This is a genomic window from Micromonospora sp. DT62, from assembly GCF_049847285.1.
GTDB lineage: Bacteria > Actinomycetota > Actinomycetes > Mycobacteriales > Micromonosporaceae > Micromonospora > Micromonospora reichwaldensis.
In genome coordinates, this window is sequence record NZ_JBNCOB010000004.1 from 167504 (window position 1) to 224435 (window position 56932).

The 56932-nt window shown below is 73.5% G+C and carries 49 protein-coding genes and 4 pseudogenes (2 of these 53 cut by a window edge); 21 read left to right on the forward strand and 32 right to left on the reverse strand.

The features are described 5' to 3' along the window. Positions 1–864 carry the end of a DUF3427 domain-containing protein gene (locus tag ACPXCB_RS08275; protein ID WP_425873677.1) on the forward strand. 2256 nt of this gene lie to the left of the window's left edge, so only the last 864 of its 3120 coding nucleotides appear in the window; the start codon falls outside the window, past its left edge; its stop codon occupies positions 862–864. A gap of 244 nt (positions 865–1108) precedes the next feature. Here ACPXCB_RS08275 and ACPXCB_RS08280 read toward each other — a convergent pair whose 3' ends face one another. Beyond that, on the reverse strand, positions 1109–1414 hold the full coding sequence (locus ACPXCB_RS08280) for a helix-turn-helix domain-containing protein (protein WP_425873678.1): 306 nt from the start codon (positions 1412–1414) through the stop codon (positions 1109–1111). Between the two features lie 47 nt (positions 1415–1461). Next, positions 1462–6996: an AAA domain-containing protein gene (locus ACPXCB_RS08285; protein ID WP_425873680.1), complete on the reverse strand. Its 5535-nt coding sequence runs from the start codon at positions 6994–6996 to the stop codon at positions 1462–1464. A 441-nt stretch (positions 6997–7437) separates the two neighbouring features. On the opposite strand from ACPXCB_RS08285, the gene ACPXCB_RS08290 reads away from it, so the two are divergent. Next, positions 7438–7890: a macro domain-containing protein gene (locus tag ACPXCB_RS08290; protein WP_393167598.1), complete on the forward strand. Its 453-nt coding sequence runs from the start codon at positions 7438–7440 to the stop codon at positions 7888–7890. Between the two features lie 50 nt (positions 7891–7940). Here the strand turns inward: ACPXCB_RS08290 and ACPXCB_RS08295 are convergent, their stop codons facing one another. Further along, positions 7941–8276 carry a hypothetical protein gene (locus ACPXCB_RS08295; RefSeq protein WP_425873682.1) on the reverse strand — a complete coding sequence of 112 codons (336 nt, stop codon included), beginning with the start codon at positions 8274–8276 and terminating at the stop codon, positions 7941–7943. A 126-nt stretch (positions 8277–8402) separates the two neighbouring features. Next, complete coding sequence (locus ACPXCB_RS08300; protein WP_425873684.1) at positions 8403–9578, reverse strand: aminoglycoside phosphotransferase family protein; 1176 nt, start codon at positions 9576–9578, stop codon at positions 8403–8405. A gap of 128 nt (positions 9579–9706) precedes the next feature. Here ACPXCB_RS08300 and ACPXCB_RS08305 point away from each other — a divergent pair, with 128 nt between their 5' ends. After that, positions 9707–12490: a tetratricopeptide repeat protein gene (locus ACPXCB_RS08305; protein WP_425873686.1), complete on the forward strand. Its 2784-nt coding sequence runs from the start codon at positions 9707–9709 to the stop codon at positions 12488–12490. A 52-nt stretch (positions 12491–12542) separates the two neighbouring features. Here the strand turns inward: ACPXCB_RS08305 and ACPXCB_RS08310 are convergent, their stop codons facing one another. Both ACPXCB_RS08310 and ACPXCB_RS08315 read right to left on the reverse strand, forming a co-directional pair. Next, positions 12543–13832: a phospholipase D-like domain-containing protein gene (locus ACPXCB_RS08310; RefSeq protein ID WP_393167590.1), complete on the reverse strand. Its 1290-nt coding sequence runs from the start codon at positions 13830–13832 to the stop codon at positions 12543–12545. A 270-nt stretch (positions 13833–14102) separates the two neighbouring features. Further along, positions 14103–15335, reverse strand: a complete 1233-nt coding sequence (locus tag ACPXCB_RS08315) for a multidrug effflux MFS transporter (RefSeq protein ID WP_425873688.1) — start codon at positions 15333–15335, stop codon at positions 14103–14105. Between the two features lie 133 nt (positions 15336–15468). Between ACPXCB_RS08315 and ACPXCB_RS08320 the strand changes: the two genes are divergently transcribed. Both ACPXCB_RS08320 and ACPXCB_RS08325 read left to right on the forward strand, forming a co-directional pair. Continuing rightward, a complete protein-coding gene (locus tag ACPXCB_RS08320; protein WP_425873979.1) occupies positions 15469–15858 on the forward strand; it encodes a MarR family winged helix-turn-helix transcriptional regulator in 390 nt (129 codons plus the stop codon). A 44-nt stretch (positions 15859–15902) separates the two neighbouring features. Further along, positions 15903–16379: a VOC family protein gene (locus ACPXCB_RS08325; protein ID WP_425873690.1), complete on the forward strand. Its 477-nt coding sequence runs from the start codon at positions 15903–15905 to the stop codon at positions 16377–16379. Positions 16380–16383: 4 nt separating this feature from the next. On the opposite strand, the gene ACPXCB_RS08330 is transcribed toward ACPXCB_RS08325, so the two are convergent. The 5 genes and pseudogenes from ACPXCB_RS08330 to ACPXCB_RS08350 form a co-directional block, all read right to left on the reverse strand. Further along, a complete protein-coding gene (locus ACPXCB_RS08330) occupies positions 16384–16881 on the reverse strand; it encodes a WapI family immunity protein (protein ID WP_425873692.1) in 498 nt (165 codons plus the stop codon). Positions 16882–16975: 94 nt separating this feature from the next. Next, positions 16976–17533 (reverse strand): membrane protein insertion efficiency factor YidD, encoded by a 558-nt coding sequence (gene yidD, locus ACPXCB_RS08335; RefSeq protein ID WP_425873694.1) that lies wholly within the window; start codon positions 17531–17533, stop codon positions 16976–16978. Between the two features lie 191 nt (positions 17534–17724). Next, the gene (locus ACPXCB_RS08340; protein ID WP_425873695.1) at positions 17725–18870 is read right to left on the reverse strand and encodes a hypothetical protein; all 1146 of its coding nucleotides are present in this window, start codon (positions 18868–18870) and stop codon (positions 17725–17727) included. Between the two features lie 155 nt (positions 18871–19025). After that, positions 19026–20172 (reverse strand): annotated as a pseudogene (locus tag ACPXCB_RS08345) (penicillin acylase family protein); the annotation flags it as partial. 54 nt (positions 20173–20226) lie between these two features. Further along, positions 20227–20481, reverse strand: a pseudogene (locus ACPXCB_RS08350) (penicillin acylase family protein); the annotation flags it as partial. A gap of 53 nt (positions 20482–20534) precedes the next feature. Here ACPXCB_RS08350 and ACPXCB_RS08355 point away from each other — a divergent pair. Next, complete coding sequence (locus tag ACPXCB_RS08355; protein ID WP_425873697.1) at positions 20535–22082, forward strand: gluconokinase; 1548 nt, start codon at positions 20535–20537, stop codon at positions 22080–22082. Between the two features lie 190 nt (positions 22083–22272). Then, on the forward strand, positions 22273–23541 hold the full coding sequence (locus ACPXCB_RS08360; protein ID WP_425873699.1) for a serine hydrolase: 1269 nt from the start codon (positions 22273–22275) through the stop codon (positions 23539–23541). 12 nt (positions 23542–23553) lie between these two features. On the opposite strand, the gene ACPXCB_RS08365 is transcribed toward ACPXCB_RS08360, so the two are convergent. After that, positions 23554–23838, reverse strand: coding sequence for a putative quinol monooxygenase (locus tag ACPXCB_RS08365; RefSeq protein ID WP_425873701.1), 285 nt, complete (start codon positions 23836–23838; stop codon positions 23554–23556). Positions 23839–23864: 26 nt separating this feature from the next. After that, positions 23865–24077, reverse strand: a pseudogene (locus tag ACPXCB_RS08370) (TipAS antibiotic-recognition domain-containing protein); the annotation flags it as partial. 440 nt (positions 24078–24517) lie between these two features. Between ACPXCB_RS08370 and ACPXCB_RS08375 the strand changes: the two are divergent. The 11 genes from ACPXCB_RS08375 to ACPXCB_RS08425 all read left to right on the forward strand — a co-directional run bounded on the left by ACPXCB_RS08375 (position 24518) and on the right by ACPXCB_RS08425 (position 36177). After that, entirely contained in the window at positions 24518–24691 is a 174-nt protein-coding gene (locus ACPXCB_RS08375) for a hypothetical protein (protein ID WP_425873703.1), read from the forward strand. 96 nt (positions 24692–24787) lie between these two features. Beyond that, positions 24788–25645: a JmjC domain-containing protein gene (locus ACPXCB_RS08380; RefSeq protein ID WP_425873705.1), complete on the forward strand. Its 858-nt coding sequence runs from the start codon at positions 24788–24790 to the stop codon at positions 25643–25645. A gap of 4 nt (positions 25646–25649) precedes the next feature. Then, entirely contained in the window at positions 25650–26567 is a 918-nt protein-coding gene (locus tag ACPXCB_RS08385; RefSeq protein ID WP_425873707.1) for a JmjC domain-containing protein, read from the forward strand. Between the two features lie 2 nt (positions 26568–26569). Further along, positions 26570–27757: a YcaO-like family protein gene (locus ACPXCB_RS08390; protein ID WP_425873981.1), complete on the forward strand. Its 1188-nt coding sequence runs from the start codon at positions 26570–26572 to the stop codon at positions 27755–27757. Continuing rightward, a complete protein-coding gene (locus ACPXCB_RS08395; protein ID WP_425873709.1) occupies positions 27754–28995 on the forward strand; it encodes a TfuA-like protein in 1242 nt (413 codons plus the stop codon). Before ACPXCB_RS08390 ends, ACPXCB_RS08395 begins: the two co-directional genes overlap by 4 nt. Beyond that, positions 28992–30911: an alpha/beta hydrolase family protein gene (locus tag ACPXCB_RS08400; RefSeq protein ID WP_425873711.1), complete on the forward strand. Its 1920-nt coding sequence runs from the start codon at positions 28992–28994 to the stop codon at positions 30909–30911. The genes ACPXCB_RS08395 and ACPXCB_RS08400 overlap by 4 nt, the downstream gene beginning before the upstream one ends. Beyond that, positions 30904–31803 (forward strand): aminoglycoside N(3)-acetyltransferase, encoded by a 900-nt coding sequence (locus ACPXCB_RS08405; protein ID WP_425873713.1) that lies wholly within the window; start codon positions 30904–30906, stop codon positions 31801–31803. Before ACPXCB_RS08400 ends, ACPXCB_RS08405 begins: the two co-directional genes overlap by 8 nt. Then, positions 31800–32339 (forward strand): GNAT family N-acetyltransferase, encoded by a 540-nt coding sequence (locus ACPXCB_RS08410; RefSeq protein WP_425873715.1) that lies wholly within the window; start codon positions 31800–31802, stop codon positions 32337–32339. Before ACPXCB_RS08405 ends, ACPXCB_RS08410 begins: the two co-directional genes overlap by 4 nt. Beyond that, positions 32336–33625 (forward strand): M16 family metallopeptidase, encoded by a 1290-nt coding sequence (locus tag ACPXCB_RS08415; protein ID WP_425873717.1) that lies wholly within the window; start codon positions 32336–32338, stop codon positions 33623–33625. Before ACPXCB_RS08410 ends, ACPXCB_RS08415 begins: the two co-directional genes overlap by 4 nt. After that, the gene (locus ACPXCB_RS08420; RefSeq protein ID WP_425873719.1) at positions 33622–34860 is read left to right on the forward strand and encodes a M16 family metallopeptidase; all 1239 of its coding nucleotides are present in this window, start codon (positions 33622–33624) and stop codon (positions 34858–34860) included. Before ACPXCB_RS08415 ends, ACPXCB_RS08420 begins: the two co-directional genes overlap by 4 nt. 6 nt (positions 34861–34866) lie before the next feature. Continuing rightward, complete coding sequence (locus ACPXCB_RS08425; protein WP_425873721.1) at positions 34867–36177, forward strand: MFS transporter; 1311 nt, start codon at positions 34867–34869, stop codon at positions 36175–36177. A 77-nt stretch (positions 36178–36254) separates the two neighbouring features. Here the strand turns inward: ACPXCB_RS08425 and ACPXCB_RS08430 are convergent, their stop codons facing one another. The 7 genes from ACPXCB_RS08430 to ACPXCB_RS08460 all read right to left on the reverse strand — a co-directional run bounded on the left by ACPXCB_RS08430 (position 36255) and on the right by ACPXCB_RS08460 (position 43331). Then, positions 36255–37013 carry a MerR family transcriptional regulator gene (locus ACPXCB_RS08430; protein WP_425873723.1) on the reverse strand — a complete coding sequence of 253 codons (759 nt, stop codon included), beginning with the start codon at positions 37011–37013 and terminating at the stop codon, positions 36255–36257. 173 nt (positions 37014–37186) lie between these two features. Then, positions 37187–39394: a trypsin-like serine protease gene (locus ACPXCB_RS08435; protein ID WP_425873725.1), complete on the reverse strand. Its 2208-nt coding sequence runs from the start codon at positions 39392–39394 to the stop codon at positions 37187–37189. Positions 39395–39550: 156 nt separating this feature from the next. Further along, on the reverse strand, positions 39551–41080 hold the full coding sequence (locus tag ACPXCB_RS08440) for a hypothetical protein (RefSeq protein WP_425873727.1): 1530 nt from the start codon (positions 41078–41080) through the stop codon (positions 39551–39553). A gap of 88 nt (positions 41081–41168) precedes the next feature. Beyond that, complete coding sequence (locus ACPXCB_RS08445) at positions 41169–42278, reverse strand: hypothetical protein (protein WP_425873729.1); 1110 nt, start codon at positions 42276–42278, stop codon at positions 41169–41171. Positions 42279–42381: 103 nt separating this feature from the next. Continuing rightward, the gene (locus tag ACPXCB_RS08450) at positions 42382–42801 is read right to left on the reverse strand and encodes a hypothetical protein (protein WP_425873983.1); all 420 of its coding nucleotides are present in this window, start codon (positions 42799–42801) and stop codon (positions 42382–42384) included. Between the two features lie 111 nt (positions 42802–42912). Next, positions 42913–43089 (reverse strand): hypothetical protein, encoded by a 177-nt coding sequence (locus tag ACPXCB_RS08455; RefSeq protein ID WP_425873730.1) that lies wholly within the window; start codon positions 43087–43089, stop codon positions 42913–42915. Between the two features lie 8 nt (positions 43090–43097). After that, on the reverse strand, positions 43098–43331 hold the full coding sequence (locus tag ACPXCB_RS08460) for a zinc-ribbon domain-containing protein (protein WP_132233650.1): 234 nt from the start codon (positions 43329–43331) through the stop codon (positions 43098–43100). Positions 43332–43438: 107 nt separating this feature from the next. Between ACPXCB_RS08460 and ACPXCB_RS08465 the strand changes: the two are divergent. Continuing rightward, positions 43439–43633: pseudogene (locus ACPXCB_RS08465) on the forward strand (type II toxin-antitoxin system RelE/ParE family toxin); the annotation flags it as partial. Between the two features lie 38 nt (positions 43634–43671). Beyond that, entirely contained in the window at positions 43672–43989 is a 318-nt protein-coding gene (locus ACPXCB_RS08470; RefSeq protein WP_425873732.1) for a helix-turn-helix domain-containing protein, read from the forward strand. A 75-nt stretch (positions 43990–44064) separates the two neighbouring features. Here ACPXCB_RS08470 and ACPXCB_RS08475 read toward each other — a convergent pair whose 3' ends face one another. The 4 genes from ACPXCB_RS08475 to ACPXCB_RS08490 form a co-directional block, all read right to left on the reverse strand. Next, positions 44065–44943: an SRPBCC family protein gene (locus ACPXCB_RS08475; protein ID WP_425873734.1), complete on the reverse strand. Its 879-nt coding sequence runs from the start codon at positions 44941–44943 to the stop codon at positions 44065–44067. Beyond that, positions 44936–45493: a helix-turn-helix domain-containing protein gene (locus ACPXCB_RS08480; RefSeq protein ID WP_425873735.1), complete on the reverse strand. Its 558-nt coding sequence runs from the start codon at positions 45491–45493 to the stop codon at positions 44936–44938. The genes ACPXCB_RS08475 and ACPXCB_RS08480 overlap by 8 nt, the downstream gene beginning before the upstream one ends. Positions 45494–45581: 88 nt before the next feature. Then, on the reverse strand, positions 45582–46925 hold the full coding sequence (locus ACPXCB_RS08485; protein ID WP_425873737.1) for a class I SAM-dependent methyltransferase: 1344 nt from the start codon (positions 46923–46925) through the stop codon (positions 45582–45584). Further along, complete coding sequence (locus ACPXCB_RS08490; RefSeq protein ID WP_425873739.1) at positions 46922–48322, reverse strand: FAD-binding oxidoreductase; 1401 nt, start codon at positions 48320–48322, stop codon at positions 46922–46924. The genes ACPXCB_RS08485 and ACPXCB_RS08490 overlap by 4 nt, the downstream gene beginning before the upstream one ends. A gap of 109 nt (positions 48323–48431) precedes the next feature. On the opposite strand from ACPXCB_RS08490, the gene ACPXCB_RS08495 reads away from it, so the two are divergent. Next, positions 48432–48716 carry a DUF427 domain-containing protein gene (locus ACPXCB_RS08495; protein WP_425873741.1) on the forward strand — a complete coding sequence of 95 codons (285 nt, stop codon included), beginning with the start codon at positions 48432–48434 and terminating at the stop codon, positions 48714–48716. A gap of 66 nt (positions 48717–48782) precedes the next feature. Here ACPXCB_RS08495 and ACPXCB_RS08500 read toward each other — a convergent pair whose 3' ends face one another. The 8 genes from ACPXCB_RS08500 to ACPXCB_RS08535 all read right to left on the reverse strand — a co-directional run. Next, entirely contained in the window at positions 48783–49247 is a 465-nt protein-coding gene (locus tag ACPXCB_RS08500) for a hypothetical protein (protein WP_425873743.1), read from the reverse strand. Between the two features lie 87 nt (positions 49248–49334). Continuing rightward, a complete protein-coding gene (locus ACPXCB_RS08505) occupies positions 49335–51290 on the reverse strand; it encodes a VWA domain-containing protein (protein ID WP_425873745.1) in 1956 nt (651 codons plus the stop codon). Between the two features lie 2 nt (positions 51291–51292). Then, positions 51293–52804, reverse strand: a complete 1512-nt coding sequence (locus ACPXCB_RS08510; RefSeq protein WP_425873747.1) for a magnesium chelatase — start codon at positions 52802–52804, stop codon at positions 51293–51295. 70 nt (positions 52805–52874) lie between these two features. Next, positions 52875–53951 (reverse strand): hypothetical protein, encoded by a 1077-nt coding sequence (locus ACPXCB_RS08515; RefSeq protein ID WP_425873748.1) that lies wholly within the window; start codon positions 53949–53951, stop codon positions 52875–52877. A gap of 77 nt (positions 53952–54028) precedes the next feature. After that, a complete protein-coding gene (locus tag ACPXCB_RS08520) occupies positions 54029–54697 on the reverse strand; it encodes a response regulator transcription factor (protein WP_425873750.1) in 669 nt (222 codons plus the stop codon). Beyond that, positions 54694–55938: a sensor histidine kinase gene (locus ACPXCB_RS08525; protein WP_425873751.1), complete on the reverse strand. Its 1245-nt coding sequence runs from the start codon at positions 55936–55938 to the stop codon at positions 54694–54696. Before ACPXCB_RS08525 ends, ACPXCB_RS08520 begins: the two co-directional genes overlap by 4 nt. Before the next feature lie 65 nt (positions 55939–56003). Next, positions 56004–56504, reverse strand: coding sequence for a hemerythrin domain-containing protein (locus ACPXCB_RS08530; RefSeq protein ID WP_425873753.1), 501 nt, complete (start codon positions 56502–56504; stop codon positions 56004–56006). Positions 56505–56508: 4 nt separating this feature from the next. Beyond that, positions 56509–56932: the 3' end of an aldo/keto reductase gene (locus tag ACPXCB_RS08535; RefSeq protein ID WP_425873755.1), read on the reverse strand. Its footprint extends 545 nt past the window's final position; 424 of the gene's 969 nt are visible here — the last part of the coding sequence; its start codon lies beyond the right edge, outside the window; its stop codon occupies positions 56509–56511.

Consider the following 56932-nt stretch of genomic DNA (forward strand, 5'->3'; position numbering starts at 1 on the left):
TTCCTGCGGGAGACCGGCGTGGAGATCGAGGACGTGTACCGGTCGGCGACCGTCGGCGGATGGACCGGGCTGCGGCGGCTCGCCGGGCTGGAGTCTTCGACGCCGGGGCCGGACGACCGGGAGTTGGGCCGGGCCATCGGGCGGATGCTGCACGTTGACGACCCGGACCGGCTGGACCTGCTGGCCCGGGTGGCGGCGGGCCAACGGCCGGGCGCCGGGCGGCTTTGGGACATGCTGCACTTCGACCTGTGGGGGCCGAACGCGCCGCTGACCTCGCGGGACGAGCGGCTGGCGCGGCTCTGGGCCGAGCCGGCCCGCTGCGCCGAGCTGCGGCAGGTGGCCGAGGTGCTGCGCGAACGGATCCACCGGGTCACGCCGGAGCCGCTGTCGGCGGAGGTGCCGCTGCGGGTGCACGCCCGCTACAGCCGCAACGAGGCGTGCGCCGCCTTTGGCATGCCGAACCCGGGTTCGTTGCGGGAGGGGGTGAAGTGGCTGCCCGACGCCCAGGCCGACCTCTTCTTCGTCACCCTGGTCAAGTCGGAGGCGCACTACTCCCCCACGACCATGTACGCCGACCGGGCTATCACCGACAGCCTGTTCCAGTGGGAGTCGCAGAGCACCACGTCATCGGCTTCGGCGACGGGGCAGCGCTACATCCATCACGCCTCGCACGGTTCGACGGTGCACCTGTTCGTACGCGAGACCCGGGTCGCGGACCGGGACCTGGGCGCGCCCGCCTACCTCTACGCCGGCCCGATGACCTACCGCGAGCACACCGGCGACCGGCCCATGCGGATCATCTGGCGGCTGACACACGCCCTCCCCGCCGACGTGTACGCCACCGCCCGCACCATCGCCGCCTGAGCCTGTGAAGCTATCCGGCTGGCACGATCTCTCGGACCAACGCCCGCATCCGGGTGCGGTCGGCGATGCTCGGCAACTCCTGTTTCAGACCTGCCGCACCGGACATGCCGAAGAAGCGGTGCAGTACACCAGCGTGACTCCAGCTTCGTTCAGCGCTTGCCAGACAGATGTCGATATAAGCATTACCCGCCGTCCTTGAGTATTGCTTATACATGTCCTGACCTGACGACATGGCCCGGAAGAGTCAAACGGCGTCGGCCTTCGGAGCGAACCTGACGTCCAGCTTCCTGTTGAGCGCCCGTGCGAGACGTTCCAGGACCGGCAGGGTGGGCACGGTGCCGCCAGCCTCGAACCGGGCCACTGCCGACTGGGTCATTCCCGCAGACCTTGCCAACTGGCTCTGGCTCCATCCCTTGTGTTCCCTCAGGAGCCGCACCTCCTGCCCGAGCTCGAAGGCGATGCGCGTCGCCTCGTACGCCTCGGCGGCTCCGGGCTCCGCCATCCGGCGGTCACGCAGGTCGTTCCAGTCGACGCGATCACCCATCGTCATAGCGCTGATGCTATGCCGTGGACTCCCCGACCTGCACGAACTCGATGTCAGGACGCGTGTGCGGAGGCGTCCACCACCCGGTTGCTGGCGGTGGCGAGTTCCTCGTCGGTGAAGAGCGGACGAAAGCGTGGCCGGATCACCACCGCCTCGGCCGTCAGGTCCACCCGCCCCCGCTCCCACAGCGCGGTGAACCCGTCGGAGACCAGCGGATGGTGCAGGAGCTGCCGGGCGGTGGCGAGGCCGCCCTTCTCCGTCACCATCCGCAGCAGCAGGCTGGCGTGGTAGTTCGCCTCGTCCCGGGCCCGCTCGTACGTACGCACCATCGCCTCGTGGAACGCCGCTTCGAGCGCCCGGCGGTCGGCCGAGGCCTCGACGGGCTCGTCCGCCGGCTCGGCCTCCTGGTCGTACGCCCGCACCATCGCCTGGTGCAGCGTCTCCTCCAGCTCCCGGCGGGCCGTCCCCTCGCCCGCCGGTGCGGGCCGCGGCTCGCCCGGACCGCGCGGCTCGGGCGCGGGCCGGGCCGGTGGCGCGGCCGGGCGGGCGTCGCGGCTCTCGCCGCCCGACGGCCGCAGGAGCCGGGTGACGCTGCGGAAGCGCACGGCGGCGGGGCTGGCGGCCGGGAAGTACTGGACGAGGCCCGCGTGCCGGCCCCGGCTGTCCTCCACCGGTATGTCGCGCTTCATCGACGCCGCGGCGACGATTGCCTTCGCCTCGTGCGGGCGCACCCAGCAGACCAGCCGCGCGCCGTTCGGGTGTGCCCGCTCGACGCGGACGTTGGCCCGGTACTTGCGCGCCTCGGCGGAGGCACTGTCGTAGTAGCGGGCCCACCCCAGCACCTTGCCCTCGTGCCGCACCGGCACGTCGCGGCAGTGCTGGTAGCTGTCCAGGGCGGCCACCGCCTCGTACGGCCGCAGCCAGGCCACGTTCCGGTAGCCGGCGGGCACGGGCACCATCCCGTCGTCCGGGGTCCCCGCCGACTCGTCGGCCGGTGGCGGGGCCGCGCTGGGCGTGGGCCGCACCGGGGGTGCCGCCACCCCGCGCGGCTCCTTGTCGCCGCTGCTCTCCGATCCGGCGCGGGCAGCCGGCGCCGGACGAACGGGCTCGACGGGCTCGGTCACCACCGGCGGCGGTTCGGTGCTGGCGGAACCATCGCTGCCGGTCGTCTCCACCGGCGGCACCACGTCATCGACCGGCTCGGCGGGCACCGGGGCCGGCGCGACGGTAGTCGTCGCGCGGGTTGCCTCCGTGCTGACCGGCGCAGCCTCGACGACCTCGGCGTCGATGACCGACGCGGCCGTTAGGGACGAAACCTCGATGCCCAGCTCGGCGATCCGCTCCCACAGCGGCTCCAGCGCCGCCTCCGGGTCCCGGCTGAAGACGCTCCCCCGGATGCGTACGAAGACGCAGTTGCCGACCCGCTCCAGCACCGCCTGCCGGCGCATGTCGCTCTCCCACTGGTCCGGCCCGTGGTAGGCGTCGCCGTCGCACTCGATGGCGAGCCGCCGCCCGTCGGGTGCGGGAAGGACGAAGTCGATCCGGTACCCGCCGATGCGGAACTGCGGCAGCGGACGGTATCCCCGGGTCAGGACGCGGCGCAGCACCGCGCGCTCGAAGTCGCTGTCGCAGCGCTTCTCCAGGTCGTCGTACGCCTCGTCGGCGGCGGTGACGTTCTGGCAGTAGGTGAGCAGCAGGCCCCGGGCGTCGTCCTCGCGCAGGTCGGCGGGCTGCACGGAGTGGAAGACCCAGAGCTGGTCGCGGGCGCGGGAGGCGGCGACGTTGACCCGCCGGTGGTGGTCGCGCTTGGTGAAGGCGGAGACCATGCCGTTGTGCGGGGAGACGACCGTGGAGACGAGGACGATGTCGCGTTCGTCGCCCTGGAAGGTGTACGAGTCGCCGACGCGCAGCCGACGTCGTTCCATCTCCTCCTCGCCCACCACCTCGCGCAGGCGGGTGAGCAGGTAGATGGCCTGCCCGCTGGTGCTGAGCAGGCTCACCACCCCGATGGTGCGTCCCTCGTACGCGGGGTCGGCGACGATCGCGGCGACCCGCTCGACGAGGGCGTCGGCCTCGGCGACGTTGACGTTGCCGTAGGTGGGCAGGTCCTGGCGGATGCCCTCGGGCACGTGTACGGCGATGACGGGGTCGCCGATGCCGGCGGGCCGGTCGGTGCGCAGCGGCTCGATCTCGCCGCCGTAGTACGTCTGGCTGGAGAAGCCGATGATCGCCGGTACGGAGCGGAAGTGCTCGGTGAGCAGGATCCGCTCGGGTGAGCGGCGCACGGCGTGGTCGTAGAGGCTGCTCTCCGGGTCGAAGTGCTCGGCGGAGGGCACGTCGACCAGGTGCGAGTTGATCAGGCCGGTGACCGTGCCGACGAACGACAGCTGCGGGCCGATCTGCTGGTCGTCGCCGACGACGACGGCCCGTTCGGCGAGGCTGAGGATCGGCAGGGAGAACATGTCCGCCTGCGACGCCTCGTCGACGATCACGACGTCGAAGTGGGCGCCGCCGGCGAACTGCTCGATGGCCCGGTCGACGGACATGACCCAGACGGGCACCGCGTCGACGGCGGAGTTCATGGCCCGCTGGGCGTGCGCCTGCCACTGGGCGGCGTTCTTGCCCGTACCCTTGCCGATCTTGCGCAGGGCGGTGGTCCAGTCGGCGAGCGCGGCCCGGCGCCGGTCGTCGAGCGCCTTGGACACCTCCAGCCAGGACGAGGCGACGACGAGTTCCTGGGTCAGCCGGCGGATCCGCTCCCGCGTCTGCTCGATCCGGCGGCCCAGCGCGACGGGGTCGACGCTGCCGACGACGGTGTCGAACCAGGTCTGCGCGCGGCGCCACTGCCAGCGATGCGGGCAGTCGGCCCCGGTGCCGCCGATCGCGACGGCGGTGCCGTCCTCGATCTGAGCGGTCCAGCCGGGCGCGACCGGCCGCAGCCGTTCGGTGAGCTGCGCGAAGCGTTGCGCGTCGGGGCGCAGGGCGGCGAGCCGGCGTACCTCGTCGAGGATGCCGTCCCACCCTTCGAGGTCGGCGCGCTGGCGGCTCTGGTCGAGCAACCGCCACAGCTCGCTGGCGTCCGTGCGCGACATGCCCTCCTGGAGCACCGTGCCGAGGGCCCGCTCGTCGGCGACGAGCCGGTCGTAGTCGAACACGGTCGCGCACCGGGCGACCAGGTCGGCGAGGGCGGTCAGCCGGCGTACGTCGACCGCCTGCTCGGCCCGGGGGACCAGGCGGCGGACGGTGGCGTGCAGGGTGGGCCAGCGGCGGCGGTCCCAGTCGAGCGCGGTGGCGGCGTCGGTGAGCAGCCGACCCACCCACAGGTCGGGCTGGTCGCCGAGGTCGGCGGGGAGGTTGAGCAGTTGCCGCCACTCGGCCCACCGGGTGTTCAGCTCCTGACGCAGCCGCAGCCGGGTGACGTACGCGACGACGATGTCGACGTCCTCGGCGGCGCGCAGGGGCTCGCCGTCGATGCGGCATTCGGCGGCGAGCCGGGCGAGGGTGCCCTGGAAGAGCCGGTTGACGCCCTTGCCGGTCGCGAACCGCTGCCGCAGCTCACCGAGCTGGGCCAGCAGACGGCGCGGCTCGGCGAGCTGCGCCTCGGGCACGCTCACCTGGTGGCCGGCGAGGGTCCGGGTCGCCGCGGTCAGGTCGGTGAGCGCGCGCTGGCAGGCCGCGACGTGGTCCTGCCACATGGTCTGCCAGTTCGGGTCGGCCTGGAGCAGGGTGGCCAGCCGGTCGGTCCACGCGCCCTCGCGGCCGGCGAGCAGGGTCAGCGCCTGACGCAGCTGCCCGACGAGGTCGTCGAGCGCCGGCCGGCCGAACGCGCGTACCTCCGGCAGGACGACCCCGGCGGCGGCGAGCCGGTCGAGTTCCTCGCGGGCGGCGGCGAGTTCTCGCCGCCCGGCGAGGACGGCGGCCTCCGCGGGCAGTTCGGCGGCCGTGGGCAGGTGCCGCAGCGCCTGGGTGCGGTCCTGCCGGACGGTACGCCGGGCGATGTCGAGCAGCTCGGTGAAGTCCTCCACGCCCAGCGGCGCGGCCACGTCCGGCGCCAGGGCGTCGGGGACGTCCCCGTAGCGGTCGGCCCGCTCGCGCAGCCAGTTGCCGACGTCGCTCGGCGACAGCCGGATGCCGTCGATCTCGTAGTGCGCGGACTCGTTCTCGGCCATGGTGCGCAGGCCGCCGAGGGCCTGGCCGAGGTCCCGCTCGGCCTCCTCCAGCTGCCGTCGCAGCCGGTCGACGCGCTGCTGCTCGCCCCGCCTGTCGAGGGTCGCCCCGCGGTCGGAGAGTTCGCGGGCGGCCAGTTGGAGCTGCACGAGCTGGTCGGTGGAGCGGCCCAGCACCGCCAGGCACAGCGACTGGATCTCCTTCGGCAGGCCGTCGCGCAGGACCCGCAGCGGGTCCTCCTTCTGCGCCACGACGAGCACCCGCTTGCCGTGCGCCATGAGGTGGCAGATCAGGTTGCGGATGGTGTGGGTCTTGCCGGTGCCGGGCGGGCCCTGCACGGCGACGTTGCGGTGCTGCGCGAGCCGGCGCGCGATGGACTCCTGTGCCTCGTTTGTCGGCAGCGGCATGAGCAGCCGCTCCCCCAGCGGGGCCCAGCGCGCCGGCTGGTCCTGCGGCATCTCCAGCCGGCTCGGCTCGTGCGCCAGGATGGCGGCCAGCGAGCCGATGCTCGCGGTGTCGCCGGCGAGCAGCCGGGCGCGCAGCTCCTCCAGGAAGCGGCGCAGCATCCGCTGCCGGGGCCGGACGAAGAGCACGCCCGTGTCGTGCACGTGCGGGCCGGCCGGGGCCGCCGCGCCGCTGTCCCGTACGACGGGGTCGTGCCCGAGCCGGCGCAGCGCCCGCTCGAAGAACTCGACGCGGTCGAGGTCGTGCCAGACGTCGAGGTCGAGCTGACCGCCGGAGCCGGCCAGCGCGAGCAGTTGACTGAGGTAGCGCTCGTCGAGGCCGGTCAGCGGGTCGGTCTGGAGCCGGGGCGCGCCCTGCGGCGCCACCGTGACCATCGACCGGTCGGCGTCGAACTCGATGGCGACCGGGGTCACCACGAGCGGGTACTGCACCCGGTGCCCGGCGACGTCGGTGCGGATGACGCCGTGGCCCCACACGAGTTCGTGGGTGGCGGCGTCCATGTCGACGCGGTGCTTGAGGTCGAACAGGCTGCGGTGCAGTTGCCGCGTCGCCTCCGTACGCCGGGTCTGGTCGGCCCAGGGGCGCCACTCCCGCTCCCGCCACTGCGCGAACCGCTCCTGGAGCCTCTCGATCGTCTCCTCGTCGCCGACGAGCCGGGGTTCCACGGCGTACGACGGCGCACCGGCCAGGTACGGCGCGAACTCCGCGGGCGTCCTGATCGGTCTCGTGGCGGCGGGCAGGCCGACGCGCAGCCAGCTGGCGCCGTCGGTCGAGACGCCCACCTCGCAGGCGGCGTGCGCGGGGAAGTCGTGCTGCCAGAAGGCGTCGGCGGTGGGAACCGTCCGGGCCGGCTTCTCCAGCTGCGCCCGCACGGCCATCAGGTACTCGACCAGCGAGGTGGCCCGGTCCCGGATGAGTGCGGGCGATTCCGTCGAGGACGTGGAGCGGGAAAGCATGTGGCACCTTTGGTTCTGCTGGGTGGACCGGCCAGGACGGGACGGATCGACCTGTCGTCAGGAGATCGGTAGGCGGGCTCGTCGTACGAGCAGTCGGTCACCTCCGCGCTGACGCACGGCTCCCACCTCCCCACTGGCGGTCCCCGGACCCTACCCACAAGAGTCCTACCAGCGGGACCCCCGAGGTTCCACCGATCAGCCGGCCTCGGCTCACCTGTTCCCGCCGTCAATTACCTACGAAGTCGATATTGCGCACGCGCAACTACTTGCCGGTGATGCCGTATTCGCCCTGCTCAGTAGGGACAGGGGGTCCGAGGCTGAGACTCCGCGCGACGGCCATCCCGACGGGCTGGAGCACGGTGGCGCAGCGACTCTGTCAGGGACGCGACAGCAGCACCGAGCGGAGTTCCGCTGTCACAACCCTCTGGTAGCCATGTTGCCGTGATCAGCATTCGGCACGGCGACCTGCTCGACGCGGACGTCGAGGCGCTCGTCAACCCGGTCAACACCGTCGGGGTGATGGGCAAGGGGCTCGCCCTGGCCTTCAAGAGGGCCCATCCCGCGAACTTCACCGCGTACCGCGCGGCCTGCGCCGCCGGCACCGTCCGTCTCGGGCGGATGTTCGTGTACGACTCGGGCACGCCGGGCCGGCACCGCTACGTCGTCAACTTCCCGACCAAGGGCCACTGGCGCTCGCCGTCCCGCCTCACAGACATCGAATCCGGGCTACCCGATCTGGTACGCGTCCTGCGCGACAACCGCATCGCCTCGGTGGCGGTGCCGGCTCTCGGCTGCGGCAACGGCGGCCTCGACTGGGCCGACGTCCGCCCCCTGATCGAGGCAGCCCTCGCCGAACTGACGGGCGTGCAGACGTTTCTGTACGAGCCCGGATGACCCGTCAGAGAGCACCCGTGACGCCCGGCTGGCACAGCCACAGTGGAAACTCAGTTTTCAAGCTGTCCGCGGAAGCGCTCCTCATCGGCCTTCTTGCGGTTCTTGACGACCTCCACCGCGTTGATCTGCGGATCGCTCCTGTCGAAGACTGCCCTTTTCCCGTCGGGGCTCACCAGCAGCGGTACCGTGGCGCTGACTGCGACCCCGAGGGTGCGGGAGTCCTCCAGGACCTCGAGCTTGGCTTTCTGTCCGTTCGGCCTCACGAACTGGACAATGTAGGCCCACTTCGCATCCGAGTTTCGGACGCTGTGGAGCCGCGAGTCGACCACGTGACCGGTGACCTTGACCCATTTGCGGTGAATAAAGCGGAAGAACATGGGGCTCATTTCTGCGACAGCTCGTTGACCGGAGAATTGCTGTTGGCGCTAATGTGGCAGCCATTGTCAAGGGCCTCAATGCGCGCAACGAGCATGCCAGCAAGCCCTCGTCATCGTGACGCGGCTCGTCACAGGTCACCGGGCAGCGGGCGTGAGCGCCTGCGCGAAGTAGGTGTCGACGTCCGTGGCGTGGTAGACCCGCTCGCTCGCCTCGATTCCGTCGAGGAACATCGCGTACACGGCCGCCAGGCGTAGCGCCGCGACCGGCCGCAGCAGCTCCACGGCCCGCTCCGGCTCGCACCCCGGCACCTCGGCCCGCCACCGCGCGCACCACTCGGCGAGCACCGGGGCGGCGTCGTCGTCCGCAAGGCCCTCTACCAGCCGCAGCGCGTCGAACGCCGGGTGTCCCACGAACGCGTCGCCCCAGTCGATGACCACGTGCCGCCCGGCGTCGGCGCGTACGTTGCCGGGGTGCAGGTCCCCGTGCACGAGGGTGTCCGGCAGCCCGCACCCGCGTACCTCGTCGAGCCGCGCCTCCAGCCCCGCCAGCAGGGACCGCACCGGCGAGGTGTCCCAGCCGACCAGCCGGTCGCGGATCCAGGCCGGCAGGGCGTCGGCGCGCAGGTCGGGCACGCCCGCCGCGACCAGTTCCGCCGCGTCGGGGACGGAGCGCACCTGCACCGGGTGGAAGTCGGCGGCCATCGCCAGCCGTTCCTCGACGGGTGCGCCGTAGCGGTCCTCGCCGGGCACGTGCTCGATCAGCATCCGGCCGTCGCCGTCGTCGGCGAGCAGCGTCGACGTCTTCCCCGGCGCGGCCCGGCCGAGCCAGCGCAGCACCGCGGCCTCGTGCCGGAAGAACACCGGCACCTGCTTCAGCCAGGCCGTGCCGTCCGGCCCGTCGAGCCGCCAGACCGCCGACAGGTTCCAGGTGCGCTGCTGGGTGACGGTCTCCGCCGGGCGGCCGAGCCGCCGCAGCTCGGCCGTCGCCCAGGCGAGGCTGCGCGCCGGGCCGCCGGGCTCGGCGTAGGGGGCGCGCAGCGGGTCCGCCGTCAGGTCGACCTTCGCCGGTACGAGCGGCGTGGCGGGCGGCCCGTCGACCTGCGCGAGGTAGGTGACCGTGCCGCCCATCGGCTGCGGCCCGTCGCCGGTCAGCAGGCGGAGCACGGCCACCTCGACGCCGTACCGCTGGCGGGCCTCGGCCACGACCGGGGCGACCTCCTGCCACCAGGGCGACGGGACGTCGAACGCCGGCAGGGTGCCCAGCGCAGCGCCGGCGGCATCGACCAGGACGAGAGTGACGGAGCGGGACACCCTGGCACGTTATCGGCGTCCAGCGGGGCGCGGCGACCGCTTTACTCCGACCGGCGACGGCGCGCGTACGAGTCGTGACATGCACCACTATGGTTATCGAAACACGGCGATCGGAGCGTGATTTCCGAGTGTTGCGCATCAGCGTGCTCGGCCCCGTGCAGGTGTCCGACGACGACCGGCCCGTACGGCTGGGCCCGAAGCTGGTGGCGCTGCTCGCCATTCTCCTGGTCGAGGCCGGTTCGGCGGTGCCGGCGTACCGGGTCGTCGAGTTGATGTGGGCCGGGACGCCACCGGCCGGCGCCCGGGCGACGCTGCGCAGCCACGTGTCCCACCTGCGCCGGGCGCTGCGGGCCGTGGGTGAGCCGGTGGTGCGGACGGTCGGCTCGGGAACCGGCGCCGCCTATCTCCTCGACCTACCGGACGAAGCCGTCGACGCGCACCGTTTCGAGCGTTGGTGCGCGCAGGGACGCCAGCTCGTCGCGGCCGGCGACGACGACCTGACCGAGCGGGGTGTGGCGACCCTGCAAGCGGCGCTGGCGCTGTGGCGTGGTCCGGCCTTCGCCGACGTGGCGGACCACCCGTTCGTGCGGCCGAGGGTCGCGCGGCTGGAGGCGGTACGCCGGGCGGCGCGGCGCGACTGCGCCGAAGGGCTCGCCGCGCTGGGGCGGTACGCCGAGGCGGTCGCGCAGCTCTCCGGGCCCCTCGCCGACGACCCGTACGACGAGGGGGTGCGGCGGTTGCTCGCGCTGGCGCTCTACGCCGAGCAGCGGGTCGACGAGGCCGCCGAGGTGTGTCGGGAGGGCCTCGTGCTGCTGGGCGAACGGGGGCTCGACGCGCCGGGGCTGCAGGCCCTCCAGCGGGACATCCTGCACCGCCGGGTGCCGTCGCCGCGCGGGCCGGCGGAGCACGTGAAGTCGGCCCGGCCGTGCCTGCTGCCGCCCGACCCGCCGCAGTTCGTCGGCCGGGCGGCGGAACTCGCCGCGGCCCGGCGGCTCCTGCTGGCCGCACCGGCCGGCTCCCCGACGGTCCTGGTCAGCGGGTTGGCTGGCGTGGGGAAGACGCACTTCGCGGTACGCCTGGCGCACAGCGTGCGCGACGACTTCCCCGACGGCCAGTTGTACGTGGACATGCGCGGCTACGGCCCGATCGGTACCCCGGCTGGGCCGGGTGAGGCGGTGCGGGGCTTCCTCGACGCGCTCGCCGTGCCGCCCGAGCGGGTGCCGGCGACCCTGGAGGCGCAGAGCGGCCTCTACCGGAGCATGCTCGCCGGCCGGCGGGTCCTCGTCGTCGTCGACAACGTCCGCGAGGTGGAGCAGGCCCGTCCGCTGCTGCCGGGTGCGCCCGGCTGCGCCACGGTGGTGGTCAGCCGCAACCAGCTTTCCGGCCTCGTGGTGGCCGAGGGCGCCCGACCGCTGCGGCTCGACCTGCTCACCTCGGGTGAGTCCCGCGAGCTGCTGGGCCGCCGGGTGGGTGCGGGGCGGGTGGCCGCCGAGACGGTGGCGGTCGAGCAGATCGTCGACGCCTGCGGGCGCCTACCGCTGGCGTTGGCCATCGTGGCGGCCCGCGCGGCGAACCATCCCGAGTTCACCCTGCGCGCGCTCGCCGGGGAGCTGCGTACGGGCGGTGGTGGCCTCGACGCGTTCGCCATCGGCGACACGGACGTCCGGGCAGTCTTCTCCTGGTCGTACCACGCCCTGCCGGCGGCGTCGGCCCGGCTCTTCCGGCTGCTGGCGTTGCATCCCGGCCCGGACGTCACGGTCGAGGCGGCGGCCAGCCTCGCCGCGTCGCCCGTCGAGCGGGTGCGGGTGGCGGTGCGGGACCTGGCGGCGGCGCACCTGCTCGTCGAGCACGTCCCGGGCCGGTACGCGCTGCACGACCTGCTGCGCGCGTACGCCGACGAGCTGATTCCGGCCGGCGACGGTGAGGGGCTCTCGGCGCTGCGTCGGGTGCTGGACCACTGCCTGCACACGGCGGTGGGCGCCGACCGGCTGCTCTGGCCGCACCGGGATCCGTTGGAACCGCCCGTGGCCGTCGAAGGCGTGTGCCCGGAGGTGTTCGCGGACCGGGAGGCGGCCCTGGGGTGGTTCACGGCCGAGCATCAGGTGCTGCTCGCGGCGCTGGACCGGGCCGAGCGTTCCGGCCTGGACGGGCACGTGTGGCGGCTCGCCTGGGCCACGACCAACTTCTTCGCCCGCCGGGGTCACTGGCTGGACTGGGTGCGGGTCGGGGAATCCTCGGTGGCCGCCGCGCGGCGGCAGGGCGACCAGGCGGCCGAGGCGGAGGCGTACCGGATCCTGGGCGGCGCCCACGTGCGGTTGCGCGACTTCGAGGCGGCGCGGGCGCATTACGGGCAGGCGCTGGAGCTGTTCGGTCGGCTCGATGACCTGGTGGGGCAGGGGTTCACCTGCCGAAGTCTCGGCTGGCTGTGTGAGCAGCGGGGCGACATCTCCGATGCGCTGCGCTACGACCTGCGGGCGCTGGAGCTGTTCCGGCGCGCCGGTCACGAGCGGGGGGTGGCGAACACGCACAACTCGGTGGGCTGGTGTCACGCGCTGCTCGGCGACCACGGGCAGGCCATCGACCACTGCCGCCGCTCGTTGGCGCTGCTCGAGGGTCTCGGCGACCCGGTCGGCATGGCGGGGGCCCTGGACAGCCTCGGGTACGCCTACCGCGAGGTCGATCTGGGCGAGGCGCTGGCCTGCTACCAGCGGGCCCTGGGGCTCTACCAGAGGCTCGGCGACCGGATGAACGAGGCGTTCACCCTGCGCAACCTGGGCGAGGCCCAGCGCGGCGGGGGCGACCTCGGCGCGGCCCGGGAGTCGTGGCGGCAGGCATTGGACATCTTCACCGGCCTCGACCACCCGGACGCCGGGCAGGTCCGCGCGCTGCTGGCGGAGACGGCCCCGCCGTGAGCGTCCGGAGGGCCGGCCCGGTGTCGGGCCGGCCCCCAGGGTCGCGGTGTGCTCAGCCGGCGTCCTCGACGTCGGCGGTGGCGCCCGCCGGCGGCTGGTATGGCAGGCAGGTGCTGTGGTGCTGCTCGAAGCGCTGTTGGAACGGGGCGGCGAGCGGGTGGTTGCGCAGCGCCAGGATGTTCTCGTCGTTCTGCCGCAGCGCCCGGTAGGTGAGGTTGTGGCTGCCCGTGTAGAGCGTGGACTGGCCGCCCCGACGGATGATCATGAACTTCTCGTGCATCGGGACGCCACCGGCCTCGGTGTAGCCGCAGAGGTGCACCGGCATCGCGCGGGCGAGCTCCACCAGTGCCTTCATCGGCGGGCCGGCGTCGTGCGGTCGGCCCGACTTGGCGCCGGTGACGATCCGGACCTGGCAGCCCCGGCTCCGCGCGGCCTTCAGCTCCTTGACCACGGCGGTCCGTTGGATCCGGAAGTTCGCCAGGTCGATGCGGGTCCCTCCGGAGCAGTTGGTCGACCTCAACAGGCTGGCGATCGGGTCATTGCTCGCGCTGCCCGGCGTGCTCCCGGCGGCCTCCCTGCGGGGGAAGGTGTAGACGCGGTGTGCGCCGACCGTCGTGGTCCGGCCGTAGTTGGGGTTGTTCCGGCCGGAGGTGCCGTACCGCATGAGGTCGTTGAAGTAGTCGAGGTAGGTGCCGTAAAGGCCGGCGTGGCTGATGGTGATGGCGTTCTCGTAGGCCCGGTAGTGGTCGAGGTTCGCCGAGGAGACGTAGAGGACGTTGCGCGCCGTCCCGCCACCCGCCAGTCGCACGCTGGAGATGGTCATGAACTTGTCGTGCAGCAGCGGCGGATTGTGCAGCGGCGTCGCCTCCGTACGCTTGGTCACGCAGCCACGGGTCGACTGCCCGTCGGAGCGCCGCTGGCCGCACGTCACGAGCCGGACGTTGGGGATCGCCTTGAGCGCCGCGTAATGGGGCGTCCCGACCTGGCTGCCGTTGATGACGATCCGCACCCGTACGCCCCGGGCGGCGGCGCCGCGCAGGGCGTCGACGATCTCCTGCCGGTTGAAGAAGTAGAGGGTCAGGGAGAGCGTCGCCCCGGACGGGGCGGCGTTGACGAGCCGGCTGACGTGACCGACGAGCCCGCCGTGCATGTCGCTGTCGGTCTTCTGGTTGAACCAGGCGTAGTTGCGCACTTCGGAGGCGGCGATGGGGATCGCCGCCGCGGCGGCTGCCGGAGCCTTCCCCGTGGGGTCGGCCGCGTGGGCCGGGTTGATCGGCAGGGACAGCGCGGTCGTCGCGGCGACCGCCATGGCGAGGCCGCGGATGCCCGCACTTCTGCTCATCCGCCCCCCACCTTTTCGACCCGACGCGCCAGCGGATTCGACGAACATGAGATCGGCACCTCCCTGTTGTCCTGTCCAGCGGCTGGCCCCCGTTGGGTGGCGTCGGTGCCGGTGCTCGTCCAGGTGGACGATCCTGCCCGGGCCGCCACGGTCCAGCCGCTGTCCGTGGATCGGAACAGGTGCGTCGCCGCGCAACCGTCCCGCGTTGCCGTCAACGATCGCGGGGGGCCGTGGAAGCACCGTGTAAGAAACGTGGAAGGCTGCCGCCGGTCAGGGCCGACGGGTGCGGGCCAGGGTGCCTACGACGGCGAGGGAGGCGGCCGCCGCCCCGGCGAGCACCACGGCCATCGGCATGGCGCTGCCCTCGCCGCCCAGCCCGACCAGCGGCGCGGCCATCGCCCCCACCAGCGACTGGATGGTGCCGAGCAGTGCGGCGGCCGTACCGGCGTGGGCGGGGTGCCGGTCCAGGGCGAGCGCGGTGCCGTTCGGCATCACCATGCCGAGGGATCCCATGAAGACGAAGAGCGCCACCGCCACCAGCGGCAGGCTGCCGAGCAGCGCGCCGGCGAGCAGGACGGCGGCGGCCAGCAGCCCCACGCCCAGCGGGCGCAGCAGCAGGGTGCGGGGCGCGAAGCGGTCCAGCAGGCGGGCGTTGAGCTGGCCGGCGGCGACCAGGGCGAGCGCGTTGACGCCGAAGATGAGGCTGAACGCGCCGGCCGAGACGCCGAAGACGTCCTGGAAGACGAAGGACGACCCGGAGATGTAGGCGAAGAGCGCGGCGAAGGCGAGGCCCTGCGCCAGCGCGTACCCGAGGAAGATCCGGTCGGTGAAGAGTGAGCGGCCGGCGGCGGCCGTGGCGGCGAGGCCGCCGGTGCTGCGCCGCGCGGCGGGCAGCGTCTCCGGCAGCCGCCACGCGACGGCGGCGGCGAGCAGCGCGCCGATCACCGCGAGGGCGACGAAGACGGTACGCCAGTCCCCGAAGCGCAGCACCAGGCTGCCGAAGGCGGGCGCGGCCATCGGGGCGACGCCGAAGACCAGGGTGAGGCGGGAGAAGTACTTCGCGGCCTCGCGGCCGGCGTAGAGGTCGCGCACGACGGCGCGGGCCACCACGACGCCCATGCCGCCGGCGAAGCCCTGCGCGAGCCGCGCGGCGGCCAGGGTCTCGGCCGACGGCACGGCCGCGCACACCAACGACAGCAGGGTGTACGCGGCGACGCCCACCAGCACGGGCCGGCGCCGCCCGAAGCGGTCGCTGAGCGGGCCGGTGACGAGCTGGCCGAGGGCCATGCCGACGAGGCAGGTGGTCAGCGAGAGCTGGATCTGCGCCTGGCTGGCGGACAGGTCGCGGGTCATCTCCGGGAACGCCGGCAGGTAGGTGTCCAGGGAGAGCGGCCCGAACGCGGTGAGCGTGCCGAGCAGCACCAGCAGCACGACGGCGGCCCGCCCGGTGGGCGCGGCGACGCGCTCGTCCGGTCGGACGGGCGGCGCGGTGGCGTACGGCATGGCGGTCCCCTCACTGATGGCTCGGCCCGGATACGATAGCTCTGACTACAGAGCTATTTCGGCGTCGGAAGGCCTGACTGTGACGGACGAGACGGTCGACCAGCTCGGCGGAGCCCTCGGTGACCTGCACCGGATGCTGCGCCGGACGGCCACCCAGCGGGTCGGCCGCACCGCCCTGCCGGACGCCCAGGTGGAGGTGCTGCGGCTGGTGCAGCGGCGCCCGGGAATCGGCGTCCGCGAGGCCGCCGAGCGGCTGGGCACCGCGCCGAACACGGTCAGCACCCTCGTCGGCGAGCTGACCACCGCCGGGCTGCTGCACCGGGAGCGGGACCCGGCCGACCGGCGCACGATCCGGCTGGAGCTGACCGACGCGGCGCGGGAGCGGATGGCCGCGTACGGGCGGCACCGGCGCGACCTGCTCGGCGCCGCGCTGGCCGAGCTGGACGCCCCGGACCGCGAGACGCTGCTCGCCGCCGCCCCCGCCCTGCGCCGCCTCGCCGACCGGATGACGGGACGGGGCTGAGCCACCGGAGCCGGAACGGCCGGCGGTTCGCCGCTACGGTGGCGGTGGACGGTGCCGGGTCGTACGTGGAGGGTCGTCGGGTGATGGAACAGCGGATCAGCCTCGTGACGCTCGGCGTCGCCGACGTGGCCCGGGCACGCGCCTTCTACGAGCGGCTCGGCTGGCGCGGCCAGGAGGTCGAGGAGACCGTCTTCTTCCAGGCGGGCGGCCTGGCCCTGGTGTTGTGGAGCCGGGAGAAGCTGGCCGCCGACGCGGGCGTGCCCGACCGGGAGGCGGGCGGGTTCGGCGGGATGACGCTGGCGCAGAACGTCCGCTCCCGGGGCGAGGTCGACGAGTTGTTGACGGCGGCGGCCGACGCCGGGGCGGAGGTGACCGTGCCGGCACGCGAGACCTTCTACGGCGGCTACGCCGGCTGCTTCGCCGACCCCGACGGGCACGTCTGGGAGATCGCCTGGAACCCGGGCTTCCCCCTCGGCCCGGACGGCTCACTCACCGTCCCCGACCTCACCCCACCGGGCTGAGCGGTCAGGAGGCGATGCGGCGGGGGTACGCGTCGGCTTCGCGCGCCCACTGCTCGGCGGCCGTGGAGAGGGCGTCGGCGGAGACGGTGAGCGTCAACGGGTAGACCGCGCTGAGCGGCTGCCGCCGCATCCAGGGCGGCAGCGACTCGTACGAGAACTCGACGGTCAGCGCCAGCCGGCGCCGGCGCAGCACCCGGGCGCGGAAGGCCAGGTTCGGCTCGGTGAAGCGGGCCACCGCCGAGGGCTCCGCCGGGTCACTGGTCGTCTCCGCCTGCTGCCGCAGCCAGCCCGCCAGCGCGTACGCCTCGGCCACCGTCAGGCAGGGTTCGAGGTGCGACCAGGCCTGCCCGTCGGCGGTGCGGGCGTCGGTCTCGACGAGCAGCCAGTCGTCCCAGTCCGCCGCCTCGTCCGGGTCGTCCGGGTCGTCCGGTGGCTCGACCCCGGGCTGGTAGCCCACCGGCCGGATCCTCACCCGGGCACCGTCGTCGGAGCGGATCTCCATCCTGTCATCATGACCGATCCCGAGGCGCGTGATGGGGGCATCCCCGCAGCTCAGGACGCCCGGCGAAGAGCGGTCCGGGCGCTGGGCGCCCCGGTCAGCGCACCGGGTCGTGGGTGCCGCACGGCACGTCGGGCCGGCAGCGGCGCACCCGGTCGGCCGCCATCCGACCGCCGACGGCCAGCCCGTGGCGCTCCACGGCGGCGAGCCCGTACGCGCTGCACGTCGGGGTGAAGCGGCACTGCCCCGGCCAGCGGTGCGACAGCCAGCGCCGGTAGCCCAGGATCGCGGCCCGCCCGGCCCGGTCCACCAGCGGCGCCCGCCCGGCGGCGACGGTCGGCGGTGCCGGGGCCCGGCCGGGCGACACGAGCCGGGCGCCCAGCGCGCCCAGGGTCAGCAGGGTGGAGAAGAGCCCCAGGTCGCAGCAGGGGATGTCGCAGTTGCAGGCGTCGCAGTTGTCGAAACGGCTCTTCTTCTTGCGACGCTGGTCGCTCTTCAGGTAGATCACAGGGAACATCATCCGACTTGCGCGCCACCCCGAATCTCTCGGATGGCGTTCCATCGCCTCGGTGGTGGCCGGCTCGGTGGACAGCGCCGAGTCGGTGCGCCAGCGAAGGGCCCGTACGACGCTGTCGAGCTGAGTCGGCTGTGACATCACGTGGTGGTGTCCGGCCCGCTGTGCCACCAGAGGGCGGTGAATCGTCTACGACATCAGCTCGACAGCATGGCGCACGTCAGCCCTCGCCCGACCGGGAGTGCCGCGGAGTTAAGGAGTGCCGCGGAGTTAAGGAGTGCCGCGGAGCCGAGGGGTGCCGCGGAGCCGGGTGCGGACACCCGCCGAGCCGGTCAGCGCCAGACCGTGCGGCGCACGCCGTCGTGGCCGGCGCAGGCGTCGCGCCGCCCGCCGGTGAGGCTGACCGAGCCGTCGTCGCACTGCACCAGGTGGCCCCGGCCGGCCCAGAACTCGGGTACGCAGTCGAACCAGTCGCAGACCTCGACGGCCGGCCTGCGGATGCGCTCGCCGCCGCAGAAGTCGTACCCCATCGGGTTGGCCGGGGCGCCGCAGAGCCGCTCGCGGGCGGGCGTCGGCGTGGGTGCGGTGGTGCCACGTCGCGGCTTCGACGCGGCGGGCGGCGCCTTCGCCTGCGCGGCCGGGAGAGCGACCGGCGGGGCGACGAAGGTCGGCGCGGGGGTCGCGGCGACGGCGACCTCCGAGCCGGTCCGGTCGGCGGGATCGGTGTCCAGCAGGGCGGCGGGCACCAGCAGGGCGATGCCGGCGGCGACGGCCACGGTGCGCCGGCCGCCGGGCACGAACGCGAAGGGCTGGGCCTGCGCCGGGGTCGCGATCTGCGGCCGGAACGGCTTGAGCTGCGCGTGCTCGGCGATCGCCTCGTCGAGCTGGTCGAGCACCGCGCCGCGCTGCTCGATGGCGTCGGCGAAGGCCAGGGTCAGCTTGAACCGGAAGTCGGCGGCGACGTCCGCCGGGAGCATCAGGCCGGAGGTGCGCCGCCGGTCCAGCACCTGCATGAAGGTGACCGGCGCGTGCGGGTCGTGGGCCAGGCCGGTCATCCTCCCGTACGCCCAGTCGCGCCGGCCGCGACCGCCAAGCAGCACCAGCCGGCGGTTGGTGATCACCGCCATGCCGGCGTCGGCGACCCGGACGCCGTCCGGCCTGCGGGGCCGCGGCGGCGCGGCCGCCGGGGCGACCGTCAGGTCGGGCGCGGGCAGCACGGTGGTGTGTCGTACCTCCACCAGCTGCGCGGCCGGCAGCACCCAGAACACCACCTCGTCGGGCGCGAGCTCCAGCGCCAGGCCGGCGCCCGCCGCGGCCGAGCCCTGGAACTCCTCGGCGAGGGTACGCAGGCGGCGCAGTTCGTCGTCGCGTCGTCGCCATGCCTTGTCGGCGCTGCGGAACTCCCGCCGCCGCCGTTCGTTCTGCCGGTGCACCCACCGGTACCGCCATGTGGAACCCGTCGAATCAGTCCTTGCCACGCCGACTCCTTCGCCGCGCAGGCCACCAACCGGGGTGTCACAGCTGTCAACGGTGACAACGGCCGACGGGGACACGCCGCAACGGGCAAAATGGCCGAACGACGGGCGAAAACGGGCGATAGGTGGATTCCGTCGGGCCGAGCGACGATCGCGGGTCAGTGGCGGCGGCCCTCCCCCACCCGGTAGGTGCGCAGGTTCGGGTCGGCCTTGATCTGCGCCTCCGTGTACTTGATGGTGTCCCAGCCCCTGCCCGAGTAGAGCCGGGTCTGGTCGCCGTACCAGGGCGAGTGCGGTTGCTCGACCGGGAGTAGGTGAGGATCTGCCGCCCCGAGGGGCCGTTACGGCCCAGCTCGACGGCCATCACGAAGGGCGAACCGTGCACCACCTTCGGGTAGCCGACGCCCGGTGCCAACGAACCGATGATCATGTTGAACACGCCGGCCTCGGCGCGTCCGCCGTGGATCGGGATGCGCCGGTCGCCGCGCGGCTCGGTCTGGACGTCGCCCAGGCGCGCGTCGGGCGGGATGCCGGCGAGCTTGCGGACGGCGTCGGCGAACTCGGTGAACAGGTGCGCGCCCGGCTGTCCAGGTCGACCCGCAGGTCCCAGCCCTTCAGCGCCGCGCAGGCCCCCCGCAGGTCGACAGTGGTCCCGTCGGAGGCGGTCGCGGTGGGCTGCGCGGCGCAGAGCGCCACCAGGTCGGCGCGCAGCAGTTCGCCGCCGTACGCGCGGTTGCCGAAGACCGTCTGCCAGAGCCGGGACGTGGTGTAGCCCCGCCCGGGCAGCCCGTCGGTGCCGGCGAGCCGCTCCCGCACCTGCTCCACGCCGAGCCGGGTACGCAGGCTGCGCTCGGTGCGCTCGTTGCCGACGATGCGCGGGAAGCCCTCCAGCGGCGCCTCCGGGTTGGCCAGCCAGTGGCTGTCGTTGGAGTTGGTCACGTAGTCGGCGCGGAACCGGATCGGCAGGTTGGCCGGGCCGAGGATGCCGGGCACCGCCGCGTCGCGGTCGCGGCCCAGCGCGCAGGCCGACCGGGAGCCGTCGAGGACGGCCTGGCCACTGGTGGCGTAGAGCGGCTGGAATGGCGCGGGGATGCAGGCGGCGGCCAGCTCGTCGGTGACCCGGGGCACCACCGAGTGGTCGGCGTAGAGCGCCTCGCCACGGGCGTCGGCGGCGATCACGTTCACCCAGGGCAGGAACTGGTGCCGGTCGAGGACCTGCTTCAGCTCGCGGATCGTCTTCGCCCGGCCCATCTCGAGCCAGCCGTCGAAGGCCCGGTTGTTTGTCGCGTTGTGGGGGCTCGCCGCTCCGAAGCAGCGGGACCGCTCGGCGTTGACCGTGACGGCCTTCTCCGCGATGACGCAGATGTTGTCCTCGGCCTGGACGTGGCCGACGCCGAAGCCGAGGCTGGCGAAGGTGCGGGCGGTGATGTGCGGGACGCCGTACGACGCCCGGCGGATCTCCGCCGAGTAGCCGCCGTCGTGGTGTCGCGCGGCGGCCGGCGGGACGCCGTCCGGTGGACGTGTGAGAAGTTCACACGACCGGCATTCTCGCCGGGCGCGGGCGTGCCGAGGAAGACCCGACCGGGAAACCGGGTTGTTCCCCCTACGGACCACCCGGACGCTGGGTAACGTCGGCGGCAGCCAGGGCCGACGAGGGGGTGGGACCGGTGGGTGACCCGCTCCGCCCGGTGGTGATCGGCGTCGACATCGGCACCACCAGCACCAAGGCGGTCGCGTACGACCTGGACGGCGCCCAGCTCGCCCACCACTCGGCCGGCTACCCCCTCGACGAACCCTTCCCCGGCTACGCGGAGCAGGACGCGCGGCACATCCACGCGGCGGTGCTGGAGTCGTTGCGCGTGGTCGTGGCGGAGCTGGACCGGCCGGTCGCCGGGCTCTCCTTCAGCACGGCGATGCACAGCCTGATCGGCCTGGACGCGGACGGCCGCCCGCTCACCCCGTCGGTCACCTGGGCCGACTCGCGGGCCAGCCGGCAGGCCGAGCGGCTGCGGGCGGTCCCGTCCGGGCTGGCGCTGCACCGCCGCACCGGCACCCCGGTCCATCCGATGGCGCCGCTGCCCAAGCTGCTCTGGTTCGCCGAGCAGGAGCCGGTGCTGTTCGGGCGGGCGGCGTACTGGGTGGGCATCAAGGACTGGGTGCTGCTGCGGCTGTGCGACGCGCTGGTGACCGACCACTCGGTCGCCTCCGCCACCGGGCTGATGGACATGCACCAGCTCTCCTGGGACGAGGAGGCGCTCGGCATCGCCGGGATCAGCGCGGAGCAGTTGCCGGAGCTGGTCCCCACCACCACCGTGCTGCCCGGCCTCACCGCCGAGGCTGCCGCGGCGACCGGGCTGCCCCGGGACACGAAGGTGGTCGTCGGCGCCGGGGACGGCCCGCTGGCCAACCTCGGGCTCGGCGCGGTCGCCCCGGGCGTGATGGCGTGCACGATCGGCACCAGCGGCGCGATGCGGGTGATGGTGGAGCGCCCCGGCGTCGACCCGCTCGGCGGGGTGTTCTGCTACGCGCTGACCGAGCAACGCTGGGTGGTCGGCGGGGCGATCAACAACGGCGGCGTCGTGCTGGAGTGGACCGGCGACGCGCTCGCCCCGGAGCTGGGCGAGGACGCCGAGGAGGAGCTGCTGGCGCAGGCCGCGCTGGCGCCGGTCGGCTCCGGCGGTCTGATCATGCTGCCGTACCTGCTCAGCGAGCGCGCCCCGCACTGGAGCGCGCTGCCGCGCGGCGCGTACGTGGGGCTGACCCACGGGCACCGCCGGGCGCACCTGGTGCGGGCCGCGCTGGAGGGCGTCTGCCAGCAGTTGGCGCTGGTGCTGGCCTCGGTGCGGGCCGCCGGCAACGAGGTCCGGGAGATTCGCGCCAGCGGCGGCTTCGCGCGCAGCCCGCTGTGGCGGCAGATGCTGGCCGACGTGCTCGGCATGCCGGTGCACTTCCCCGCCACGCGGGAGGGCTCCGGCTTCGGCGCGGCGCTGCTCGGCATGGAGGCGCTGGGGCTGATCCCCTCCATCGAGGTCGCCGCCCACCTGGTGCACATCGAGGAGACGGCACGCCCGGATCCGGCCGCCGCCGCCACCTACGCCGCCCTGCTGCCGCTCTTCGCCGGGCTCTACGACGCGCTGGTCCCCACGTTCACCTCGCTGCGCCGCCTCGCCCCGGGCCTGTCGCCGGCGCCGGCCCCGGCCCCACCGAAGCGGTAGGCCACCCCTCGCCCCGGGACCTGCCGCCAGCACCGCGCCGCCCCGCTCCGGGACCTGCCGCCAGCATCGCGCCGCCCCGCTCCGGGACCTGCCGCCAGCACCGGCGCCGCCGACACGGTAGGGCCGCCCGGACGGGTGACGCCGCCGGGGGCGTCCACACCCGCGACGCCCGCGTCCATATCGTGCAAATGTGAGCAAAGCAGACAAGAGGCGTTCGTCTTCCCGGTGGACGGCTGTCCGCGTACCGCTGGCGGTCGTCACGGCGCTGACGCTGGCGGCGGACCCCGCGGCGGCGGACGGCGGCGGACCGGGGCCCGGGCCCGAGCGGCCCCCGGCCGCCTCGGCGGCGTGGCTGGCCTTCCCCGGCGGGGTCTTCTCGGTGGACACCCGCACGCGTACGGTGCGCTACCGGGCCTGCGACGGCGACACCGGCCGGGCGTCCGACCCGGACATGCGGATCACCGGCCGGGCCGCGCGCGGCACGCTGGTCGTCGACGGCACGGCGTACGCCTACGACGTCCCGTTGGTCGGCCGGCGGTGGGGCGCCCTGGAGGTGCTCCGCCCCGGCGCCCGGCCGCAGCGGCGGACCGGCCCGGTGGTCACCGAGCCCCCGCCGCCCACCGATCCGGTCGCCGGCCGCCGCCTGCTGCCGCTGACCGACCGGCTCCGGCAGGTGGTGGACGCCTCGGCCGGCACCAACCCGGCCGGCGTCACCGTCCGCGACCTCTCCGGCCGGTTCGGCGACCAGCAGATCGCGGTCGACGGCACGTTCCGCCCCAAGGCGGCCAGCGTGATCAAGCTGTGGATCCTCGTGGAGCTGCTGCGTCGGGTCGACTGCGGCCAGGTGTCGCTGGACGAGGGCGTGCTGGTCACCCCGGCCGACGTGGTCGACGGCACGGGCGAGCTCCAGCACGAGACGTTCCCGCAGGTGGTGAGCCTGCGTCGGCTCGCCGAGTACACGATCGTCTACAGCGACAACACGGCCGCGAACGTGCTGATCAATTACCTGCGCGGGTTCGGGCCCGTCAACGCGCTCGCCGACTCGATGAACCAGTGGCAGACCCTCCTGGGCCGCAAGTTCCTCGATGAGGACGCCGCCCGGCGCGGCGAGGAGAACTACACCAGCCCGGACGACGTCGTCTCGCTGCTGGGCGCGGTCTGGGACGCGCAGATCCTCGCCCCCGCCTCCCGGGACCTGCTGGTCGGCTTCATGCGGCGGCAGACCCTGAACACCAAGATCCCCGCCGCGCTGCCGCCCGGCGTGCCGGTCGCCCACAAGACCGGCGACCTGCCGGACGCCTCCCACGACGTGGGCTACTACCTGATCCCCGGCTCCGAGGTCGCGGTCGCGTTCCTCACCTCCGGCCCGATCGCCACCGGCGACGAGGTGGTCCGTCGCCTCGCCCGCACCGTCTACGACCACCTGGTCGCCCCCGCCGGGGCGGGCCGGACGCCGTGACGCCCGGCCCCGTCAGGGGGCCTCGACCCCGGAGATGAGGTAGCGGTGCACCTCCGCGCCGCGGATCGCCACCGCCTGTTCCGTCGAAGGGCCGGAGCCCCGGAAGTCGAGCAGCTGCTCCTCGGACTCCCAGCGCTCGTAGACGTTGATCCGCCCCGGCTCGACCAGGTCCGCGCCGATCGCGAAGTCGACGCAGCCCGGCGCGGACCGCGCCTCCCGGACGACCTCCACGCAGTCGGCCAGGTAGGCGTCCCGCTGTTCCGGGTCGACGTAGAGACTGCCGGCGACGATGAACACTGCTGACCTCCGGGTACGGCCGCGCGTCAGGCGCGGGTGATGGCGTTGGCGTGGATGGCCTCACCCAGGTACGCGGCCATCCCCGGCCTGATCGTCTCGAAGTACGCGGTGAACCGCTCGTCCGACACGTACATGTCGGCCAGACAGGCGTGCAGCTCCAACGGGCAGTCGTAGAACCAGCGGCTGATGAGCTGCCGGTGCTCCTCGGCAACCCGCCGCACCCAGTCCTCGTTCTCGGCTGGCTGGCTGGCTGGTCGGGAAATACGTCGGGCTGGCCGCCGAGTGGATTATGAGGAGCCGGCCCGGCGACCGAAAGAAGTCAATTTGTTGGACGTGCCGACAATCGCCCTCTTCTCACCGGTCGATTGACGCCAATGAAATCTGGTCCTGCGTCTCCACCGCGGCCCCGGGCACACCCCTATGCCCCCTGTGACACCCCTGACCGTTCCACCGAACGGTTTCCGCTGGTGGAGACGTCGATCCCGACGCAACTACCCTTCTCCACCCCCGCCGCCTGCGGGGGAGCAAGCCCGATCCGTTCACGACCGCGACGACGCGAACCCTTATGGAACGGTTGTTGCCGGCAGGTAACTTCCATCGACGCTCTTGCTCGCGCAAATTGCTCGCAGTAACATTCCCGCCACTGCCGACCGGCAGTCCGAATGAAGGGGGAACGCCCATGGCGCTCCGCGATGTTCTGCACGCACTCAACGAGACCGAGCTGGTCGCCGCTCCGACCGAGGCCCGCCTCGGTGGCGAGGGCCAGGTCAGCCCGGCCCGCGTCGCCGAGCAGGCGTCCGAGGACGCGTTCGACGCTCCGATGATGGTGCTCAGCCAGATCAACGAGGCCTGATCGGCGAGCCCTGAGGGGTGACCGGTCCGGCCTCGTGAGGTCGGGCCGGTCACCCCGACCCTCGATCTTCGGCTCCAGAATGGATGAGTTCCTCGAATGAGTGAATCTGACCGTCTCGTTCCCCTGCTCGACGACGACTTCATGGGCTCTCGCTGGGGTCGGGACCACGTCATCTGGCGGGGGGCGACGGACCCCACCACCTACATCGGCCTCGAGGAGATCAACGCGCGCCTCGACGCCAGTCTCCTCCGGTGGCCCTACTTCACGTTGCTGCGCCACGGCGAACAGCCGCCCGTCCACACGTACACCAGCCGACGCGACGTCATCGGCCACAAGCGTGACGGCTTCCCCGAACCCGCAGCCATCCGCCGGCTGATGGCCGACGGCGCCTCCCTGAAGCTCAACCAACTGGCGGACTGGCACCGCCCGACCCGGGCCCTGCGCGACGCGCTGGAAACCGTCACGTCCGCGGCCGTGCAGTCGTACGTCTTCTGGACCCCCGCCGAGCAGCGTGGCATGCTCCCGCACCGCGACGCCGCCCACGTCATCGCCATCCAACTGGTGGGCCGCAAGGAGTGGCACCTGTACGCGGAGCCTGGCCAGGTCGCCAGCACGGCAGGTCTCGACGTCGACGCGTCCAAGCCGTCGCACACGTTCGTCCTCGAACCGGGCGACGTGCTCTACCTTCCGCACGGCTGGCCGCACGACGCGGTCGCCTCGGGCGGCGAGTCGATGCACCTCACCTTCACCCTGACCGAGCCGTCACCGGAAGACCTCGTCGAGGCGCTCGTGCAGCGGTTCACGACCGCCCGCACCGACCTGGTGCACCGCCACCACGCCCGGTCGCTGGAGAGCAAGACCCGCGAGGTACGGACGGCTCTGCGGAACGAAGCGCAAGACCTCGCGTCGGACGAATGGGTCGGCCTGGCGCTCGCAGCGATGAGGAAGCGGTGAATCCATGACGGTGACAGCCCAGGGGCCGGCAGCCGAGGTGACCGGTGTCGTCCCGACCACCCTGGACGACCTGGTCGGTGACCCCGCCCGGTTCTTCGCGCAGCACTGGGGGGTCCAGCCCGTCGTCCTGCCCGCGCACAGCGATCTCTCCACGCTGATCTCCGAGGAGGAGATGTGGGAGGAACTGGAGTGCGGGCTGTTGAGCCGGCCGTACTTCACGATGTTCAACGAGGGCGTGCGTACCGCGATCAGCGACATGACGCAGACGCGCTCCGTCGTCGGTCACGAACTGGCCGGGTACGTGAAGCCCGAGCAGATCAGGCGGGACTTCGCCGCCGGCGGCACGTTCAAGTTCAACCAGGCCGAGCACTGGCACCCACGGATCCGTGCCCTGGTGCAGGGCATGCAGCCGCACTTCCGTGGCGGCCTGGAGTCGTTCGTCTTCCTCAGTCCGCCACGCAAGACGGCCATGGACGCCCACATGGACGGGGCGCACGTCTTCGTCCTCCAGGTGGCCGGCACCAAGGACTGGGTCATCGGGAGGATCGACGAGACGGCCGTCAGCGACTCGGCCCTACACGAGGGTGAGATCCGGCCCGACCTGCGGATGGAGACCACCCTGCGTCCGGGTGACGTGCTCTACATGCCGCACGGCTGCCCGCACTACGCCACCTCCACGGACGTCAACTCGATCCACATCGCCGTCACCATCGAGGAGCCGACGGCCGTGGACCTGGCGAACGTCTACCTGGCGAGCCTGCTGGTCGACGAGCGGTTCACGGCGCTGTCCGAGCGGCATCACGCGATGCCGCTGCCGGAGAAGGTCGAGCAGCTGAGGAAGCTCGTCGACGAGTTCCTGGGCGAGGCCGACCCGGACCAGCAGCTCGCTGCCGCCGTCACGCTGCGACGGTTGCATAAGTGACGATGACGCTGGCCCAGCTCGCCGGCAGCTGGTTGAAGGGTGGCGGGCCTGCGGCACTTGCCGCCGGCACCGTCCGCACGCATCCCGTGGCCCGGACGCGGGCCAGGCTGACGCCGCTGCTCCCCCGGTGGGGCATCACCCGCGTCGCCGAGTTGACCGGCCTCGACACCATCGGCGTGCCGGTGTTCTCGGCCCTACGGCCGGGTGCCGCGACCCTGGTCGCCAGCGCCGGTAAGGGACTGACGGACGACGCCGCCTGGGTGTCGGCCGTCATGGAGTCGCTCGAGGTGGCTGCGGCCGAGACCTTCGCCTGCGCCGATCCGCTGGTCGGAACGGCCGCGGAGATCGGCTGCAACTACCTCGTCGAGGACCTGCCGCTGCACCCGGTCTCGGTGGCCGCCGAATCGACCGTGCTGGAGTGGACAGCCGGCCTCGACCTGGTGACCGGCGATCCGGCCCGGGTGCCCGTCGCAGCGGTCGGGCTGCGCGGATGGACGGAACAGCGGTGGCAGCCGCCGTTGTTCGTCACCACCACCAATGGTCTGGCCGGCGGCAACACCCACGTCGAGGCCGCCCTGCACGGGCTGCTGGAACTCGTCGAACGTGACGCGCTGAGCCGGGTCGGCCCCCGGTCCGCGCGGGTGTCGACGGCACCGGCTGCGGTCGGCCCTCGGGTGGCGGCGCTGGCCGAACTGGTCCGCGACGCGGGCGCGACCATCGAGCTGGAGTTCCTCGCCAGCCTGCCCGGGACTGCCACCTGCGTGTGCTACCTGTCCCAGCCCGAGATGCCCCAGCTCTTCGGCGGCTCCGGATGTCATCTCGATCCCGAGATCGCCGCCGAACGCGCCGTGCTCGAAGCGATCCAGAGCCGGGCGTCGGTCATCAGCGGCACCCGCGACGACATCCCCGCCGCCGTCTACCACGGCGCCCTGACGCTCGGACACCAGCGGCGGGCCGCTGCCGGTGCCTGGACCGTGCCCGATCCGCGCCCGCTGCACGGGGCGGATGTCGCCGGGCTGCTCGACGGGCTCGCCGCGACCGTCACCGAACGAACCGGCCGGCCGGTGATCGCGGTCGACCTCACCCCCGACGGGGTCGAGTTCCCCGCCGTCGTGCAGGTGTTCGCCCCCGGCATGGCACCCGCCCCGGAGGCGCCGCGACCCGCGGCCGACGGTCGGAAGGGCCCGTGACGGGCCGCCGCGTGGTGTTCGTCGGGCCCAGCCTGCCCGCCGACACCAGACCGCAGCTGGACGGCGAGTACCTGCCGCCCGCCCGCCACGGCGACCTGTTCCGCCTCGGGCTCGGACCGGGCGACGCCGCCCTCGTCGTCGACGGCGTCTACCAGCACTTCGCGCCGCTGCGCCACAAGGAGATCCTGGCCACGCTGTCCTGCGGCGTGCGCGTGTTCGGCGCCGCCAGCATGGGCGCGCTACGCGCGGCGGAACTGGCCGACTGCGGGATGACCCCGCTCGGGCGGGTCGCCGCCGCGTACCGCACCGGCGAGCTGACCTCCGACGCCGACGTCGCCGTGCTGCACTCGGCCGAGGAGGACCACCGGCAGTTGACCGTCGCGTTGGTGTCGGTCCGCTTCGGCGTACGCGACCTCACAGCCTCTGGTCGCCTCACCCCCGAGCACGGCGACCGCCTGCTCCGGATCGCCGCGGGCCTGCACTACATGACCCGATCCCCGGCCGCCCTGCGTGCCGATGCGACGGCAGAAGGCGTCGGCGAACAGATGGCCGCGCTGCTCGAGCACCTCGCCGCCGGCGGGGACGTGAAACGCCAGGACGCGCTCGACGCCGTACGCACACTGGCCGGCCCGTTCACGCAGGCGACGACGTCGACGCGGTGGACCAGCTCGTACGGGACCGAGTGGGCGTTGGACAGCACCCCGCTGGTGGCCGGCTCGTCCGTCACCCGTCGACGGGCGTTGGCCTGCCTCCAACTGTTCGACACGAGCTACCCGCAACGACACCGGGCCTACGTCCACCGGGTGGTACGCGACACCAACGGCGCGATCACGCCGACCGCGATGTTCGCCGCTGCCGGGATCGACGCGCGAACCGCCGCGAACCGCTTCGGCGCCCCCACGGCCGCCACCGTCGGCTGGAGTGCCGAGGACCGTGCGCTGGTGCGGACGTTCCGGTTGCCGCCGGGGCGGTGCGTCTACGCCGACCTGCCACCGGAAGCGACAGCGGACCGGTCCCCCGGGACGATCGTGGACTGGTGCACCCGACTGGCCGGCGACGGCTCCGGTACGCGGCAGTGGCGGGAGCTGCTCGGTGAACTGTGGTCGGCACCCACCCCCCAGGAGTTGACGTTGAGCGCACTGGAACGCGGCTTCCGCGACCTGGACGAGGCCCTGCGGCTCGCCCGACCGTTCTCCGCCCGCCTCGTCGGCTCGCTCGCCAGCGCGGTCGCGTCGTGAGCGAGGAGGCGAGGACGACGTTCCTCGAGGAACTGGTGCGCGAGCCTCGGCTGTCCGCACTGCCGGCCTGCGGCGAGAACCTTCTCATCAGCCGCGTCGACGTGCCGGACCCACGCGCAGACCGGCTCAACCCGACGCTGGTCTGCCACCGTCGCGGCCCGGACGGCGCCTGGGGACCGGTCTGGGCCGCACGCGGCACGGTCGCCGCGCTGGTCGGTCCCGAGTCCGTCGCGTACGCCACCGGCGCGGAGATCCGCCTGCGCGGCCCGGACGCCGTCGAGCGTCCGCTGCACCGGGTCGACGGCCGGGTGGTGGCCCTGCTCGCCGGACCGGACCGACTGACCTGCCTCGTGCAGGAGACACGCGCGTGGTCGTCCCGGCGACCGGCGGCGTTGGGCGGGGCGGACGTGGTGTGGTTCGCCGACTCGTCCGCCTCACTGGGCGGTGTCCGCCGCGCGGAGGGCGGCTGGCGGATCGTGCGGCTCGACCCCACGCAGAGCACCGAGCCGCGCAGCTTCGTACCGGTGTTGCCGGCAGGAGCGAACCTGACCGGTGAGGCCGCGTGGCTGGGCGACGACCTCGTGCTCGGCACGGCGTACGACCTTCCCGAGGGCCGGCGCAGGTTCGGCCTGATCACGGTCGACGCCACCGGCTCGGTCGTGCGCGAATTCAGGATGGCCGACATCGACCTGACGGGCCTCGTCGCGTCGCCGGAGGGCCGGACACTGGCCTGCCTCGGCACATCGGTGCCCGTCGGCGACGACCACCCCGTCCAGTTCCCCTGTCTCATCGACACGGACTGGCGGTGCACCCCGCTCGATCGCGGCGACGACCTGTGGCAGCAACCGCGCGCCTGGTCGGGAGAGGGCGTCCTGTTCTGCACCGCCGAGGACGGGCCGAACCGCCGCCTGCTGCGCCACGACCTGCGCACCGGCGTCCGGGAGCCCGTCCAGGTGGCCGGTTCCGTGCTGGACGTCGTGACACACGGCTCCCGGACGATGGTCCTCACCTCGGCACTCGACGCGCTGCCGTCGGTGCAGACGATCGACTCCGCCGGATCGACGGAGACCGTGGAGCCGGCGGGGGGCCCGGCGCTACCCGGCCGGTTACGCCGGCTGACGCTGCCCGACCCCGCCACGGGGATCGACTTCGGTGGCTGGCTGTGCACGCCCGACGACCGGCCGCCCACCGGTCTGGTCGTGGTGTTCCACGGCGGCCCGCTGAAGAGCTGGACCGACTGGGCGTGGCGGTGGAGTCCCTGGCCGTGGGTGGCCGCCGGCTACCAGGTGGCGTTGCTGGAGCCGCCCATGTCGCTCGGATATGGCAACGCCGGCATCGCCGCCGGATGGCGCAGGTGGCGTACGGGCATTGGCGCCGTCGCGGTCGAGCAGGTCCGGGCGGTGCTGCGGCTCACCGGCGTACCGGCTCCGCTGGCCGTGATGGGCGGCAGCTTCGGCGGGTACCTGGCGCTGATCACCGCGGCGGAACTGGCGCCACGGCTCGTCGTCACGCACGGCGCGCCGGTGGACCTGCGGCAGACGGCGTCGGTCAGCGACGTCGGCTGGCAGTGGATCCGCGAGTACGGCGATCCGGACACCCGCCGGTCCGCGTACGACGAGCAGAGCCTGCCGCACGACAGCGTGCCCGCCGGTACCCGTGTGCTCGTCTCCCACGGTCTCGCCGACGATCTGGTGCCCGCGAGCGAGTCGGTACGGCTGCACCGCTCGTTGCTGCGCCGGGCGGTCCGCAGCGAGCTGGCGATCTTCCCGACGGAAGGGCACCCGCTGCTACGGCCGAGGAATCTGCGGGCGTGGTTCGACTGGGTTCTTTCGGCGCTCGCCGCCGAGACGCCACCCGACGGCGACGGCGGGCACACCCCGGCCGCCGGCGACCTGGCCGGAGCGTTCCGTGGGTAGGCCGGTCACCCGCTCGCAGCTTGTCGCGGGCCTGGTGGAGCTCGGGGTCGAGGCCGGCGACACGGTGCTGGTGCACTCGTCGCTGTCGGCGTTCGGTTTCGTGGCGGGCGGCTCCATCACCGTGTGCCAGGCGCTGGCGGCGGCCGTCGGCCCGACCGGCACGATCGCCATGCCGGGCTTCACGCCGCAGCTGAGTCACCCGGCGTCGTGGCGTCCCGAACGGCTCGACGGCGCCGATCCCCTGGAGATATCCCGGGAGATGCCGGCGTTCGACGCGGCGGCCACTCCCGTTTCGGCCACGATCGGGGCGGTGCCGGAATGCTTCCGTGGCCTGCCCGGCACTGCACGCTCCGATCATCCCCACACGTCGTTCCTGGCCAACGGGGCTCTCGCCGCCGACCTGACCGCGCACCACCCAGTGCCGTACCGGCTGTCCAGCGCGGGGCCACTCGGCCGGCTCTGGGATGCGGCGGCGAAGATCCTGATGCTCGGCACGTCGTGGCATTCGTGCACGGCGCTGCACCTCGCCGAGTACCGCACCGCCTACCCGGGTCGACGTCGCGGCCGGTGGCCGGTGCCGGTGCCGGCGCCCGGCGGGGTGTCCTGGGCCGCCGCGGACGAGCTGCTGGTGTGGGAGGGAGACTTCGACGCCCTCGGCGACGCCTTCACACGGGCGTGCCCGGAGGCCGTCACGGTGACCACCGTCGGGGCCGCCACCTGCCGCCAGGTCGGCATCCGGGAGCTGGTGCGCTTCGCCGAGGGCTGGCTGGCCGGGCATCGCGACCTGCGGGGTGGACTCGCACCCCCGGGATGGGTGAACATCTGCGACGCCGCCGACGCGTTGCCCGTCCCTCCACTGCGGGAACGCCTTGCCACAGGAGGAAACCCATGACTCCCGCCGACGTCGTGTTGCGTCCGGTGACCGAGGCCGACCTGGACCTGTTCGAGGTGGAGTTCGCCACGGAGACCGGCACCGGCCCCTGGCAGTGGTTCGGCTTCACCCCGACGCACGGGCTGCGCCGCCGGTTCGCGGACACCGGCCTGCTCGACGCCGACGGTGGCGTGCTGAGCGTGGCGGCCGACGGCGTGACGGCGGGCCGGGTCGAGTGGTTCCCGGCCGCGTGGGGCCGCCCCGCCACGTCCACGTGCTGGACCATCGCGGCGGGGTTGCGTGCGGCGTACCGAGGTCGTGGGATCGGTACGGCGGCCCAGCGGCAACTCGCGGAGTACCTGTTCCTGCACACCCGCGCCGAGCGGGTGCAGGCGTTCACCGACGTGTCGAACGTCGCGGAGCAACGCGCGCTGGAGAAGGCCGGCTTCGAGCGGGAGGGCATCATCCGGTCCGGCCAGTGGCGGCAGGGCGAGTGGCACGACCAGGTGCTCTACTCGATCCTGCGCCGGCCCGCGCGGGGCGGGTCGACCGCATGACCACGACTACCGAAGCGGTACGCGTCGAGCGGCTCGACAACGGCCTCACCGTCCTGGTACGTCCGTTGCCCGGCGTCCAGGCTGCTGCCACCTGCCTGCACTACGGCGTCGGTTTCCGCAACGAACCGGTGCCCGGCGCGGCGCACCTCGCCGAGCACGTGCTCAGCGGGTTCTCCGCCGCAGGCGCCGGTTACCTGAACGACATCGCCCGGCTCGGCGGGTCCACGAACGCCCGCACGTCACTGGACTACACGCAGTACCTCCAGGTCGTGCCGGCCGGGGGCCTCAGCGTCGCCCTGCGCCTGGAACGTGACCGGATGGCGGCCCCGACACTGACCGCCGAGCGGGTCGGTGAGCAGGTCGCCGTGGTGCAGGCGGAGATCCGGCGCAACATCCTGCAGCGGCCACACGGCGGGTTGGTGCTGTTCGGCCTGCCCGAGCTGCTGTTCCCGTCGTTCGCGCACGGCCACAACGGCTACGGCGACGTGGACGCCCTGGCGCAGGTGGGCCCGGCGCAGCTCCAGGAGTTCGTAGACGACTACTGCCAGCCGGCCAACGCGTGGCTCGGAATAGCGGGCGACGTCGATGCCGAGGCGGTGCTCGCCGAGGCCCGGGAGGTCTTCGGTGACCTGCCGCGCGCGGGACGGCGGCCGGTCGTACCGCCCGCCGACCCGGCGTTGGAGGGCAGCCGGACGGCCGTGCGGCGGGACCCGTCCGCCTCCACCGCGTGCACCGCCATCGGGCTCCGCGCGGCCGACCCGGCGCGGTCGCGCCCGGATTACCTGGCCACCGTGGCGCTGACCGAACTGCTCGACGCCCCGCCAGCCGGACTGCCGCTGACCGGCGCGTCCGGGCTGCGGTTCCGGTGGCGGGTCAACCGCACCGGGAACCCGTTCGACGTGCGGCATCCGAGCATGGTGGCCGCGCAGGCGAACCATCCGGCGGAGCTGTCCGGGCACGAGGTGCAGGACCGGTTCCGGCAGGTGCTCCGCGAGGTCGCCAGCGTCGGGGCGGAGCTGGACGTCGCCCTGACGGCGGTGACCCGCCAGGCGGCGCTCGCCATCCACTCCGACTTGGACTCGCTGGTCAGCCTCGCGTCGTGGAGTTGCATCGGCACCCACCTGTTCGGGGACCCGTGCTACTACGACGCCCTGCCGGGCATGCTGCGCGCGGTCCCCGCCGACACGGTCCGGGCGGTCGCGGACGGTCTGGCCTCGGCGCCGGCTGCGCGCATCACGAGCCTTCCGTCGGCGCTGGCGCCGGACGGTCCGGAGGTGACGCCGTGACGGCGCCGGTCCAGTTTCGTCCACCGCACGTCGAGTCCGTGCCGCTCGGATCGGCCGGCGGTCGCCTCGTCGTCGTCCCACGCCCGGGCGAACTGGCCGAGGTACGTGTGGTGCTGCCCGCCGTACCCGTGGAGTCCGGTCACACCGGGCGGGTGCAGACCGTCGCCGAGGCTCTGCGCCGACAACTCGGCGAGACCCTGGCCGGCACCGCCGACCTGCGCGTCGAGTCCCGGCCGGACCGGATCATCGTTTCGGCACGGGCCCTGCGGGAGGACGCGGACACGGTGGTGCGGCAGGTCGGCACCGCGCTGGCCGCCACCGCGCTGGGCGAGCTGGACCTGCGGCGGGCGGCCGACACCGTACGGGCACGGGTGGCGGCGGGCGCCACGCACCCCCTCACGACAGCCCGGACCGCCTTCCTGCGGGCCGTGTACGGCAGCCATCCACTGGCGGAGGAGGGCGCGGATCTCGCCCCCGACCTGTCGGTGTGCACGCCCGCCACTCTGGTGCGCGACATCGAGCTTTCCCGTTGCTCCGTGGTGCTCGTCGGCGGCGCGGGCGTGGACGTGGTGGCCCCGGTGGTGCGGTCCGCGTTCGAGCCGGTCGGCGCGACGGCGGTCGGTTCCGGTGCTGCCCCGGCGGTCGTACGTCGTCCGGAACCCCGCGTCGGACGGGTCAGCAACCCGCGGGCCGCCGGAGATCTGCTGCGGCTGGGAACGCTCGGCCCGGCCCGCGACCACGTGGACTACCCGGCCCTGCAACTGGGGGCGCTGATGCTCGGTGGCTACTACGCGAGCAGCCTGACCAGGATCCTGCGGGAGCGCGAGGGCCTGTCGTACGCGCCGCGTGCCGTGCTCGATCCGGTGGCCGACGCCGCCACCCTGGTCATCGAGGCCGACGTCCCCGGCGGACGCGCCGGGGAGGCGACGGGGTTCGTACGCGAGGCGTACGAAGCGCTGTCGGCCGCCGGGTCCGCGGCGGCCCTCGACACGGCCCGCACCTTCGCAATCGGCTCGATGGCGCTGGCGTGCTCGTCGCGTTCCGGGCTGGCGTCGGTGCTCGCCGGTGTCCTGGGGTCGGGGCTGGAACCGTCCTGGTTGGCCCGTTACGCCGAGCGGCTCGGTGGCGTCGGGCCACGGACGCTCAGTGCGGCGCTGGATCGGCACTGGGCATGGGACCGCCTCGCCGGGGCGGTCGTCACCTCGAAGAATCATCCTCCTTTCCGGAACGAGTGAGTCACCATGGCGACCATCACCGGGTTCCTCCGCAGCACGTACGCGCCGCTGCGCGGGCCGGCCCGTACCCTCGGCGTGCTCCATCTCGTCGACAGCATGGGCAACGGCCTCTTCCTCGCCGGCGCCACCGTCTACTTCGTGACGTCGGCCGGGTTGCCGGCGGCCCAGGTGGGCCTCGGCCTGTCCCTGGCCGGTCTCGCCGGCTTCGGTTCGAGTGTGCTGCTCGGCAAGGTGGCCGACCGGATGGGCGCCCGGCCCCTGCTGGCCCTGCTGCTGTTCACGCTGGCGGGCTGCTTCCTGCTGTATCCGCTCGTCGACTCGGTGTGGTTCTTCTTCCTGCTGATCAGCCTCATCGGCGCGCTCGAGTACGGCTGCGGTCCGGCGTTCAGCACGCTCATCATGGACCTCGTGTCCGAGTCTGACCGGGTACCGGCGCGGGCGGCGCTCCGCTCGCTGTTCAACATCGGCTTCTCGGCCGGATCGCTGCTGGCCGTCGCCCTCATCGGCACGGGGTCCATGGGCTGGCTGCAACTCCTGCCACTCGGCAACGCCGTGACGTTCATCGTGTCCGGGCTGCTGGTCCTGCGCCTCCCCGCCACGCCGACGCCACCGAGGGTGAACAACGGCCGGCGGTTCGGCGCGCTGCGTGACCTGCCGTTCCTGGCCGTGGTCGGCGCGTCGGGCCTGCTGGCGATGCACGGCGCCGTCCTGGTGGTCGGTCTTCCGCTGTGGCTGGTCACCCGCAGCGACCTGCCCAACTTCGTGGTGCCGCTCTTCCTCACCATCAACACGGCGCTGGTGGTGCTCTTCCAGGTAGTCGCCTCGCGGGGGGCGGACACCATCGCCGGCGCCGCCTCGGTGGCCCGTCGCGCCGGGCTGGTCTGCCTGGCCGCGTGCCTGCTGCTCGCGGTCACTCCCAGCGCCGGCGTGTGGGGGGCGGCGATCGCCGCCGTCGTCGCGTTGCTGCTGTTCACACTCGCGGAACTGTGGCAGTCGGCGAGCGCCTTCGGGCTGGGCTTCGGGCTGGCGGGCACGCAGAACCGCGGTGAGTACCTGGGTGCCTTCAATCTGCACATCGTCGTGCAGGCGGCTGCCGGACCGGCACTGGTGACGTACCTGGTCGTGTCCGTCGGCGCACTCGGATGGGTGGTCCTCGGGCTGGTCTTCACCCTGGGCGCGCTGGTCATCGGCCCGGCGGCTCGGCGAGCGGCGGCGGCCGAGCGGCTCCAGGTGGCCGAGGAACAGGACGCAACGACGATGGATCCGGCCGGCGAGCCGCAGTCGGGCGAGCAGCCGCCGGCGACGGTACGACCGTAGTCGTCCGCCGACCCGGCGACCGCCCGCGCGACTGCCGGCGGCGACGAGCGCTGCTGACCTCCGGGTACGGCCGCGTGTCAGGCGCGGGTGATGGCGTTGGCGTGGATGGCCTCACCCAGGTACGCGGCCATCCCCGGCCTGATCGTCTCGAAGTACGCGGTGAACCGCTCGTCCGACACGTACATGTCGGCCAGACAGGTGTGCAGCTCGAACGGGCAGTCGTAGAACCAGCGGCTGATGAGCTGCCGGTGCTCCTCGGCCAGGTCCATGGCCGCCGGGCTGTCCGCGGGCGCCCCGGATGCCATCACCTCGACGAACCGCCGCGCCCAGTCCTCGTTCTCGGCCTTGTTCCGCAACCAGTCGTCCTTGGTGTAGCGGGCGACCCGCTCGTTCGACTGGCGGTACGCGTCCGTGTCGCCCCAGCGCTGCTCGACCTCCTCGGTGTGCGCGTCCGGGTCGAAGTCGCCGAAGACCTCGAACCGCTCCTGCGGGGTGAGTGGAATGTTCAACTTGCTCGCCTCCATCGCGAACTCGATCGCCGCGACCATCTCCTGGAGCTTCCTGATCCGTACGGACAGCAGCTCGTGCTGGCGACGCAGGTGCGCCGCCCGGTCACTCGCCGGGTCGTCGAGGATCGCGGCGATCTCCTCCAGCGGGAACCCCAGCTCCCGGTAGTAGCGGATGTGCTGCAACCGGTCCAGGTCGGCGTCGTCGTAGCGCCGGTAGCCGGTGCTGCTGCGGTCACTGGGCGAGAGCAGTCCGATCCCGTCGTAGTGGTGCAGCGTCCGCACGGTCACGCCGGCCGCCTTCGCGACCTGTCCCACCGTGTAGGCCATGGTTCCCTCCCTTCCGCCACCGAGGCTCCCGCCTGCCGTTACGTGAGGGTCAAGCCCGATTCTGCGACCCGCTTCACGCGGGCGGCGGGCGTTCGGCCGACGCCGCCCGAACGCGTGTGGGCCGCCCGGTCTCCGGGCGGCCCACACGGTCGGTGCGTCAGATCGTCAGGGTCTCACCCGTGTCGGGTGCTGTCCGGCCACGAATCGTACGGGACGGCAGACAGGATCGGGTCCCATCCGCTGCTGGTGGTGCCAGTCGGCACGTAGGCGGTCACGTCGGTGCCGCTGTCGTTGAACGGACTGTTGTCCAGATGACCGGTGACCACGCCGTTGGCGTCGCGCCGGTAGTAGTGGCCCCCGCCCGGGGAGAAGAGCGAGGTCATGTTGCCCCAGCCGGTGGTCACCAGATCCTTGCGGCGCCACACGTTGCTGGCGTCGATGTCGTACGCCACCAGGATGTTGCCGGCCGTGGCGATCAGCCGGTTCTTGCCGGTGGCGCCCAGCGTGGGCAGGGTGAACCCGGAGGCCTGGGTGCCGTCGCTGTTGTAGACAGTCCAGCTGGGGAAGTCGCCCGGCCCCGGCTTGGCCTTGGTCAGCTTGTAGCGGCGCAGGAAGCCGCCGGCGGTTCCGTACAGACCGCCGTTGCCGTCGTAGACCAGCCGGTCGTGGCTCCACCCACTGGTGGCGATCGGCGCGGACACGGTGAAGGCCAACGGCTCGTGGCTGGTGACGTCCACCCGGTAGAGGTGCGAGTTGGTGCCGGTCATCACGATGGTGTCCGAGTTGAGGGTGGCCATCGCTTTCGGGGTGAAGCCGAGGGTCTGCGCCGAGACCGTGCTGACCTTCCTCGCCCCGGTCACCGGGTCGAGCGCGGTGTACGACAGGCGCCCGTCGGGGCTGGTACCGAAGGCCGAGACGAGCCCGGTCCAGGGCCGAGCGGAGAGCAGCGCCTGGTTCCAACCGGACGTGCTGACCGGATCGGTGGGGAAGCTCTGGATGTCGGTGCCGCTGCCGTCGACGGGGTTGGCGTCGAGGTAGCGGTCCAGCCGGCCGGTGGAGCTGCGGGCGTAGTAGAGGCCGCCGCCGGGCGAGACGAGGTGCGTCGGGCCAGCCCAGCCCGTGGTAGCCAGCGCGCTGACCACCCAGCCGCCCGGCCCGTCTCCGTAGACGCGGTAGGAGAGCAGCCGCCCGTCGGAGACCGTGCCGAGGATCCGTCCGGGGGCCGGCGAGGTGATGGTCTTCTGACCGAAGCCGGAGGAGACCGCCACCGTCCGGGTGAGGTCCGCGCCGGTCGGCTTGGCGCTGGTGATGGTGCGCCGGTAGAGCTGGTTGGTGCTCCCGTTGATGTAGTAGAGGGAGCCGTAACCGTCGTGGACCATCCGGTCGTACGGCGACCAGCCGGTGGCGATGTTCGTCTTGGTGAAGGTCAGCGGGTCGTACCCCGTGACGTCCACCCGGTAGAGGGTGCCGCCGGTGTCGTTGATCAGGATCGTGTTCTCGTTCAGCGTCGCCATCGCCTTGGGCGTGAAGCCGAGGGTGGCCGACGACTGCCGGTTGGCCCGCAGGTCGCCGGTGGCGGAGTCGATGACGCCGTAGGTGAGCTGCCCGCTGGCGAGGACGCCGAAGATCTGCACGTCGGCGAGCTGCTCGCGGACCCACGGGCCGAGGTCGTCAACGCGGGTGGCCGTCGCGCCGTCGCGGGTCTCGGTCGCGCCCAGGCAGCCCTTCTGCCAGGACGTGGCGGCGATGGCGACCAGCTCGACGGTGCCCGCGACGTCGCGGAACGCCGGGCCGCCTGCGTCGCCCTTGCAGAGAGTGGCGCCGGCCGACGCCCCGACCAGCCCGACGGACCCGCCGGTCACGTCCTGGACGGTGAAGGAACCCTGGTGCAGCCGGTCCGGCACCCACTCGGTGGCGGTACGGCCGTAGCCGGTGACCCGCAGGGTCTCGGCGGCGGTCGGCGCGGCGGTGGCGAGCGCGACCGTGGGCACGCCGGTGGCCGGGGCGGAGAGCCGTGCCAGGGCGAGGTTGCGGTCGGGGTGGGGCACGACGTGGGTGACGCGGCGCTGAGCGCCGGACGTGGTCGTGAGGTCGGTACGGCCGACGAGCGCGGTGGTCGCCCGGGTGGGCGCGCCGGCGACGGTCGGGGTGGTCCCGTCAGCGAAGCAGGACTTCGCGGTGACCATCCAGTTCGGGTCGATGAGCGCGCCCGAGCAGGCACGGACGTCCCCAAAGGTGATCTTGGCGTTGAAGAGGTAACTGCCGTCCGGAACCGGATCGGCGGCGGCGATCGCCGAGGCGGAGCCACCGCCCAGCAGACCGGCCGCGAGGGTTGCGCCCAGCAGGGCGGCGCCCCACCGATGTGCGCGACGAGATGACAATGCGTTCCCCCGTGTCTGTAGGTGTCGTCCGGGCCGGATCAGCCGGCCGGACAGAGCGCATGCTATCGAGCGCGATGCATGCCGGGGTACCTCACTCGCAAAGCCTCCACCAAGGACAAATGGCACCCAACCAGCCGGTGCCCGATCCGCGTCCCCTCAGGACCACTCTTCCGTCGGGTCGTCGTCCCGAACCGGCCCGGCCGAGCCGACGTCACCTGCCGGGGTGGCGGCCGGCGGTCCGCCGTGCGTCCACGGTGTCTCCTCGACCGCCGGGAACGCCCCCGCCGGCATGAACGCGTCCGACAGGGTGGTGTAGCAGAGCCGCTCCCCCACCTCGGGCACGCTGCCCGGCGGCGCGGTCAGCCCCCGGCCCATCCCGCCGGAGAGCTCCAGCACCACCTCGGTCTTGCCGTCCGCCGCCGGGGTCACGAAGACCACCCGGGCCTTCTGCGCCGGCCGGGCCGGCGAGTACAGCGTCGCGCCGACCGGCACCGACACCGGCTCGGTGGTGACCAGCTGGATCCGGGGACGCAGCACCGGCCGCTTCCCGGTGTCGTCCACCCGCTTCGGGTCCGCCAGGGTCACCTCGCCGACGAACGCCTCCCCGGTCAGCCGGTGCTCCGCCATCACCAGCGGGTCGTCGTAGGCGCGCTGCACCGCGTAGGAGGTCAGGGCCCGTTCCAGCCGGTGCAGCCGCTGGGCGGCGGCCACCGCCCCGTCCCGGCGGGGTTGCGGCGCGCCGCCCGCGTCGACGTGCTCGGCGTAGCCGGTGAAGGCGTCCTTGTCGCCGTCCCACCGGCCGGCCACCCGGGCGCCCGGGGGCAGGTCGCGCAGCAGCCCCACGCCGCGCCACATCAGCTCCCAGGTGGGCGCGAGCTGGTCGCGCAGCAGCCGTTCCAGCTCCGCGTACGCCCCGGCGCGCGCGACCGGGTCGTCCTCGGCGGCGGTGTACGCGGCGATGGCCGGGGCGAGCCACCGGTTGTCGAAGTCCGGGTCGGTGGCCGGGCCGGCGGGCGGGCAGGTCACCGGGTCCTCGGCCCGGGCCGCCGCCTCGGCGCCGGTGAGCCCGGCAGGCGGGTCGATCCAGCCGAGCAGCGCCGGCAGGTGCAGGTCCTCCACCACGCTCTGCCCGGTGGCCCAGTGCAGGGCCAGCGCGTCGGTCATCGCCAGCAGCGCCGACGAGCCGGGGTGCTCGGCCCGCTCGGCGAAGAAGGTCAGCCAGCGCCCGAGTACCGGCACCGACGGGTGCACCGGATAGTCCCCGTCGGGCCGGCGGAAGCGGGTGGAGCGGCCGAGCAGCCGCAGGAAGGTGATCCCGGCGGGGTTCGGCACCAGCAGCTGCGGGGCGTCGACGTGGCGGTACCGCACGTCCCTGCCCCGGTCGACCAACACCGCCTCGGAGACGCCCCGGAACCCGTCCAAATACGGCAGCACGATCCCGGCCAGCTCGGCGGCGAACGCGAACCGCTGGTCACGGTTGCGGGGCTGCGGCACGATCAGCAGCCGCGCCGCGTCCGGGGCGTCGCCGACCAGCGCCGCCAGCGGCGCGTTGGCCTCGCCGGCCATCGCCAGCGGCACCAGCACCAGCGGTCGCCCGGACAGGTGCAGGTGCCGGACGGTGGCCACCGGCTGGGCCACCCCGGCGGCGAGGGCCTGGGCCCGGGCGAACGCGCGGAGCGTGCTCACGCGGGCCCACCCCGCCCGGCCGGCGCGGCACTCGGGGTGGTCGGGCGGTGGCCGCCGCGGGAAGCGGGGCGGGTGGCGTACGGCGTAATCATGAGGGGGTCCCGGTGAGGGCGTCGGCGCGCAACCGGGCGGCGGCCCGCAGCAGCGCGGCGGCCTGCTCCTGCCCGGGCTCCGGGGCACGCTCGCCAGCGGCCAGCGCCAGCACCTCGTCGACCTCCGCGACCCCGCCGAGCGCCTCCCGGACCGGCCGGCCCAGCGCCCCGGTGTGCCCGCGCGCCTCGTGTCGGCAGAAGTACGCCAGCTCGCAGGCCGCCAGGCAGTCGGGCGCGTAGCGGGCCTCCACCTGCGACAGCGCGGCGAGCAGGGCCGCGGGCTCGACCGTCAGGTCGGCGGTGAAGTCCTCGGGCACGGCGGCCAGCAGCGCGTCGACCCGGGCCATCCGGTCGAGCTGGCGGCGCAGCACCAGCAGCTGCTTGCGCACGTCGACCAGGCTGGCCACCGGCTGGTTGGCGAAGTCGCGCGGGCAGACCAGCACCGCGTCGTGCGACACCAGTTCCGGGTCGTGGCCGGCGGCGGCGAGCAGTTCGCGCAGGGCCAGCACGTAGACGGCGGCCTGGATCGCGGCGCCGGACACCTTGGCCGGGTCGGCCTGGCCGTCGACCACCGGGAAGGACTTGATCTCGACAACGTGGAAGCGGCCCGCGAGCCGGGCGGCGACCAGGTCCGGCTCCAGGTGCACCCGGCGGCCGGCGACCTCCAGGCCGAGCAGCGGGTGGTCGAACAGTGCGGCGGTGTCGTCCGTCCCGCCGGGGGTGGCGCCGGTCAGCAGCGCGGCGGAGCGGCGGTGCCGGGCGGCCGTGTCGTCCTCGACGCCGTCGCCGAGGTCCGTCCAGCTCGCCGCCGCCGGCACCGGTACGCCCAGCCGCTCGGCGACCAGCCGCAGCAGCTCGGCGCCGCCGTCGGCCTTGACCTGCGCCTCGAACGCGTTGCCCCGGGTGATGGCGAAGCGGGACTGCCCGAACCGGGCGGGAAAGCCGATCCGCTCGGCCAGCCTCGGCTTGTCCACCCCCGCGCCGTCCAGCACGGCCCGCCGGGTGCAGCCCGGGTTGCCGGTCAGGGCGGCGATGGTGCGCGCGTTGTGCCGCCTCGGTGGCACGCCGCCGCGGATCGCGGCCAGTCGTTCCTCGGTGCTCGTCACGATCCGCCACGATAGGCGGTCCCCGCCGCCCGCGCCCGGCGCCGCCCCGGCCGGCGGCACCCGCCGCAGCCGTCAGCCCGGGGCCGGGCCGCCCGGGTTCAGTTCAGAGCAGGGTGGTGAACGGCCCCAGGAAACCGCAGCAGATCAGCCCGAAGGCCCCCAACGTGACCAGCGCGATGCTGTAGTTCGACCAGAGCCCGAACTTCGTCACGTCGGTGCCGTACCCGTCGTAGGCGCGGTTGCGCCAGCCACCGAAGCGGAACGACAGGTGGTACGCCGTGCCGGGATGGGCGACCAACGCGGTGGTGATCAGCGGCATGCCCAGGAAGTCGGTGTACCGGACGTCGTGCGGCCCGGGAGGGATCACCACGTACCAGGTGCCCTCGCCGGGGATCGGCACCGCCTGGCCGTCGACCTTGAACTTGCTCGTGGTGGGGGCGGGCACGATGTACGGGCCGCGGTTCACCGAGACGACGAGCACCGCGTAGCCGGGCGGGGGCGCGATCGGGTGGGGGTACACCATCGGCGTCACGGGGCCGGGCATGGGCGGGTACGACGCATGAGGGGGGTACGACACCGCCACATCCTGGCACGGCCCCACCAGTCCGCCGTGCCTCGGCGGATCACGGACCGGTCAGCGCCCGGCGGAGCGGTTCCAGGGCGAACGGGGCAGGGCGGTGCCGGCCAGCGGCCGGCGGTCGCGGCGACGACGGCGGCGGCGGCCGGGGGTGCACGGCGGCCGGGAGACGGTGTGCAGGGGCGCGGGCACGGCGGGCTGCCGGCCGATCAGCCAGCAGAGGAAACGGGCCATCGGTGGGCTCAGCCGACCGGGAGGCGCTCGGCCTCCGACCGGGAGATGTCGTACTGGGCGCCGCAGAAGGTGCACTGCTGCACGTAGCGGGTGCGGATCGGGATGAGCGGCACGAAGAACAGGCTGAACTTCGTCGATCGGCGCGTGATCACCTGCGCGGCCTGGTTGTGGCAGTTGCGGCAGACCTGCTGCACCACGCCGGACTGGCTGACCTTGGTGCGGAGCCCGAAGATGAAGAACATCGCCCCCCAGTACCCACCAGAGGCCCGACTATCACCTCGACCTTCTCGACACTCCGCGACGAAGGCCACACCCACACGCAGGGTATAGCGTTCGGTATACTCGGCTGGTGGAGCAGGAGGAGTGGGACATCTTCGTGGTGGACGAGGTCCGCGAATGGATAGACAACCTGGATCCCCCGACCCTCGCGCGAGTCGTCCACGCCATCGACGCATTGGCCGAGGCCGGGCCGGGACTCGGCCGACCGCTCGTCGACACCATTGCGGGGTCGGCGATCGCCAACCTCAAGGAGCTGCGGCCGGGCGTACCTGAAGGAACGAATCCAGCAGGAGGGGGACGACGGTGAGCAGCCACGTGCGCTGGAAGGACATCCGGGCGGAGTACGTGCGCCGCGCGGGCGGCGAGGATGCGGTGCGGGCCGGCAAGGAGGAACTCCTCGCCGAGGTCGTCGGGCATCGCCTGGCCGAGATCCGCCGTGCCCGGGGGTTCACCCAACAGCAGATCGCCGAACGCATGGGCGTCACCAAGGGCCGGGTCTCCCAGATCGAGCAGGGCAGGGTCTCGGGCCAGGACGTGGTGGCCCGCTACGCGGCAGCCCTGGGCGGGCGACTGCACCAGGCCATCTACTTTGACGACGGCGACATCGCCGCCATCGCCTGACCACACGGAAAATGCCTGGCCCGCTCCATGCGGCCAGGCATTTTCCGTCGTACGCCCCGCGTCCGGGGGCGTACGTCAGCTCGTCGCCTTCGCGGGCTCGGGTTCCAGGCCCGGGACCTCCGCGGGGAGCCAGATCGGCTGCCAGTCCTTCATCTCGTGGAACCGGCGCAGCTCGAACAGCGACGAGACCGACCCGGCCCACGCCCCGTACGGCGGGTTCTGCTCGTCGAAGCCGGACTGCACGAAGGTCAGCTTCGTCTTCCCCTGCGACTCCGCCAGTTCCCAGGTGCTGACGCCGGTCGGCCCCCAGTCCACCGACAGCTTCCGGCCCGGCTCCAGGTCGACGACCTTCGCCGCGTAGCCGTGCTCGAAGCCGCCCATGGCGTAGCGGCCGCCGACCCAGGGCTCGATGCCGATCGGGTAGCCGAACCAGGCGCTGGCCTGCTCGGAGTCGGTCAGCGACTCGAAGATCTTCGCCGCCGGCGCGTCGATCAGCAGCTCGCCGCGCATCTCGGCGGAGGCGAAGTCGACCTTCGGCAGCAGCGACTGCCCCGCCAGGTGGGCGGCCAGGTTGGCGAGCGACAGGCTCCAGAACGTTTGGAGCACGCCCCGGATGGTGCTGCCGCTCATCGCCTCGGCGAAGTCGAAGTGGCTCTGGGTCAGCGTCAGCACCGTGGTCTCGGGGCCCTCCGCGCGCAGGGCGAACTCGGTGGTGGTCTCCACCCCGTCGAGCAGCCAGGCGAAGCGCAGCGTGTCGTCGTCGACGTGTATCAGCCGCTGGTGCGGCGCGTCGCCCTCCGGGGTGTGGCGGCCCCAGAACTCGTACCGTCGCGGCAGCTCGACCTCGGCGTGCTCGGCGAGCCAGACGCGCAGCTCGGCCGGGTCGGTCAGGGCGCGGCGGACGGCCTCGGCCGGCGCGGCGAGACGAACGGGCAGCCTCATCGGTTCAGTCACGTTCTTTCCCCTTCGGGTAGCAGGCCACGGCGAGCTTGAAGGCGTCGCCCTCGGCGCCCCCGTAGCGGGTGAACAGGTCCTGCAGAGTGCTCTGCAGGTCGTGCAGGAACTGCTGGCGAAGCTCCGCCGGCACCCGGATCTCGCCGGCGACGCCGATCGAGGGGAGCTCGGGAGCGGCGCGGTCCAGCCCGGCGATGTCCTCCTGGACCTCCTCCATCAGGTCCAGCAGGTAGCCGAGGCTCAGCTCGTCGCGGGCCCGGCGCAGGCCGATCCGGCCGACCAGCCGGGGGGACAGCCAGTAGGACCGGGCGGCGGCCTGGTAGATGCCCTCGGTGATGCCCCGGACCTTGCGTTCGCTGACCAGCTCGACCAGCCCGGCGGCGACGAGCTGCTTGACGTGGTAGTAGACGCGCTGCGGCGTCTGCTCCAGCCGGGTGGCGACCTCGGTGCAGGTGCGCGGCTCGGCCAGTTGTCGCAGCACCTCGACGCGGTGCGGCTTGAGCAGTACCTCGGCCTGCTCGATCTGTTCCAGGTACAGGACGTCTCTCATGGCAAAATCAGTTTGTACGTACAAAATTTGTTTGTCAATAGCTTTCGGCGACAGCCGCGCCGACGGGCGGCGCGGCTGTCGGACGCGGTCAGGGCAGCCAGTCGGGGCGCAGCGGGTAGCCGCTCGCCCCCTCCGGACCGAGGCGGGTGGCGAGCACCTGGTGCAGCTGGATGCCGTTGCGCTCGAACGCCAGCCGGGACCCGGCCATGTAGAGGCCCCACACCCGGGCCGTGCCCGGCCCCACCTCCGAGACGCAGAAGTCCCAGTGCGCCACGAGGTTGCGGCACCAGCCGGCCAGCGTCAGCGCGTAGTGCAGCCGCAGGTTCTCCTCGTGCTGCACCTCCAACCCGACGTCGTGGATCTCGCCGACCAGGCGCCCCGGGCCGGCCAGCTCCCCGTCGGGAAAGACGTAGCGGTCGATGAACGCGCCCGACCGGTGCGGGGCGCGGTTGTCGGCCCGCGTGATGCAGTGGTTGAGCAGCCGCCCGTCCGGCCGCAGCCGGTCCCGCAGGGCCCCGAAGTAGGCCGGGTAGTGGCGCACCCCGATGTGCTCGGTCAAACCGATCGAGGAGACCGCGTCGAACTGCTCGCGCGGCGCGTCCCGGTAGTCGAGGTGGCGCACCTCGGCCAGGCCGGTCAGCCCCTCCCGTTCGATCGCCGCCCGGGCCCACTCGGCCTGCGCCCGGGACAGGGTCACCCCGAGCGCCTGCACGCCGTACTCGCGGGCCGCGTGCCGGACCATGCCACCCCACCCGCAGCCCACGTCGAGCAGCCGCATGCCGGCCCTCAGCGCCAGCTTCTGCGCCACCAGGTCGTACTTGGCCGCCTGCGCCTGCTCCAGCGTCTCGTCGGGCGAGCGGAAGACCGCGCAGGTGTACGTCATCGACGGGCCGAGCACCTTCTCGTAGAAGGCGTTCGAGACGTCGTAGTGGTGGGAGATCGCGGTGCTGTCCCGGGTGCGGGAGTGCCGCAGCCCGTTCACCAGGCGCTTCCAGCGCGGCAGCGCCTCCTGTGGCGGGGGCGGCGGCGGCATCAGCCGCTCCCAGCCCAGCCCGCGCACCAGGGCCAGCCCCTCGGCCAGCGACGGCGTACGCAGCCGCAGCTCGTCCTTGAGCACCCGCAACGCCTCGTACGGGTCGCCCGGGTGCACCCCCTGCAACGCCAGGTCGCCGCCGACGTACGCCCGGGCCATGCCGAGGTCGCCCGGGGCGGTGAGCAGATAGGTCAGGCCCCGCTCGGAACGGATCGACAGGGTGATGCCGGCGTCGGCCGGGCCGACCGCGCTGCCGTCGTACCCGGTGACCCGCACCGGCAGGGCGCCGGTCGTCAACGCGCGGACGACGTCCGCCACGGTCGGACCCGGGCTCCGGCTCCCGGCCGGCGGGCTGGCGGGAGCGCTCGCCGCCCCCTGGTCTCGATCGGTCAGGCTCATGCTCTCGCTACCGCCTTCTCGTACAGTCCGGTGAGCCGGTGGTCCGGGTCGTAACGGTCCTTCACCGCGCGCCACGTCGCGCCGCCGTAGAGCCGGTCGAAGGATTCCCGGTCGTAGTACGCGTCGGAGTAGAGCGACTTGTGGCCGCCCGACTCCGACACCATGCGCTCGATCACCCGGTTGACGTCGCCGTCGGCGGCCCCGGCCGCGATCGGCACGCTGCCCCAGAAGCCGACGTTCACGTAGTTCTGCCCCGCCCGGAGCGGATAGAGCGGCCAGGCCCGGGCCGATCCGGGACCGGACGGCTCGCGCAGCCGCAACGGACACAGCCAGACCGGAGTCATCCCGACGGCGCCGGCGAACCAGCGCAGAAACCCGGCCATCCGCTCCAGCGGAATTTCCACGTCCTGCACCACCCGCTCGCGCGCCGGCTGGCCCCGCAGGCGGTCGATCCGGGCGGCCACGCCGTGCCGGTGCTCCCACCGGACCAGCCGGTGGTAGACGTCGCTGCGCCGCCACCGTGCCGGCCAGACCCGCCGGAGCACCGGGTGCTGCACCCCGAACGCCGCCGAACACCAGAACCAGTCGGTGTCCCAGCGCCACAGATAGTCGTACGTGGTCAGTGCGTCGTGCGTGCGCCGGCGCAGCGAGCGGTAGTAGATGTCCTGCCCCGTGTAGTCGCTGGCCGGCGGCGCGTCGTCGGTGAAGGCGCCCAGCACCAGGTACGCCTCACCGGGGCTGAACATCACCCCGTCCATCGCGTCCACCGCCTCCCCCGCCCAGGACCGCGTCGCGGCGACCTCGGCGATCGCGTCGGCGAGCGCCTCCAGCCGGGTGAACCGGACGTTGCGCAGGGCCACGAAGCGGCGTACCGGCTGGAGTTCGATGCGCAGCCGGGTGGCGTAGCCGAGGCTGCCCAGCGAGTTGGGGAACGCCGCGAAGAGGTCGCCGTGCTCCCCCTCGGGGCGGGCGGTGACGATCTCGCCGGCCCCGGTGAGCACGTCCATCTCGACCACCGACTCGTGCGGCAGGCCATTGCGGAACGAGGTCGACTCGATGCCGAGACCGGTCACCGCCCCGCCGAGAGTGATGGTGCGCAACTGCGGCACCACCAGCGGCATGAGCCCGTGCGGCAGGGTCGCATCGACCAGGTCCTCGTACGTGCACATGCCCTGCACGTCGGCCGTGCGGGCGACCGGGTCCACGGCGAGCACGCCCGTGAGCCCGGTGACGTCCAGGCCCGGCGCGCGCGGGGCGGACCGGGGACGGAACAGGTTGGAGGTGCGCTTGGCCAGCCGCACCGGCGCACCCGCGGGCACCGCCGCGTAGGACCGTCGCAACTGGGCCACCGCACCGTCGTGGTCGACCGGATGATGATCCACACGGACCGCACACATGCGGTCACTGTACGCGCTGTGGCGCCTGTGACGGGGGACGTCCACTGGTGCGTCCGCGACGTGGTCGGGCCACTGGCCGCCACCGGGCCGGCGACATAGCGTGGGAGCCATGCCGAGAGCCGTCTGGAACGACCTGGTCGTGGCCGAGAGCGACGACACCGTGCTGGTCGAGGGGAACCACTACTTCCCGCGCGCCGCCCTGCGCGACGACCTGATTCGCGAGTCCGACACGCACACCCTCTGCCCGTGGAAGGGCACCGCGTCCTACTACACGCTGGAGCACGACGGCCGGAGCAGCGCCGACGCGGTCTGGTACTACCCCGAGCCGAAGCCGGAGGCGGAGATGGTCCGCGACCGGGTCGCCTTCTGGAAGGACGTCCGGGTCGTCGACTGACGGGGGCCGCCGGCCCACTCCGCTCGCCCGTGTCGGCGCAGTGCCCGACCTGTTTCCCGCAGGCCCTCAGCCGGCGCGCAGCATCCGCAGTTGGGCCAGGTGCTTCGGCAGGTGGACGCGGGCGTGCAGGTCGAGGGTGCGGCCCCAGGGCAGCGGCTCGTCGACGACGAGGTCGAAACCCTCCCGCAGGTGGGTCTCGACCGGGGTCTGCGCCGCCGCGCCGAGCCGCTCGGTCAGCGCGCAGAGCTTCTGGCTGGTGGCCCGCAGCAGGGTGGCCAGCCCGGCCAGCCCGCCGCACTCGACGACCAGCGCGTCCACCTGCGGGCGGTGGACGGTCTCCAGGTCGTAGTAGGCGAACGGCGAGCCGGCGAGGACCGCCTCGGTCGCCTCGGTCATCAGCTCGTCGTTGGCGGCGAGGTGCGCGACGATCTGCTCGGCGCTGAGCTGCCCGGCCGGCGGCGGCCCGAACCCGCCCGCGTCGACCTCCGCGAGCACCTCCGCGTACACCCCCCGCAACGTGCCGCTGTCCATGTCCCCAGTCAATCCCGGCCCGCGCCGCCCGAGGCGACGTTCCCGCGGATGGTTCACCCGGACGGGGCCCGTCGAGCGGCCACCGGGTCAGCGACGGCGGGGTTGCCGGGTGCGGAGGTAGTCGGAGACCACGTACTCGCCGAGATCCTCCAGGTCGGGGGTGAACATCCGGCCCTTCGAGCGGCGGGCCACGGCGTCGACGAAGCGGCGCAGGCCGGGATCGTCACCGAGCATGAACAGGTTGAGCGTGGCCCCGTAGCGGGTGAGCCGGTCCACCTCGCCCACGGTCGCCTCGATCGTCTCCGGCAGCGGCGGCCAGTGGAACAGCGCCTCGCCGTCGTCCGGGTCCAGGTGGGCGGTCGGCTCCCCGTCGGTGACCACCAGCACCACCGGCTCGGCGTCCCGGTGCCGCCGCAGGTGCCGGCCGGCCAGCCGCAGCGCGTGCTGGAGGTTCGTGCCCTGCCGCAGGTCCGGCTCGACGGCGGCCAGTTCCTGCTGGGTCAGCGGCAGCGCCTCCAGGCCGAAGCCGACGATCTGCAACGCGTCCTGGGGGAACCGGGTGGCCATCAGGTGCGCCAGCGCCAGCGCCGTCTGCTTCATCGGGCCCCACCGGCCCTGGGAGATCATCGAGTAGGAGAGGTCGACGCAGAGCACCACCGCCGCCGAGGCCCGCCGCTCGGTCTCCACCACCTCGAAGTCCTCGACGGCCAGTTGGACCGGCACACCGGAGCCGGTGCGGCGGACCGCCCGGGTCAGCGTCCGCACCACGTCCAGGGGCTGCTCGTCGCCGTACTCCCATGGCCTCGAGCCGCCGCTGACCTCGCCTGCGGCGCCCGCCGAGCGCAGGTCGTGCTGGCCGCGCGGCCCGGCCGTCAGGTCCGCGAAGACCCGCCGCAACGCCGTGCCGCCGAGCCGGCGCAGCGCCTTCGGGCTCAGGGTCAGCCCGCCGGCGTCCCGGCTCACCCAACCCTGCCGGCGCAGTTCCCGCTCCAGCTCCCGCAGCCGGCGTACGTCGTCGGCGGCGTCGCGGCCCAGCGTCCGGGCCACCGCGTCGACGTCGACGTCGTCCAGGGTGGCGCCCGGATGCTCCTGGTCGAGCTGGTCCAGCAGCTCGTCCAGCTCGGCGATCTCGCCGAGCGCGCCGGCGGCCTCGCCGTAGCCGAGCGGCCGCTCGCCCCGCACCCGCTCGCCCCGGCCCCGGTGCAGGTCGGGACGGAGCGCCCGGAGGTTGTCGTCCAGCGCCGACAACTCCCCGGCGAGCCGGTCGCCGAGCGACTGCCGCATCAGGCCCGCCAGCTCCTCGCGCTGGCGGTCCGAGAGCGAGCGCATCAGCCGCTCACCGGCTGCCGAGCGCCGGGCCAGCACGTCGACCAACTCGTCGACGTCGGCCGGCTGCTCGGGGAAGAACGCGCCGTGCCGGCGCATGAACTCGGCGAAGGCGTCGGTGGTGTCCTCCGACCGGGCGTGCCGGGCCAGCAGGTCGTTGAGGTCGCGCATCATCTCGGCCAACCGCTGCTGCGCGGCCGGGTCCGCCGAGGCGCGCACCGCGTCGCGCAGCCCGGCGAAGCGCTGGCCGAGCACGTCGTCGCGCAGCCCGTCGAGGATCTGCTGGTACGTCCGGCGGGCCTCGTCGCTGCTCCACCGGTAGCCGGTCAGCTCCTCCACGGCGCGGGCCGTCGAGCGGGGCAGGTTGTCCAGCACCGCCTCGGCGAACCGCGCGTCGTCGTCGCCGCGCCCGCGCAGCTCGTCCCGCTCGGCGGCGAGCGCCTGGTCGAGCAGGGCCCGGGCCCGGGTGACCGCCCCGTCCAGGTCGCCCCGGCGCAACGCCTCCCGGCGCAGCCGCCTGGCCCGGGCGGCGAGGTCGTCGAGGCCGCCGCGCCCCTGGGGCCCCTGCCGCAGCAGGTCCCGCAGCGCCTCCCGGAGGCTGCCGCCGGCCAGCACCTCGGCGCCGACGGCGTCCACCGCCCCCCGCACGTCGTACGGGGGCGCGAGCGGGTCGGGGCCGCCCCGCCACTGCCCGTACCGGAACCGGTCGCCGGCCATGCTCAGGCCCGGCCGCCGTAGCGGGTCCGGCCAGAGTCGGTGACGTCCTTGCCGAGCCGGCGGGTCAGGTGCAGCCCCTCCAGGACGAACTCCACGCCGGCCGCGACCTGCTCCGGGGTGGGCGCGTCGCCCAGCCCGAGCCGGTCCAGCGCCTTGGCCAGGCCGGGTACGGTGCCCACCTGGCGCAGCAACTCGGCGGAGCCGACCAGCTCGCCGGTCTCGATGACGGCGTCCTCGTCGACGAGGGCGGTGAACCCGGAGAGGTCCAGTCCCGCCAGCCGGGCCCGGAACGTCTCGGCGGTCGCGGTGCGCAGCAGGTGGCCGAGGATCTCGACCTCCCGGCCCTCCTCGCCGCTCTCGAACTCGACCTTCCCGCGCAGGGTGCTCGTCACCGACACCGCGTCCCCCACCCGCGCCACCGCCCCCTCGGATGAGAGGAAGGGCACCTTGTCATCGCCTTCTGATGTGGAAGGTGCCCTTCCTGACAGCTCGGCGTCAGGCACCGTGCCGGCGGCGGCCAGCAGGCCGGCGCGGCGCAGCGCGGCGGCGGCGACCGTCTCGGCCGCGGCGATGGCGAACCGGGCGGAGACCCCGGAGCGCGGGTCCACCGACGGCGACTCGCGCACCGCGCGGGCGAACCGCGCCAGGACCTCCAGCACGTGCTCCGGCACCTCGGCGACCAGGTCGGCCTCCTGCCGGATCAGGGCCAGCTCCAGGTCGAGGTCGACCGGGTAGTGGGTACGCACCTCGGCGCCGAAGCGGTCCTTCAGCGGGGTGATGATCCGGCCCCGGTTGGTGTAGTCCTCCGGGTTGGCGCTGGCCACCAGGAACAGGTCCAGCGGCAGCCGCAGCTGGTAGCCGCGGACCTGGATGTCCCGCTCCTCCAGCACGTTGAGCAGCGCCACCTGGATCCGCTCGGCCAGGTCGGGCAGCTCGTTGACGGCGAAGATGCCCCGGTTGGTACGCGGGACGAGGCCGAAGTGGATCGTCTCCGGGTCGCCGAGGGTGCGCCCCTGGGCGATCCGGATCGGGTCGACGTCGCCGATCAGGTCGCCGACACTGGTGTCCGGGGTGGCCAGCTTCTCGCCGTAGCGCATCGAGCGGTGCAGCCACGCCACCGGCAGGTCGTCGCCGGCCTCGGCGACCAGCGCCCGCGAGCCGGGGGTGAGCGGGTGCAGCGGATGCTCGTTGAGCACCGAGCCGGCGATCACCGGGGTCCACTCGTCGAGCAGGCCGACGAGCGAGCGAATGAGCCGGGTCTTGCCCTGGCCCCGCTCGCCCAGCAGCACCATGTCGTGCCCGGCGAGCAGGGCGCGCTCGACCTCGGGCAGCACCGTGTCGTCGTAGCCGACGATGCCGGGAAAGCGGTCGGCGCCGGAACGCATCCGGGCCAGCAGGTTGTCGCGGAGTTCCTGCTTGACCGTGCGGTACGCGTGGCCGGCCGCCCGCAGCTCGCCGAGCGTGCCGGGCAGGTCGGCCGGTGGGGCCGGGGTAACCGAGGAAGGCGCAGTCACCCGACCAACGCTAGCTCACGGGAACGGGCGCGCCCGGTCCGTCGACCGGGCGCCCCCGCCGGGGTGAGCCTCAACCCTGTCCGCAGCTCCGGCAGGTGCCCCGACGGCGCAGGTGGTACGCGTACGTGGCGACGCCGAGCGCGACGCCCCAGACCGGCCAGAGCAGCATCGGCGCGGTGGCCAGGCTGAGCCCGTCGGAGAAGTCCCAGAAGCTCGGGGCCGCGAGCAGGCCGAGGGTCGCCGCGGTGACCGCCACCGCCACCAGCGTCGCCGGGACGACGGCCAGCCCGACCGGCACCGGCCGCCCGGCCAGGCCGACCATCCAGCGCGGGAACCGTTCGCCCCACCGCTGCACCAGCCCGAGGGTGAGGACCGCGCCCACCAGGGCGAAGCCGCCCAGCCCGGCGCCCGCCCAGACCAGCCCGGACTCGCGCATCTCGTCGAGGAACGACCGCTCGATGCCGAGCGGGACGCCGACCGCCCAGGCGAGCCGGGTGATCGCGTACAGGGCGGGGACGGTGGCCGCGGTCCAGGCCGCCACGCGCCCCCAGCGGGCGGCCGAGGCGGGCGAGGTCCACCCGTGGTCGGCGCCGTCGCGCCCGCACGTCGGGCAGGCGCCCGCGGTACGCCGCTGCCAGCGCAGCACCGCCCCGGCCAGCAGCACCCCGCCGACCATGGCCGCGAACCGCGCGAACAGCGCCCAGGTGAACACGTCGGCGTAGTCCACGGGCGGCCAGCCGAACGGCGCGCCGACGATCAGGATCGGGAGGTAGCCGAGGATGGTCAGCACCCCCACGTCCGGTACGACGACGGCGAGCAGGAACGCGACCGTCCAGGCGTACGCCGACAGCAGGGTGTTCAGCGGTCGGGCCCGGCGGCGGGCCGGGCCGGTCATGGCGAGCGCGGCCACCGCGGCGCCGAGCAGCAGCACGGCGAACAGCGGCGCGCCGACGTCGGTGGGGACCAGCCGGAGCAGGTTGGCCTCGCCGCCGCGCGGATCGTTCGCCCCGAACGGGTAGCCGGCACCGGTGACGGCGGAGACCAGGGCGAGCAGCCCCCAGAGGCCGAGCCAGCCGGCGGCCAGCGGGGCGAGCCGGTCGAGCCGGCTCGGGGCCGGGCGATGGGTGGGAACATTGGTCGTCGTCATGCTTCCCAGCCTCGTCCGGCGGGCCTCGCCCGCCCTCCCGTACGGCGGTGAACCAACTCCCCCTCGGGAGGGAACGCTCAGCCCGACGGGGTGACGAACCCCGACTCGTACGCCGCGATCACCGCCTGGGTGCGGTCGCGGACGCCGAGCTTGGCCAGCACGTTGCCGACGTGGGTCTTCACGGTCTCCACCCCTACCACCAGGTGCGCGGCGATCTCCGGGTTGGACAGCCCGGTGGTCATCAGCCGCAGCACCTCGGCCTCCCGTTCGGTGAGCCGGGCGGCCGACAGCCGGTCGGCGCCCCGCCCTCCGTACGCCCCGGCGAGGCGGCGGATGGCGGCAGGGAAGAGCAGCGACTCGCCCCGCGCGACGACCCGGACCGCCTCCACCACCTCGGCGGGCCGGGCCCGCTTGAGCAGGAACCCGCTCGCTCCGGCGCGGAGCGCGTCGTAGACGTACTCGTCGTTCTCGAAGGTGGTGACCACCAGCACCCGGGGCGGGTCGGCGGAGGTGGCGAGCAGCCGCCGGGTGGCCTGGATGCCGTCGATGCCGGGCATCCGCACGTCCATCAGCACCACCCGGGGGCGCAGCCGGGCGACCAGCGGCGGCACCTCCGCGCCGTCGGTGGCCTCGCCGAGCACCTCCAGGTCGGGCTGGGCGTCGAGGATCGCCCGCAGCCCGACCCGGATCAGCTCGTCGTCGTCGACGATCAGCACGCCGGTGGTCGTCGCGGTTCCGGTCGTCATCGGGTCCCCTCGAACGGCAGTCGCACCCGGATGCGCCAGCGGTCGCCGTCCGGTCCGACGGTCAGCCGGCCGCCGAGCAGCAGCACCCGCTCCCGCATCCCGTCCAGGCCCCGGCCGCCCCGCCCCGGGTCGGCGCGGTGGCGCCGGCCCACCGCGTTGTCCAGTTCCAGCTCCAGCGCGTCGGCGTGCACGTCGAGGCGCAGCGTGACCGGCCCCCGCCCGTACCGGGCCGCGTTGGTCAGCCCCTCCTGGACGATCCGGTAGCCCTCCCGGGAGACCGCCGCCGGCAGGTCGGCCGGGTCGCCGGTGCGCCGGGCGTCGACCGGCAGGCCGGCCGCGCGGGTGTCGGCCACCAGCCGGTCCAGGTCGGCGAGCGTACGCTGCGGCGCCGGCGCGGCCCGCCGGCCGTCGGGCTCGCGGAGCAGCCCCAGCACGTGGTCCAGGTCGTCCATGGCGGTCCGCCCGGCCTCCTCGATCGCGCCCAGCGCGCGCCGGACGAACTCCGGGTCCCGGTCGAGCAGCTCGCGGGCGGCCCCGGCCTGGAGGGTGGCGACGGTGAGGGCGTGGCCCACCGAGTCGTGCAGCTCCCGGGCCAGTCGGTTGCGTTCGGCGAGCCGGGTGGTGCGCGCCTCCAGGGCCGCGATCCGTTCCGCCTGGGCCGGGCCGAGCAGCACCGGGGCCATCGAGACCGCCAGCGCGCCCAGCCCGGCCACGGCGTAGCCGAGCGCCACCAGCACGACGATTGCGGTGAGGGTCAGCCAGCCGCTGTCCCGCCCGTCGAACGGCCCGAACCGGTCGCCGCCGGTCATGCCGGTGTCGAGGCCGAACTGCTGCCCGATGAAGGCCAGCGCCATCGGCACGGCGCTGAACAGGGCGGCCACCAGCAGTCCGCCGCTGACCAGGTGCAGCCCGATCCAGAGCGCCGCGCGCAGCCGGGTCTCCCGGTCGACGGCGTGCCCGGGTGCCGGGTCCGGCAGGTCGACGCCGAGCAGGGCCCGCGCGGCGGCGATCTCCAACGCCCGGGGGCCGTCGAGGAAGACGGGGACCGCCGCGATGGTCGCCGCGACGCCGAGCAGGGCCAGCACCAGCGGCCGGGGCGCGTCCGACCGGGTCAACATCTGGGCGAAGGCCACCGCCAGCAGCACGTACGGCAGCGCGAGCACCCCGCCGAGCAGCAGGAACACGCCGCGCCGCCAGGTGCTGCCGGCCACCAGCGGGGCGAGGACCGTGCGGGGCTTCACCCGCCCATTCTGTCCCGGTCGCGCCCCGGGCCGACTCCCCCGCGTCGGGGAGATCGGCGTTCCGGTCAGCGGCGGTGTTCGTCGACGTAGCGCTGCGGGTCCTTGTCGGCGAAGGCCAGGTCGCGGCCGTTCTTGTGCTCGCCGTGGAAGGTCAGCCAGCGCCGACCCAGCTCGGCCCGCAGTTCGACGCTCGCGTGCCGGCGGAAGTCGGGCAGCGCCTCGTCCTCCTCCTCGGCGAGGTGTTCGCTGTTCTCCCGGCGGGCGGTACGCACCGCCGCCCACCACTCGTCGGAGCCCACCGGGTGCAGCTTGGACTCGGCGACGGCGTCGCGGATCTTGTTGTGGTCGCCGATCGCGTCGACGGTCTCGGCCTCGCCGTCGTCGCCGTGGCGCACCAGGTGCGGGTAGAGGATCGCCTCCTCCGCCTCGGCGTGCACGTCCAGGTGCAGGGCGAGCGCGTCCCAGATCGCCAGCAGCTCGTGCTCGTCGCGGGCGTCGTCGAGGCGGGCGAAGCCCCGGCGGAAGGCCGCGTGGTCGTCGAGGATCAGTGCGGTGATGTCGTCCATCGGCTCACCTTCCGGCTCGGGCCCGGAGCAGGCGGGGCGCCGCCGCCAGGCCGGTGATCGGGCGGAACTCCTTCGCCGCGCGGGCCAGCGCGGCGTGTTCGTCGTCGGCCAGGTCGATGTCGGCGGCAGCCGCGTTGCGTTCGACCTGTTCCACGCCGGACGCGCCGGGGATGGCCAGCACGTTCGGGTGGCGCAGCAGGTAGGCGAGGGCGATCTGGCTGGGCGTGGCGTCGTGCGCGTCGGCCACCTGCCGCAGGGTCTCGATCAACGTCGCGCCGCGCTCCAGGTTCTCCGGCAGGAAGTACGGGTTGGCCCGGCGTACCGCGCCGCTCGGCAGGTTCTTGGCGTCGTACCGGCCGGAGAGGAAGCCCTGGGCCAGCGGGCTGTACGCGATGACGACGCGGCCGGCCTGCTTCGCGTACGGCAGC

Bases quoted from the DNA above. Each gene is read 5' to 3' on its own strand.
- ACPXCB_RS08280 (WP_425873678.1), bottom strand. From the start codon at position 1,414: ATGACGATGGGTGATCGCGTCGACTGGAACGACCTGCGTGACCGCCGG.
- ACPXCB_RS08285 (WP_425873680.1), bottom strand. From the start codon at position 6,996: ATGCTTTCCCGCTCCACGTCCTCGACGGAATCGCCCGCACTCATCCGG.
- ACPXCB_RS08295 (WP_425873682.1), bottom strand. From the start codon at position 8,276: ATGAGCCCCATGTTCTTCCGCTTTATTCACCGCAAATGGGTCAAGGTC.
- ACPXCB_RS08310 (WP_393167590.1), bottom strand. From the start codon at position 13,832: ATGAGCAGAAGTGCGGGCATCCGCGGCCTCGCCATGGCGGTCGCCGCG.
- ACPXCB_RS08315 (WP_425873688.1), bottom strand. From the start codon at position 15,335: ATGCCGTACGCCACCGCGCCGCCCGTCCGACCGGACGAGCGCGTCGCC.
- ACPXCB_RS08320 (WP_425873979.1), top strand. From the start codon at position 15,469: ATGCTGCGCCGGACGGCCACCCAGCGGGTCGGCCGCACCGCCCTGCCG.
- ACPXCB_RS08330 (WP_425873692.1), bottom strand. From the start codon at position 16,881: ATGGAGATCCGCTCCGACGACGGTGCCCGGGTGAGGATCCGGCCGGTG.
- yidD (WP_425873694.1), bottom strand. From the start codon at position 17,533: ATGTCACAGCCGACTCAGCTCGACAGCGTCGTACGGGCCCTTCGCTGG.
- ACPXCB_RS08375 (WP_425873703.1), top strand. From the start codon at position 24,518: ATGGCGCTCCGCGATGTTCTGCACGCACTCAACGAGACCGAGCTGGTC.
- ACPXCB_RS08380 (WP_425873705.1), top strand. From the start codon at position 24,788: ATGAGTGAATCTGACCGTCTCGTTCCCCTGCTCGACGACGACTTCATG.
- ACPXCB_RS08385 (WP_425873707.1), top strand. From the start codon at position 25,650: ATGACGGTGACAGCCCAGGGGCCGGCAGCCGAGGTGACCGGTGTCGTC.
- ACPXCB_RS08390 (WP_425873981.1), top strand. From the start codon at position 26,570: ATGACGCTGGCCCAGCTCGCCGGCAGCTGGTTGAAGGGTGGCGGGCCT.
- ACPXCB_RS08410 (WP_425873715.1), top strand. From the start codon at position 31,800: ATGACTCCCGCCGACGTCGTGTTGCGTCCGGTGACCGAGGCCGACCTG.
- ACPXCB_RS08415 (WP_425873717.1), top strand. From the start codon at position 32,336: ATGACCACGACTACCGAAGCGGTACGCGTCGAGCGGCTCGACAACGGC.
- ACPXCB_RS08425 (WP_425873721.1), top strand. From the start codon at position 34,867: ATGGCGACCATCACCGGGTTCCTCCGCAGCACGTACGCGCCGCTGCGC.
- ACPXCB_RS08430 (WP_425873723.1), bottom strand. From the start codon at position 37,013: ATGGCCTACACGGTGGGACAGGTCGCGAAGGCGGCCGGCGTGACCGTG.
- ACPXCB_RS08450 (WP_425873983.1), bottom strand. From the start codon at position 42,801: ATGGTGTACCCCCACCCGATCGCGCCCCCGCCCGGCTACGCGGTGCTC.
- ACPXCB_RS08455 (WP_425873730.1), bottom strand. From the start codon at position 43,089: ATGGCCCGTTTCCTCTGCTGGCTGATCGGCCGGCAGCCCGCCGTGCCC.
- ACPXCB_RS08460 (WP_132233650.1), bottom strand. From the start codon at position 43,331: ATGTTCTTCATCTTCGGGCTCCGCACCAAGGTCAGCCAGTCCGGCGTG.
- ACPXCB_RS08480 (WP_425873735.1), bottom strand. From the start codon at position 45,493: ATGAGAGACGTCCTGTACCTGGAACAGATCGAGCAGGCCGAGGTACTG.
- ACPXCB_RS08485 (WP_425873737.1), bottom strand. From the start codon at position 46,925: ATGAGCCTGACCGATCGAGACCAGGGGGCGGCGAGCGCTCCCGCCAGC.
- ACPXCB_RS08490 (WP_425873739.1), bottom strand. From the start codon at position 48,322: ATGTGTGCGGTCCGTGTGGATCATCATCCGGTCGACCACGACGGTGCG.
- ACPXCB_RS08495 (WP_425873741.1), top strand. From the start codon at position 48,432: ATGCCGAGAGCCGTCTGGAACGACCTGGTCGTGGCCGAGAGCGACGAC.
- ACPXCB_RS08500 (WP_425873743.1), bottom strand. From the start codon at position 49,247: ATGGACAGCGGCACGTTGCGGGGGGTGTACGCGGAGGTGCTCGCGGAG.
- ACPXCB_RS08505 (WP_425873745.1), bottom strand. From the start codon at position 51,290: ATGGCCGGCGACCGGTTCCGGTACGGGCAGTGGCGGGGCGGCCCCGAC.
- ACPXCB_RS08515 (WP_425873748.1), bottom strand. From the start codon at position 53,951: ATGACGACGACCAATGTTCCCACCCATCGCCCGGCCCCGAGCCGGCTC.
- ACPXCB_RS08520 (WP_425873750.1), bottom strand. From the start codon at position 54,697: ATGACGACCGGAACCGCGACGACCACCGGCGTGCTGATCGTCGACGAC.
- ACPXCB_RS08530 (WP_425873753.1), bottom strand. From the start codon at position 56,504: ATGGACGACATCACCGCACTGATCCTCGACGACCACGCGGCCTTCCGC.